This window comes from Ochrobactrum quorumnocens, assembly GCF_002278035.1.
GTDB lineage: Bacteria > Pseudomonadota > Alphaproteobacteria > Rhizobiales > Rhizobiaceae > Brucella > Brucella quorumnocens.
On record NZ_CP022605.1, the window covers coordinates 632,422 to 690,092 of the forward strand.

Genomic DNA, 57,671 nt, shown 5'->3' on the forward strand with positions numbered 1-57,671 from the left:
GCAGGCGACGTTATCATGGACGTCATCGGTACAAATGCAGCTGGCAATTCGTCTATTACAGTTGCATATGGCCGCCTTGTTGATGGAAATGGGTCGTTGGGAAACCTCACGGGCTTCGCAGGGGCGACGCGTGTTGCTGTCGGTGCAACCATTGATTTCTCCGGCCATGGCGGCACAATTCGTAACTTGCAGGACGCAACGCCCGGAAATGGTGGCACGGTGTCATGGTCCAACGATCCTCTGACTGTAAATGGCGGCAGTTTCTCGGGCCAATTCGTAAATTCCCGAGGTGGCGAACTCGTCAAAGGGAGCACGGATACTCTCCTGCTCAATGGCGACAATTCAGGTTTTAGTGGTACGACGACAATTGAAGAAGGCAAACTGATCGTTGGTGATGCGAACCACAGCAGCGCTATGCTGGGCGGCACCATCTCCGTTTTATCCGGTGCCACACTTGGCGGTTATGGCTCAGTTGGAGCGACGACGGTTCAATCTGGCGGTATATTATCGCCGGGCAATTCCATTGGCGCGCTCACAGTCGATGGCAATCTGACGCTTAAGGCTGGTTCAGTCCTGGAAATCGAAATAGCCAGCAACGGCAACTCCGATCGCGTCGATGTGTCGGGAACTGCTACAGTTTCCGGTAGCAATGTCTCGGTCACGACCATCGATCTAGAATCCAGTTACCAGAATGGCCAACTCTATCATTTCCTGACGGCCGGCGGCGGCATCAGTGGTGAGTTTGCAGGCGTTGTGTCGAACTCAGCTTTTCTCGATATGAGCCTTGCCTATGGTGAGACGGCGGCAGATCTCAAAATCTGTCTGAAAACCGGTTGCCCCAAGCCTGTTGACCCGGAAATCCCAGGTCCCGGCACGCCTGAACCTGAAAAGCCCTCACCTGCCCTCTTTACGACAGTAGCTCAGACCCGCAATCAATATGCGACGGCCGGAGGACTGGATAGTCTGGCACAGACGGGTTCGCCACTTGCGCTCTATAACAGCCTGTTGATGCTGTCGGCCGATGAGGCGCGTAAAGCCTTCGACGGGCTTTCCGGTGAGGCTTACGCCTCCGCCAAAGGCGTTATAATCAACGACAGCCAGTTTATCCGCAATGCAGCCCTTGGCCGTCTGCAGCAGGCGTTTGGCGGTGCTCCGGCGAGCGCGATCAATGCCTCATCTTATGCCGGATCGCAAAAGGATGCTTCGGCTTCAGCCTTATCAATCGACACCGTTGCTCCAGGCAGCATTGCTGCGGTGCAAAATCTCTATACCGCCTGGGGCTATGCCTATGGCGCATGGACCAGACAAGATGACAATAGCAATGCCGGCAGCGTGAAATCGTCGGTCGGCGGCTTTGTCACCGGTATCGATGGCACCATCCTCGATACATGGCGTCTCGGACTTCTGGCTGGCTACAGCCATTCCAGTTTCGATATGAACGATCGTGCCTCATCGGGTAGCAGTGATAATTATACGCTCGGTGGCTATACGGGAACCGAATGGACGCTCAACAATGGCCATGCCTTGGCATTCAGGTCCGGTCTTGCCTATACATGGCATGATATCGACATGAACCGTTCTGTCGCCTTCCCCGGCTTTGCCGATAATCTGACCGGTGATTATGATGCGGGGAGTTTTCAGGTCTTTGGCGAACTTGGTTATAAGATCCACTACGGCAAAGCCCTCTTCGAACCTTATGCGGGGCTTGCCTATTTGCGGCTCAAGACCGATGGATTTGATGAAAAGGGCCAGACCGCTGCAGCCCTTTCGGTTCAATCCGGCACCATGGATACCAGCTTCTCGACGCTTGGACTTCGTGCATCGACAGAGTTCATTCTGGGCAGCATCACGGCAACGGCACGAACCGATATTGGCTGGCGACACGCCTATGGCGACATCACGCCTGTTTCCACTGCAAGCTTCAGCGGCTCCGATGCCTTCACAGTCTACGGTCTTCCGATTGCGGAAGATTCAGCTCTCATTGAAGCAGGACTTAACTTCAAGCTGACCGAAGACGCCACACTCGGCCTCTCCTATAATGGCCAGTTTGCATCAAGAGCTAAACAGAACGGCTTGAATGCAAAGCTAAGTGTGGGATTCTAGCTTCTGGCACGCAAGCTTCTGAACGCCAGAAGTATGGCCCGAAGCAGTTGTTATGAGCTGATGTGCTTGCATCTGAAGCAGGATGGGAAGCAGACCGCCGACTTTTCATGCTGAGGGTCCGCTAAGCGGACCGCCTTAACAAGGCAACGGTGAGAACCTCGGATAGTCAATGTACCCCTCTGGACCTTCGCCGTAGAACGTATCCTTGTTCGGTATGTTCAGGGGTAGGCCCTGCAGAAGGCGTTCTGCGAGGTCGGGAGTGGCGATGTAGTCGCGCCCAAATGCCAGCGCGTCGGCAATGCCGGCTTCTATAAACCGCTCGCCGTCTTCCTGGGACATAAGTTCGTTGGCAATGACCGGGCCACCAAATCGGCGCTTGATCTCGCCGAGCAAACTGTCTTCGGCTTCGATCTCACGGACAAAAATGAACGCGAGCTTCCGCTTCGCTAGTTCGTCGGCGACGTGACCGAAGATCGCGCCGGGATTGCTGTCGCCCATGTCGTGTTCCTCGCCACGAGGCCGGAGATGCACTCCCACACGATCAGCACCCCACACCTCGATCACTGCATCCACGATTTCGAGGAGGAACCTAGCGCGGTTCTCTACCGAGCCGCCATATCGATCGGTTCGTTTGTTGGTTTTGTCCTGCAAAAACTGGTCGATGAGATAGCCATTGGCCGCATGCAGTTCGACCCCGTCGAATCCAGCCACCTTCGCCTGCTCGGCGCCCCGGCGAAAATCATCGACAATTCCAGCAATTTGTAGGGTTTCCAGTGCACGTGGCACCGGATATGATCGCTTCGGCCGTAGCGACGAGACATGCCCAGTCGCAGGGATCGCACTGGGTGCTACCGGAAGTTCGCCGTCGAGGAGTTCGGGGTCGGAGATGCGGCCAACGTGCCACAGCTGCAGAAACATGCGGCCACCGGCTTCGTGGACCGCTTGGGTGACGTGTTTCCACCCCTCCACCTGTGCACCGTTCCAAATGCCGGGTGTGCCCCAATAGCCGACGCCTTGAGGAGACACGGAGGTCGCTTCGCTCAGGATCAAACCGGCTCCAGCTCGCTGCCGATAGTATTCCGCCATCATGGCGTTCGGAACGCGCTCGACGCCAGCGCGCTTGCGGGTGAGCGGTGCCATGATGATGCGGTTGGGCAGCTCGAGGGCGCCAATCTTCAACGGATCGAACAAACGGGACATCTGCAACTCCTTTGGACGGAGAGCAGATATAACCGCGCGCAAACATGGCGACAATTGCGCTTTTATTCGCCAAATCGTATACTTGAGGATGTCAATCGAGGCGCGTAGGATGGCTATCACAAACACTTTCGCTGGCGTCGAAGTCTTTCTCAGCGCGGTAAGATCCGGGTCGTTCACTGCGGCTGCCGCTCGGTTTGGTATTACCAAGTCAGCGGCCGCCAAATCGGTGGCGCAACTCGAAAGCCGGCTTGGCGTCAAGCTGCTGCATAGGACGACACGGCGGCTGTCACTGACACCGGAGGGCGCGGCTTATCTCGAGCAAGCCGAGGCCGCACTTGATCAGCTACGTTCGGCGGAGGACGCTGCCCGCTCGAAGGCAAGTACGGTGCGGGGTATACTCCGTGTAGATATGCCGGCGGCATTTGGTCGTCTGGTCGCCATGCCGGTCTTGCTTGATATCCTCAGGGCACACCCCGATCTACGCCTGGCAGCGAGCTTTTCGGACCGAATCATCGATCCGGTGGAGGAAGGAGTGGATCTGTGCCTTCGGTTCGGCGAGCTGCCGGACCGCGCCGACATCGCTGCCCGCCCCCTAGGAACACAACGCTTGCTTCTTTGTGCAGCGCCCAGCTATCTGGAAGCGCACGGGGTGCCGGTGAACCAGAATGACCTGCATCGTCACGCCTGTATTTTGGGAAGCCAGCCTGAGCGACCAACTTCCTGGCGCTTTCTCGACGAGGAGAACCGTATCCTGTCTTTTGACCCGCCTGCAACCTACCAAGCCAGCGATGGCGAGGTTATCATCGCAATGGCAACAGCAGGCTTTGGTTTGTGTCAAATGCCGCAGTCACTTGTTCAGTCTTGCATCGATAGGGGTGAGCTGGTCGTGGTGCTACCGGATCGTTGCCGTGTGCGGTCTCCGTTCAATGCGGTTTGGCCAGCAACCCGCACCATGCTGCCGAGGGTCCGTGTTGTAGTGGACGAACTCGTTCGTCGAGCTGGCGCGGGAACTCTGTAGGGCCGGCACCATCGCCAATTGGATTCTGCTTCAAAAGCAACTGACAGCGAGCCCGAACGTCTCTATTTAAGATCGAAGGCTGCTGTCCGGCCGGCCCGAACACTTGCCGGGCGCCCACTTTATTGTCGCGGTGCAAAGACCAGCACAACAGCAATCAGAACTAACAGTGGACCCATCCATTTAAATTGCCGAACAAGATGGTTGAACCATTCCTGATGGCTGCTGAATTTGATGTGGCCAAAGCCGACCACACTCATCCATATGCCCGCAGCAAACATTATCACCTGATCAATGTATTGCACAACACGTCCTCCTCCCAGCGCGTTGAAGGTATCCATCACCGACCACCTTAAACGAGGCGAGTGCGATTTACATCTTCAGGTTAAACTGCAGATGGGCGGAGCAGTTCTTGACTATGCATCAGAACTCACGGTAGGGCACTCGCTCGCAAAACAGGCATTTTGTTGCCGATGGCTGCTTAGACTACAAACCCGCATTAACGGTTATCGGAGGATAGCCATCTCATACCACAAATTTGCCATCTCCTCAGCCGTTTGCTATATTGCTCTATGTTCAAAGAGGAAAAGGCAATGTCCGAACCACAGCTGTCTGTGCGTAGCACCAAAGCACGCGATCTCGCCCATTCTCTGGCCAAACGCACCGGTCAGCCGATCAACAAACTCGTCGAGCGGGCGTTGGAGCGCTATGATCAGGAATTGCGCCAGCAACAGGCGCTCACCCCCATGGACGCGCTGCTGGATTTGATGGCAGAAGGCCGGCGGGATGTACCAGAAAGCACGACCTCTGCACATGATGATCTTTATGATGAACACGGATTGCCGCGATGATCGCTATCGATACGTCGGTCATCTTGGCCATAGCCTTGCGCGAACCAGAAGCGGACCAATTCCAGCGGCTGGTGCGTCGTGAGGCATTGCTTATTGGTTGGCCAACGCTTTTGGAACTGCGCATGGTTCTCACAGGCAAGGGTTTTCTGAACGCTGCCGCCATTGTCGATCATCTTTCAGAACTACCCAATGTAACAGCCATTGCCTTCGATCAGGCGCATTATCGTGCTGCGGAAAGGGCCTTCGACCAGTTCGGAAAGGGCCGTCACCCCGCCGGTCTCAATATGGGCGACTGTTTTTCTTATGCTGTTGCCTCAATTGCCAAGGCAACGATTCTGTTCAAGGGACACAATTTCGGAAAAACCGATCTCAAGCTTCACGCTGAATCAGCGGCAGCACAACCATGACTGCAGACACCACCATCGAACGTCGCGCCGAAACACTCGACACAATTGCCGCTGTCCTGCCGATGCACCGTCGTGGTTTGCTGGCTGATGTTCTGTCCGATCGCGATGTTGAGACGGCTGCGGCATCTGGTCAATGAAGGCATGGGCGAAAACACCCTGCCCGCCCTGACCTCGGATTTGGCCTATCTAGAAGCCTGGGCAATCGCTGCAACCAGCAGTCCCCTCCCCTTTCCCGCGCCGGAAGCTCTGTTGCTGAAATTCGTCACCCATCCTCTGTGGCGACCACAGCAGCGCGAGATCGAGCCGGATCACGTCATGCCGAGCGACGTGGAAGTTGATTTGCGTCGGCAAGGCTTTCTGCGCGTCTCCGGACCCCATGCGCCGACAACCGTGCGTAGGCGACTTGCTAATTGGTCGACGCTCGCGCGGTCTTGAAGGTTCGTTTTGTCACCAGCCGTCAAATCGGCGATCTGCCTTGCGGTGCGCGCCATCAACCGACCGCAAAAGTGCTAGTGCCATCACAGGCGATATTCTAGCAAAACTCCCAACGTCCTGTGCTGCCGAGTATCTAACTGCCCTGCGCGACCAAGCAATCCAGATGGTGGCCTTTGCGTCTGGCGGGCGCCGGCGCAGCGAAAGTGCCAGCCTCAGAACGGAACAGCTTATCAGACAGCCGCCTCTCACCGATAAGCACGGCTCTCCTCTCTTGGCCTCCATATCGGATGTACCAAAACCACCGATCAGGACGAAATGGTTTACCTTACCGGGCGGCCTGTCGGAGCCCTCACCCGTTAGCTGGAAGCGGCACAGTCCCGCTATCGCTCCGTGCAGCAGGCATCTGACTACTATAACAATGCAAAACGGCGCAGCGGACGGGCGTCACGGTTGCTTTGAGTGCGTTTGCCGGAGATGGCGAAATCGGCGTTAATGGCCGGATTTTATCATACATTGATTGCGATACAGATCTAAAACATAACTGGTGTTCGGGAGAAGAATTTTTATCTATACAACACAAACCTCGGTTCGTGTTGCGACCTTCGTACCCGGTCGCAATCACCCCCTTTTCTGATAGGCTTAGGCCTTTCCTGCAAATGACTCCGACCACACAGGACTTAGCGATACCTTGACACTGAAACCACACCCCTCTCTCGGGAGATTGACGGAGGAATGCCGCGAGTGGCTGGAAAACGCGCGCAAGAAAGACTATGTGGAGCGATACACGTCTGCAGTTCAGGGTTTCTTGGATAAGCCTGGCGAGCTGAACCAAAAAGCAGGGTTGCAACTTCGCAGCCTTGCGCTTTTCTACGACGTGGCGAGCTGTGATGCTTTTCTACGTTCCGACATCCAGGAACTTACGTGCTTTGTTCAACAGGCCATTCAGTTGCGGTCCTTAGTCTTCCGCTGGGATGGCATGTATAGCGACATGCGCCAAGACTTGGGCAATTGGCCGACTGAGTTTTCCGACGGCATGAAGGCTGCTGGTCCATGTATGATCTCTTGGTGGGATCAAGCCAGCACATGCGCCCAGCTTTTCCTCGAAATGGCTGAGAAGGACCAAGTCATAAACACGACGCCCGGGATGCGCAGAATCAAGCGCGGGACCTCTGACGTCTACCTTTTGAGTATTTTCTCGGCTGAGTTTAAAATCCCTACGATCTTCGTCCCCCCATCGATGCTTATCCCTCCATATCAAGCTGTGCTCGACGCCTGGAACACCGATAATGAGGCACAGTTCCAAGCGGTTATGCAAACGGCGGCTGAGTTCCACATTTCTCGAAGCAGAGACAATACGGACAAGATCAGGTTCGAGTTCGACGCCACAATCGACCGTGTCTTTCCAGCAGAGCTTCTTGTCATCCAAGCTCTACGGCGTAGGCACAAACTCCCTGAGTTCGATGCTGGTCACGCCCTGATCGATGAGCCTTGGAAGGTATTGCGCACTATTAAAACCGTTGCTTTCAACGAACTGGCCAAATCCTTAGAAGATAGATTACTCGTAGACTACCCGCGATTTCGCTAAGTACATTTCGGACGTCTGCCTTTGATAGCATCAAAAGGGTCAATGAAAACCAGCACATCAAGGTCTGTTGGACAGATTGCCTATAGCGACACGCCGACAGATAGCTGAGTTTGCTCAAGCTGCTCGATCATCCCGCGCGCGAACGCGCTTTTCTGCACGACCATGCTCGAGCTCCTGCCGGCTTCACGGTGATCAAGCGTTGCTGATTCTCGCCAGCCTTCGCCGCGACCTCGGTCTTTTCGCCTCAATAAGCAGATTGGCCGCCGACATCCGTTGCCAGGCTCTCGGGCTGTCGAACGCCATAGCCATACCCGGGCCTGCCTGGTGAATCCGCCATGACGAAGCTAGCGACACGTGGCTTGGCTGACAACGATAGTGTGGTCGGGAAGAACAAGGTACCAACCATGCCGACGACGACACCGCACTGCCGAATTTACAAAAGATTAGGCCGCAGCACGCTTTGAATAGTACTGTGCGCGTCTTCAATAGACAAATCCAGAAGTGGACCGTTGAACGTTTAAAACGCGCGGTGAACGCCTTGTAGTTGACAATCGCGAACACGCCAAGCTCCTCGATAACTCGCATCGGCGCTTTATTCCTGCAGATCGCATTACCAGAATCTTGGCAACCATCGTTCTTGCTTACCCCGAAATATCTTTACGCGGCGTTGCCGCGGAGTTCAACAACATGGGAGAAAAACGGCTATCCAATTTGTCATCAATGACGCTCGCAGCTACGGCCTGATACGCGATTGAATCGTTGGTAATCCACCTCTAGAAGATTTTTAATTAACGGACAGCCCGCCTCCTTTGACGGCCATAGCTTCGCCGCGTAACATTTGCGTGTCGTGATTACTTAGATTGCCGAAAAGGAGCTGGCCAACAGAAATTTGACCAGAGCGTATCTTCGTTGTTAAGGAGCGCATATAACCTCCTGCAGATTTAATTTCGCTCCCGCGCTGTAATATCCAAGCGATGAGAGCTGAAACGCGTTCCCTTCCCATAAGAGTAAACGCTTCGTGATAGGCACTGTCGGAAATACCTAAAAATGAGGCCACACCTCGGGTGGTGTCAACCAGATCGCGCCAGCAAACAATTCCTCGCACAGCATATTCTCGAATATCCGGGCAAGCCCTGAGAACCATGTCGAGCGAGAACTCTTCTGAAAATTGGGGCTTTTCATCGTGTGATGACGAACGGTGTTTTTGAACAAACGAAGATCTCAAATTACTCAAATTACATATAGAAGATTCAAAAGAGGATTCAGTTAGGGATTCCTTATAGTGCCGCTCAATGTGGTCATCACTGGCGCTTATTTCAGTATTATTTTCCAAAAGATTCAATGCTTTAGCCAGTTTTGTATGCAACGCTGACAAACTTTCCAAGGCCTCACTTAACTCAAGGCTGGTTGCGCGTCGCGGGAGCCGCTCGATGATTGCGCGGAACTGATCGTTGTCTGGTTGAAGGGATGAAGCATTGCCCTCCATTTCCGCTGCCATAAACAGTTGGGCGATTTCGCGACGCAGAAGAGTGATTTGCTCGCGCGTTCGTTTCAAAGCAAGCGCTTCAGCCTGAATTGATTGAGCAGCTTTTGCGATCTCATCGGCACGTTCAAGGAGTGGTTGGAAAGAAAAGCCAAACGCCTCCTCAACTTCTCCTGATCTATCCTTATAAGCGTATCTCTTGCCATTTGGACTGTCGCGACGCAGGATGAGCCCGGCGTTAACAAGCGCTGCGATATGCCGTCTTAATGTGGATTCCGGCATGCCGTGTGCACGCAAAGCCAATTGGCGATTGGAGGGAAATACTACTAGACCTGTTTTGTGGCTTATTTCGTTGCTGGGATAAAATGACAAAAGAGAACTCAGGACTGCCAGACAGCGATCATTCACGCCGAACTGCGCCTTGGCGATGCAAAGCTGCTTATAGACTGACCATCTGTTAATGGATGTGTTAACGGACTGGGTAATTGTCTTTGCCTGCATTTGCGCAAGCGACATCGTTCGCCCGCGGAACGCGGACGTTATTCTCTCCAGAATTTGCATTTTCCTTCACCTTTCAAAAGGCAAAAGAAATCCGCCCGTCAAAATGACGTCCAACACTCTTGACAGTGATTCATGGAAATGCGATTCTCGAAGCGACCAAACTTGAGGAAGGCTTCCATGACGGCAACGTTATCGGGGGCCTTTTTCTTTTGCTGTTAATCTCCACTCGATTGCGATTTTGTCTGCTTATACTCGATATAAAAACGATCCATATTGCTTGAAAGCCAGTCACTAAATGGACGTGCTTCCGTGCTGGAAAGTTCTATGGCAACGTTCTTCGGCTTTTGCTTCATCGACAAGCGTACGGCTCTGTCCTCAGACAACCATGACTTTTCAATTGCCGCTTTTGCCGACACCTTAGCGGCGGATCGCACGCTGTATTTCTTCAGATACTCATGGAGAGCATCAAATCTCTCCTCTTCTGGCAAAGCCATAAACCCATCTGAAGCGATGCGCGAAAGTGCGACATCAAGATGAGCTGGATTTAGGATTATTTGGCGAAGTGAGAGCCATTTGTCTCGACCAATCTTTTTTGACGCCCCCATCGCCATGATCATCGTCGAGGGCACAGTCTCAACGACACTTAGCATTTTCGACAACAGGGCATCATCGATGCCGATGGCCGACTTAACGATATCTTTGCTCATTCCGCTTGAGAGCAGATTTTGCGCAAAATAAGCTCGCTCGATGAATGATAAATTAGATCGCGCGGAGTTTTCCTGCCCTTGTGCGATCGCGGATGAAATATCATCGAGTTTCTTGACAACTGCTTTGACGCGAATGCCAAGATCCATAGCGGCGCGCGCACGGCGATGACCAAACACCACCATATAACGTTCGTCATTGTGAGGATTGGGACGAACGAGAATAGGTGTCGCCTGACCATGATCCTTAATGGCCTCTTTTAGAGCTTCAAATTCAATGTCATCCTCGGATAAACGATCAGAAGCGAAGGAGACATCTAAAAGATGAGGCTCTATCTCGACGATTGTTTCACCTTCCATCAGCCGCTTTGTATTCTCGGCCATTTCCTCTATGGAACGCACAACAGTTTTTGCAGGACCCGTCATACCATATCCGCTTTTCGGGGCCGGTTTATCGCTGTTGAGTGAAGCGAGATCCAGATTTGCAAATGGATTCTTACGCGACATTGGCAGCTACCTCCACGGTCATTTCGGATAACCATCTGAATAATAACAAGAAAAAAGAAGAAAGAACGGCTGACAAAAACATCATTTGCGCCCCCATGTCTGATGGATAAGATCGGCAACCTCTCCATTTGTGGCGTTCAGGCTTTCCATGGCACGCTCATAGGTGGAACGAACAAAGTCACTTTTTTCAACTTCGTAAAGGGTTTGCTTCTTTATCGAGGCGTCAGAAATGGCTGTTGACTTTAAAACATGGTTTTTAAGCATGTTTTGTGCAAACATGGATTGCATAAAGCCGACCATCTGGGCCTGAGGAATGTCAGTGGGTTCGAAACGGGTTATAAGATAGCGGAACCATTTGACTTTTATCTGTGCACCGGCATCTGCCACCGACGTCATTATGCCCCCCAGCATCTGAAGAAACTGAGACATCGACATAATATCGAGCATTTGGGGATGAATGGTGATCAAAATACCAGTTGACGCCATCAGAGCTGTAATCGTCAGATATCCCAGCTGCGGTGGACAATCGATGACCACCACGTCGTAATTGTCTTCGATTTCTTTCAATGCATTCACAATGCGTAAATGAAAAAGCCGCCCCTCTTCTCCTTTACGACCAGAGATCGCGAGAGGTACGTCGTATTCATACTCTTGCAAAAGCAGATTTGCTGGCACGATATCAAGGTTCGGGATATTGGTTGACTGGATGATCTCGGCAATTGGTTTCTTTTCATCGTCAAAGCGCAACGCTTCGTAAAGCGAAGCAATGTCATCCAGTTCGGGCTGGATTCCGAACAGTGATGTCAGAGATGCCTGCGGATCCAAGTCAATCGCCAGAACACGGTGGCCCGTCAATGCGAGGTATTGCGCCAGATGAGCGGATGTGGTCGTCTTACCGGAGCCACCTTTAAAGTTGACCACTGAAAGAACCTGCAGAGGTTCGCCTTTCTTGCGACGGGGAAGATATATGCGTTTATCCGACTTCTTGTTCTCTTCAAGGTGAGCTCGGAGTTCGAGCATTTGTTCTGCGGTATAATAGCGACGCCCTGAAACCACTTCGATTTCAGGGCCCTTGCCTTCGCTGTGCAGCTGTCGCAAATGTGATTGAGTCACACCTATAAGATCCGCCACTTCCGGGAGCTGGAACCGCCGGAGGCTCTTCCGCGCATCCGGGGGGTACTGTTGAGTCCGCAGCATGTTCAACGCGCTGGAGATCTTTGAACCTTGGCTCGCAATTTCGTGGTCAAACCGGCTTGTGTTGTGATCGTTCATTTTGTGAACTAAAGTCCTTGCTTGGGTCACTTTCGCAAAAAAGCGCGCGGCATTCATATTTTCGCAACTATAATTCCGATTCTGGCAGCACTGCAAGGAGTTTAAGGTTAATGAAAGGTTAATTGTTGGTGTTAGAAATAATGCCCTGATCCGAATCCAATTATTCTGTTTTGCTGCTTCGCCTGAATGTTTGCGTATCATCAGAACAATTGCCAAAATTGGAAGGTTTAGCGGTCGCTGCTAAGGCCCGATCACAACTTGCAAATAACCACCCTCGTTTGGCAATGAAAATCACACCGTGGTTGGCAAGATCAAGCAATTGCCGATTATCAGGACGCGAGGCTGCCTACTGCGTTCTAGTGGTTGCTCCAATACAGTGGAGTTCGGGAACAGGTTAGTGGCGGTCTGCGTTAGCTGTGACAGTTTAAATCTCCGCGACCTATGTATCATTGGAGCTGGGGCGAGGCGGCCGAATGAAAGTGAGTTTATGTTCGTCCATGCTAAACGCCAATTGATGTAGAAGCCCTTACTTCCTGTTTGAACTGGTGTAGGCATCCGCATCGCGTGCCCCAGCGCAATGCGTATTGAGGAAGCTCGAGTGCCGATGGCTGCCATGCATCAACTCGATACCCGTTTCGTAGCCTATGAGTGGGAATGTCGCTCGCCGCTTTTCCTACGCTCGTCTTAAAGTCACGATCTCGAACTTTGAAAAACCAAACTTGGGATGGAGGCTTGGCTTGGGCCAAATTAATTGGCGGGTTCACAAGATGAGAAATTGTTGTGGGTAGCAGCGTGACCTCATTGGCGCGATTATATATGGGGCACAAGCGTGCCTGGATAAACGTTCGAGGGTTCCTGTATTGTAGTGATGAAGGGCGGCATATGGATCGCGCGTTCTGAAGTTGTGTCGCTGCTTTAGGTTTACTTCAGTACACGGCGGTAAAACAGGTTCAGATCTGCTAAGGCATGGAAAAATAACGATTTTATCGCCAAAAGTACGGTTGACAAAAACAAGGCGTTTAGCCAGGAATTGACCTGGAGTTTTGCCAGCGGAATTCTATTTCTTTTGCTGCGAACATTATTTGCTTCGGTGCTATTCCGTGGTGAAACTTTTAGCACACTGTCGTGTTTAACCGAGAAGCCCCATAACGGCCTTTCAAATTAGAAGCCGAGAATGTGGGTTGTAGCTTTATATGCTATCAAGGAATCTAGTGTGGAGTTTACAACTATCGTTGATTATGGGAGCTCCCAGAAGAGAAGCAATCCTTTGGTGGCGACGTTTTAGCTTTGACGAGGGACGCATATCGACACCGATATTGGTAAGAAATGTCGCAACACCGGTTCGATGTCTTTTTAGGTTCAAATTTATCGGGGCGCAACGAAATCTCAAATTACATTTAAGAGATTTCGGTGTTCGTTAAGCATACCGAAAAACACGACATGGATACCTCAGACTTCAGAGCTCTATCAATGTTTAACGCTTGCGCGATCAAAAAGTCGCTCAATGGTCGCGGGGTTGGTGTTTACAATTGTTTTACTTTGGAAGTTCATCTGCCACTGGTCGTTTTGGTAAGATAACTACGATAATGAGAACGATCAGCGCATAAGTGGATGTGCACTTCGCGGTCAAGATCAATTTCTGAATAACTAACTGTCAGACGGGTCTTGAATTGGGCGAACGCGCCACTTGTTCTTTTCCTTGCCGCAGCTTTCATGCCCAATGGGCTTGCCAACTCGATAGAAATGACGGGTACTATGTCACTGTAATGCGAGACTATATTGGTGGCGGTCAAATGCGGGAGAGGCCTATAGACAAGCGGTTTCCGTTGAATTTAGCTATCCTGGCTGCGCCCGATGATCCATGCATTGCATATTATGTTAGCTATTCTTTCCGTAGATTGAGGGGCGGGCGAGTTATAGATCTCCGCTCACTTCGCCAGTCAACGCTGGTAAAAAGCGTTTGGAGCGCACGGGCTATATCCGACATCAGTTCGATGCTTGAAAACTTAAAAGTTGATCATGCAAACGCGACTGGCTGCGGGGACAATCGCAACAGTGAGGTGTTCACTATAAATGGTCACCCATGGCCACAAGTTAACTTTCAAGAAACGTCTGTCAGAGCTTAAGTGGTCGCTTGGAATAAGCTGGCAACGGCGGTGTGGGTGAAAACACGTATTATAGTATTTGCTAATAAGTTCTCGCAATGCTTTCTCGCAAAGAGCCCCCTACAGCTTAACAAATGCCGGCCTGATGATGTAATCTGTTTACAGTCCAGATGTTGCGTTTTGTCCCGAACTGGATCATATATAGGTGAAACATATCCCTGTTCGCTGATATTCGGCGCTTGCTTAGAATCCACAAAAATCATTGTTTTCAGTATAGTCACGGTGGCGAAACTTAACAGCTAGTTAAGTTTCGTAATGCTGAACAAGTGGTTAAAAATCAACGAAAACTGCCCATCAATTTCGGCCCACTGTCGATTAGCTATTGGGGTAAGCGGGGCATATCCGTTGGCGGTGCTATTTTACTGGGCAGTTGCGGCTGTTCTTGTAATCTATCAGAATCCGGCATGGCTTAGAAGAACCAGCGGATGATGGCGAGTAGGAAGAACCTCGGTGATTGGGATCGATATCGATAGTCTGGATGAAGCAACGCTGACGGCGCTGAACCGCCGGATCGTTGAGCGATTGCAGTTTCTCCATCAGCAAAAGACGGCTGCAGCCTTGCAGGCTTTTGCGATGATGAGGCCTGCAAGTTCTGGGGTGGCTGGCTGTTGATTGGGAATGCCAAGCCGATCACTAAGATAATGCCAGAAGGAAAGCCCGAGCTTCTTGCAGGTCTTCAGGAGGCCGAGCATGGTATCGCGGGCGCGACACGCCCATCCCGGCTCATGGTGCCGCCAGAGATCTTGCGTTTGGTGACGCAACTGCGCAGATCATTCTCGGGGGCATTGGTGTGCAACGGGATTTCGGGTCGTTCGAGAACTTTCAGCAATTCCTTTTTGCGGCGCAGTAAGCGTGTCAAAAGTTCATCCAGCTCGACGTAGCCGGTGCGGATCGTGAAGATCCGTTCAAAGCGCATGTTGAAGGCGGCGATCGAGGGCTTTTGCTTGAACCCTTTCAGCGCTTTGTAAAAGCTCCAGATGAGATCACGGATATTTTCCACCATTCGAACTTGCTGGGGCGTTTTCGACATCAGTTTTTGCAGCAGCCGCTCCGCGTGCACCCAGCACAGGGCATGGTCTCCCACCCGGAATTGCCCTGCATCGTCAGAGACAATGACCGTATTGCCCATAAGTCCGTGATATCGGATCGCACCCCACAGACCAGCTTCACCGAACATGCGGAGCGTATTGTTATCGAAGATGTCGACGCCATTTCTGAGCAGATGCTCAAGAAACGGTACCTGATTGGGAAAGTGCTGCGCTTTTCGGGGTCGTAAGCGGGCTATGATTGCAGGATCGACGTTACGGGCTTGCAAATAATCGAGTGCCCCATCACTGAGAACAGTGTCCTGATAATTGTCACGCAAAAGCGACAGGAAGTTCAGGCGAGATTTTGTTTTTGTGGTGCGAAAGACGCTAAAATTCGCGTTGCCGATATGAGTTGTATAGAAGTTATCGCTGGCATGGCGGGCGCCGGTGTCGTCGACCGTAACATAGGCGGCTGACACCAAACCGGTATGCAGAACCGCAGCATCCTCAGCGATAAAACCCTCCAGGTTCCTGGTCAGCATACGCACAACCTGTCGTTTCGAGATATCCACGCCGATATCGTTCAACAACGTCGATAGTCGTTCCATCGTCACCTGGCCCTGTGCGTGCAGCATTAAACAGAGCCGCCGCAAATTAGGTCCGTAGCCTCCGACGATTCCGGCAGGCAGCGGCGCAAGGATTGCTTTACCCTCCGGTGTCGCCCAGCATTCGCGCTGATAATGAATAACCTCAGCGCGCAAAACTACATCTCGCACGTAATAGCTTCTGTAGCCCTTAAAGCGTGACCCAGCCGGAGCATTGGCATGAAGAACAATGTCACGGTCAACGCGTTCAACATCCAGTTTCGGCCCACGTGGCTTCTTCTTGCTTGCCTGTTTATTCTGTGCCTTCGCGTCGGTTGCCTTATCCATACCCGACGCTTTGAACGGTGGCCGTGGTGGTAGGTTTTTCAGACGAGCAATCTCATCGCGAAGCAGTTGGTTCTCAACTTTAAGCCGGGTGTTTTCCAGACGGAACTCGGCATTCTCCTTACGGAGTACAGCATTCTCAGCTTCCAGCCTCTCAAGGCGAGCCTCTGCACGTTCTGCTTTCTCAACCAAACCCGTGACCAGACTGCGCAACGCGTTGAGTGAAAGCGTGTCAGCATGCTTGGGCGAGGGAAGCGTTCTCTTCGGCATACACACAGAGAATTATGAGTTGCCAAAATCAGGAATCCCGAACACCCAAAATGCCTATCCGAAACACGCGATATGCACAGGGTTTAATATTTCTGACTTGGTATCAGAAACACAAATTCGCCTCTCAATTTGCTCCGCTTACTGGCATTCATGATAGAGCGCGAGCCTATTCGCGCAAGAGAGCCGCAATTCTTTCGAGAATAAGCTCGCTGGCATCCAGAATATCGTTGGCGAGCGCCGCCTCGGCGGCATCTGCATCACGTGCTTCGATTGCTTTCACGACGATATAGTGGTCTTCAATCATATGACGGCCACCATACTCGTATATGCCTGCAATCAGTGGACCCATCTGCAGCCAGAGGGTTCCAAGGATTGTAATGAGCGATGGCATCCGTGCAATTTCCGCAAAAGCCGAGTGGAAAATCTGGTTGCACTCTAGAGCATCTTCCCAGCGCTGCTCCTCAATGGCGATCTCATTATCGTTGATAATGGACCAAAGCCGGGCAATGTCTTCTGGTGTCGCTGCAACGGCGGCGCGGCTGACCGCCAGTCCTTCCAGTCGCACCCGAATATCGCGTATCTCGCAATAGCGTTCCGGCGTCAGGATGGGCACACGCACATCGCGCGGTGTTTTCTGGATGAGGGCATTGTCCTGAATGAGCCGAAGCAGTGCATCGCGAACCGGCGTGACCGATGTACCCAGCGAAGCCGCCAGCTCGCGAATGGTCAGCCGTGTACCGGGGGCAAACTTGCCGCGCATTAAAGCTTCCGAGAGTTTGCGATAAACCACATCGCCTAGGTTCTCGTGCACTAAGGTCTGCAGTTCAGCAATTTTGTGCATGTGTGCGCTCTCCACTAACATCCAATATGGTCTTTTATCATATTTGTAGTTTGATGCATCAAATATGTTGCACGAAGCTGAAGTTATCTATAGCTTCCTTTCAACGGACGATCAGCCTCCACGATTTCGTGTGGCAACAGCATAAGCTTCGCTGTCATGGGCTGCATCTGGAAATAAGAGGCCGTAGTGCCGGTCCACCGGCTTTGAAAGGGGAATTACATGACGAGACAGCCCAATTCCGTTGAAGCTCGTGATATTGCCTATCATTTCCATTCGAACACCAATGCGCGCCGTCACGAAGAAATCGGCCCGGTGGTGATCGAAAAGGGTGATGGCATCTACGTTGAAGACAATAACGGCAAGCGTTACATCGAGGCGATGGCGGGCCTTTGGAGCGTCGGCGTCGGCTTTTCCGAAAAGCGTCTGGCGGATGCTGCACACAAGCAGATGTTGAAGCTGCCTTATTCGCACACTTTCACGCACCGGTCGCATCCGCCGGTCATCGAATTGGCCGAGAAGCTGATCAGCATCGCGCCGGTTCCGATGAGCAAAGTCTATTTCACCAACTCCGGCTCGGAAGCCAACGACACCATCATCAAGATGCTGTGGTTCCGTGCCAATGCCATGGGCCAGCCGCAGCGCACCAAGATCATCGGCCGCAAGCGTGGCTATCATGGCGTGACGATTGCATCGGCCAGCGCTACCGGCCTGCCGGTTAATCACAACTCTTTTAATCTGCCGCTGCCGGGTTTCCTGCATACGACCTGCCCGCATTATTATCGTGATGCGCTGCCGGGTGAGACGGTGGATGAATTCACCACGCGTCTTGCCGGGGACCTGGAGGACATGATCCTCGCCGAAGGACCGGAAACTGTTGCAGCCTTCATCGGCGAGCCGGTGATGGGGGCAGGGGGTGTGGTCGTACCACCGGAAGGTTACTGGGAAAAGATTCAGGCCGTGCTGCAGAAATACGATATTCTGCTGATCGCCGACGAAGTGATCTGCGGTTTTGGTCGTACCGGCAATATGTTCGGTTCACAGACCTTCAACATGAAGCCGGATATCATGACGCTGTCGAAGCAGATTTCGTCATCCTATCTGCCAATATCGGCCTTCATGTTCAATGACCGCGTCTATCAGCCGGTGGCGGATGAAAGCGCACGCCTTGGTGTATTCGGTCACGGCTATACGGGGTCGGGTCATCCGGTTGCAGCCGCCGTTGCCGTTGAAAACCTCAAGATCATCGAAGAGCGCGATCTTGTCACCAATGCGCGTGAAACCGGTGCCTATATGCAAAAGCGCCTGCGCGAGTTGACCGATCACCCGCTGGTTGGCGAAGTTCGCGGCGTTGGTCTCATTGCTGCGCTTGAACTGGTTGGCGACAAGGCAACCAAGGCGCCGCACGAAAAAGTCGGCACGCTGGGCGTTCTCGCCAATGCGGCTATGTTCGGCAATGGCGTCATCACGCGCAACATGGCAGATGCGATTGCGTTTTGCCCTCCCATGATCATCACGCCTGCGCAGGTCGATGATGTCGTCGCGGCAACGAAGAAGTCGTTGGATGAAACGCTGATCGCAATCGGTCGCTCTTAAAGGCAAAAATCCGAATTAGCGCACCGGGCTTTAATAGCCCGGTGGCACCAGGCATTAAATTGTGATTGGATACATTTTGCGCTTTTAAGTAGATTAAACGGCGTTAAATGACAAAAATAAAGAATAATGTATCCAATCTGATTGACAGGGTGGCCATTCTATATAAGCGTTAACGAATAAAAGAAGGCAAAATCGCCTCACAAAATCAACCGCAGAGGGCAAAATGGGAGCTCGTCTCGATATGAATCTGAAATATACTATTGGCTCGTCCATACTGGCGCTGGCTGTTTCCTTTTCGGCAACCGCATTTGCTGCAGATGGATCCGGAAAATGGTGGCCCTTCAAGATCCAGTCCGCAAAGGATGGTGATCTGAAGTCGGTCTCTGAAATTGAATACACGCCGCTGGAGAAGGCAGAAAAGCCCTGGAACCTTTGCGTTCTCTACCCTCATATTCAGGATGGCTACTGGGTATCGGTCAATTACGGCATGGTAGAGGAAGCCAAGCGTCTGGGCGTCAATCTGACGATCTATCAGGCTGGCGGCTATACATCACTTCCCAAGCAAATCTCGCAATATGACGATTGCGTCGCGGCCGGCACGGATGCCATTCTGATTTCGCCGATCTCGGAAGCGGGCGTCGCTGCGAAGATCACTGAAGGCATGAACAAGGGCATCGTCAATATCGCTGTGGCGAACCCCATTCTCGAAACGCCGACCACTGCCCGCGTCACACCGGACTTCTATCAGAAGGGCTATCAGACCGGCGAATATGCCAAGAAGCTTCTTGGCGACAAGGAAGGAAAAGCAGTCGGATTTCCCGGACCTCAGGGTTCTGGATGGGCGGAAACCTATATGAGCGGCTTCCGGGACTCCGTCAAAGAGGGCAATATCAAATTGTTGGCGGAGCAGTTTGGTGAAGCCAGCGTTCCAGCGCAGCTGCGTCTGGTAGAAGATGCGTTGCAGACCTATCCCGATATGAATGTCATCTGGGGTGGCGCCCCAACCGCCGAAGCCGCAATTGGTGCGGTGGAAGATGCCGGGCGTGACGATGTGATGATCGTTTCTTCCTATGAAAATCAGACGATGCTGGATGCGGTCAAGAGCGGAAAAGTTGTTGCCTTTGCAACTGAATATCCGGTCATGATGGGTCGTATTGGCGTTGATCTTGCTGTTCGTGCCCTTGAAAAGAAACCGCACGAGAAAGTGCTGCTCGTTTCTCCTGGTATTGTCACGAAGGATAATATCGACAGCTTCGATACGACGCAGATCTTCGCCCCAGCCAATACGCGTCCCGTATTCTCGGTCAACGCCAAGTAGGCTGCGTTTTCAGGCGGTTTCGTCTTTCAACAATGCGACGTCGTCTGGTCTCGAAAGAGGCCGGGCGGGGATCATTGATCGGGAATGACCATGCTTCACATCAAAGGGCTGACAAAGAATTTCCGCAACATTGCCGCGTTGAGCAACGTTGAGCTACACCTGAAGCCTGGCGAGGTCCACGCGCTTCTCGGTGAAAATGGTGCGGGTAAGTCTACGCTCATCAATTTGATTGTTGGAACTTTCGAGCCATCGGCAGGAGAGCTGACGGTGAACGGAAAGACCTACAACAAAATGAACCCGGCACTTGCACGTGAGCTTGACATCGCGTCGGTGTTTCAGGAGTTCAGCCTTGTTCCGGATTTGACGGTACTGGAAAATCTGTTTTTGGCACGCGAAAAGAGCGGCAGGCTTTTTCTCAAAAAAGCGGCCATGCGCGCCGAAGCACAGCGATTGCTGGATGAGCTGGAGTTTCATGTCCCGCTGGATGCACTAGTCGGGCATCTTTCGCGCGCTCAGCGACAAATGATCGAGATTGCCAAAGCACTTCGGCTTGAACCTAAAATTCTCATCCTTGACGAGCCGACAGCATCGCTGACTGATGGTGAGGCGGAAAAGCTGTTCCGCACCATCCGGCGATTGAAAGAAAAGGGCGTCGGTATCATCTACGTATCCCATCGCATGGCGGAACTGCGCGATCTCTCTGATCGCGTGACAGTTCTGCGCGGCGGTAAGTATATCGGCACTGTGAACACCGGGGAGATCAGTGACGAAGGTCTGATCGAGATGATGATCGGGCGTCCGGTCTCGGAACTGTTTCCAAAGATCACAACCAGCCCGACCGAAGTTGCTCTGAAGATCGACAGGCTTTCGGTTGAAAGCGGTGCAGTCGTCGATGCCAGCATTTATGCACGAGCGGGTGAGGTCGTTGGCCTTGCCGGTTTGGTTGGTTGTGGGCGTTCGGAATTGTGTCGCGCCATCTTTGGTCTTGAGATGATATCGTCAGGACGCATTCAACTTCATGGCAAGCTCGTAGAGCGCCCGACGCCTCCGGTCATGCTAAACAACCATCTTTGCTATTTCCCTGCAGACCGTGGCGAGGAAGGCCTGGCTTTGATCCGGCCCGCCCGTGAGAATGTGACCATGGCTGGTTTAAACCTGCCAAGTCTGTCCATTGGTCCCTTCTTCAAACACAGGAAAGAAGCGTCAGTAGTCGCTAGTCCGCTGAAGGAACTGGCGCTTAGTCCCTTCGATCCCGAAAGGCGCGCCCGTGCATTTTCGGGCGGCAACCAGCAGAAAATCATGCTGGCGCGCGGTTTGATGAAGGATTTCGACGTCTATATTTTCGATGAGCCCACTGTGGGGATCGATGTGGGCGCCAAGGCCGATGTCTACCGATACATAAAGCGTCTGGTAGAGGGCGGTGCCTGCGTCATTGTCTCCACTTCGGAATTGCCTGAGCTGATCAATCTGTCGACACGCATTTACGTCATGCATGAAGGTCGGATCATGGCGGAAATCCGGGAAAATGAAAAATCCGAAGCGAGTGTATTGTCTCACTATTTTGGGGAAAGCGCCGGGAAGGAATGGATAGCATGACGGACACCGTCGCCCGACAAGCTGCCCCTCATAGCGGGCCGCATTTTCTCCAGCGGTTTATCGCTAGCGGCGGAATCGTGTTTACGTTCCTGGCCTTGTCCCTGATCATTACTTCGCTGATAGCGCCGAGCTTTCTGAACCGGCTTAATCTGATCAACGTCATGAGAAACTTCTCATTTCTGGCGCTGCCTGCTCTCGCGCAGATGCTGGTCATGACAATCGGCGGCTTCGACCTCTCGGTTGGAGCTGTCGTTGCGGGGGGGACATTGGTTACAGCCACGATCATGCTTGTCGTGGGACCCATGTTCCCGGGAATGGAACTCTACGTAACATTGCTCGCATTATTGGCTGTCCTTGCACTTGGTGGACTGGTGGGGCTTATTAATGGTGCTCTTGTTGCGACCTTTAACATTTCGCCCTTTATGGTGACGCTGGCGGTGACCTCCATCATCATGGGCGTTGCTCTCTATTTCACGCAAGGTATTCCCGTTTACGGCGTGTTCGACGGTTATATCAAAGGCGTTGGTCGAAATCAGATCATGAACATACCAGTGATCATGATCATCGTTCTGGCGGTCGCCGTACTCTGTGTTGTGATGCAGCGTCATACTGCTTTCGGACGTCATATTTATGCGGTTGGCAGCAATCCCCGTTCAGCACTTCTTTCCGGCATCAAGGTCAAGCGTGTCATTGTATCCACTTATGTGCTTGCCAGTGTTCTCGCGGCTCTGACCGGCTTTCTGATGACGGCCCGACTTGGTTCGGGGCAGGCCACAATTGGTAGCATGCTGGCTATGGAAACAATCGCCGCTGCTGTTATTGGAGGCGTGTCGTTGCGTGGCGGAGTAGGGCGAGCGGAACTTGTTGTTCTAGCCGCACTTTTTCTCACTGTTATTGGCAACGCGATGAACCTGCTTCAGATAGACAGTAAATTTCAGACATTGATGCTTGGCGCGGTGTTGATCGTCGCTTTGGGGATCGAACGTTTGCTTCAGGTGAGGAAATGACCATGTCCGACACCACGACTTCCCGGCCAGTCATCAAAAGATCCACGTTGATTTCGCACCGCGTCACCAGCCTGGTTTTGCCTATCGCAATCCTTGCCACCCTCCTGTTTTTCGGCTTGGTGGAACCCCGCGTCTGGTCTCTCGGCAATATACAGAACATCATTGTGCAGGCGAGTTTTCTTGCGATCTTTGCCATGGCGCAAACCTTCGTCATTCTGACACGCGGTTTCGACCTTTCACTTGGCTTCAATATTTCGTTGATCAGCGTGGTTTCGGCCATGGTGATGGTCAATGGCGGAGATGGCACGTCCGTATTGCTTGGAATGGGCGCAGGACTCCTTATCGGGGCGGCAATCGGCCTGACGAATGGCATACTGATTGCCGGGTTCCAGCTCAACGCTTTGGTGGTGACGCTGGGTATGGCCAATATCATCCTTGCTCTGGCCTCAACTGTCAGCGGTGGCTTCCCGATCACGGGCCTGCCTCCAGTCTTTAACGCCGTGTTCTCGCAAGGAAAGTTCCTTGGTCTGTTTGCGCCTATATGGGTGCTTGCATTGGTCTTCATTGTGCTTGGCTTTGTCCTGACCACCACCAAATTCGGTCGTAGCCTCTATATTATCGGCGCGAACCCCAAGGCTGCACGGGCGGCTGGCATACGAGCCGCGCCTGCGGTCATTCTGGCCTACACCATTTGTGGACTGCTGACGGCCATTGGAGCGATCATGCTGACGGCACGCACAGGCTCTGGCGAACCCAATCTTGGTGGAAATCTCACACTGGAATCCATTGCGGCGGCAGTCGTTGGTGGTGTGCGCCTGACCGGTGGTGAGGGCGGTGTGACCGCGGCTTTGATCGGAGCGCTTTTTATCACGGTTCTTTCCAACGGCATGAACCTCATTCAGGTCGACGGTTATCTCCAGCAGATATTCCTTGGCCTCATCATCATCGTTTCCCTAGTCGTCGTGCAGATGCAGACGCAGCGTTAGTCCAGGGCTTTCGTATTCGCATTACGGGCGGCTTTGCCGTTCATTTACCGACCCCAAAAGTGATATCTTGAGGATCAAATGACGTATCAGGTTTGCATCGATATTGGTGGTACCTTCACGGACTGCCTTGTTTCGAACGAAAAAGGTGAAATCTCGATCTTTAAATCGCCGACGACACCGGGCGAGTTTGAGAAGGGGTTTATCAATGTCCTCCATGTTGCTGCCGAAGGATATGATCTAACCCCGGATGCCTTCTTCAAGCAGGTCGACCTTATTGTGCACGGTTCGACCGTTTCCACCAACGCTTTGGTGGAACGCAAGACCGTCAAGGTTGGACTGATTGTTACCGAAGGCCATCAGGATGTGCTTGTTTTGCGCGAGGGCCCGCGCAAGGGCGCCTTTCAGTGGCGGCTGGATTATCCCGAAGCCTATGTGCCGCGTCACCTGACGCGCACCGTCAGTGAACGCATTGATGCGCGTGGACGCGTGGTCACTGCGCTCAATCGCGATGACGTTGTGAAAGCAGCGGAAGACTTCAAGAAGCTCGGTGTTGAAGCGATTGCCGTAGGCTTGCTGTGGTCTGTCGTTAATCCGGAGCACGAACTGGAAATACGCCAGATACTCGAAGAGAAACTGCCGGACGTAGCTATCACGCTCAGCCATGAAATCAATCCGATGCCGCGCGAATATAAGCGTATCATCGCCGCAGCAATCGATGCTTCGATCAACCCCATCGTCAAGCGCTATATAGAAAAGTTGCGCCTAGCACTCGACGAAACCAATTTCAGTGGTGAATTGTTGCTGGCCAATTGCGTTGGCGGTATGATGCCGGTTGCAGAAATGATCCGAAAGCCGATTTACTCGGTCATGTCGGGTCCAACCCTTGCTCCAATGGCCGCTCTTGCCCTTTCCGACGAGCCAGACATTATTGTCGGTGACATGGGTGGTACGACATTCGATGTTTCCGCTTTGCGCAACCACCAGATTATCGTTACGCCTGACAGCATGATCCATCATGACAGTCTTGGCATTCCCAAGGTTGACGTACGTTCTGTCGGTGCGGGCGGTGGGTCTATCGCGTCAGTGGATGCTGGCGGTCTCTTGCATGTGGGGCCGCATAGTGCAGGCGCGCGTCCGGGACCTGCCTGCTACAACAAAGGTGGTGAGCTGCCCACGGTTACCGACGCCAATGTTGTTTTGGGGATTGTCGATCCAGACTATTTTCTGGGCGGCAAAATGCAGCTGCGGAAGGACTTGGCCGAGCAGGCTTTGTCAAAGGTTGCAGGCGAACTTGGGGTTTCCAATGAAGAAGCCGCCTATGCCATCTACACGACCTCGAACCACAACATGGTGGCTGCTATTGAAGAAATTACCGTGCGTGAGGGAATTAACCCGCGTGACAGTTTCTTCGTTTGCGGTGGCGGCGCAACAGCTATCCATATCGCGGAAATGGCCGATATTCTCGGTCTCAAACGCTATATGATCCCCCGCTTCATGGCTGGCCTGTCGGCTTTTGGCGGTCTGATCTCGGATATCCGTCGCGAGGATACCGGCGTGCTTTTGACTTCAAACGAACGATTTGACCCTGAAGGCGTTAACGCGATCCTGTCGCGGCTAATGGAGTCTAGCGATGGGTTCCTAGAGGAGGCAGGCGTTACGCCCGAGAACCGGCGTTTCGAATTCAGTTTCATGGGACGATACGAGTATCAATCCTTCGAAATTGAAGTTCCGTTCACGCCTGAAAATGGACAAGTCACGCAGGCCCAACTGGCGGAATTCGTTGAAGCCTTCCACAAGATGCATGAACGCATCTATTCCATTCGTGCGGATGGTGACGTAGTCGAGTTCACAGCCTGGAAGCTGCGCGCGATTGGCAAACGTACGGGACAGGACGTTTGGCTCAGCCATACGCTGCACAGTCAGGACGGCGCGGTCCGGCCAAAGGGCTTCCGCAATGTTTACAGCCACGAAATCAAGGCGAAAGAGAAACTGCCGGTTTACGAACTGGCGGGACTTGGCGCTGGCGCGCAACTTGTAGGTCCGTGCATCGTCGATGCCGAAACATTTACCGCCTACCTGAAGAAGGGGCACGACGCCACCGTGGATACATATGGCAACCTTGTTGTCCAGGTAGCCTGATCAGAAAGGTTCAGTGATGAATATGAGCACAAAAATATCTGATACGGGTGCGGCCCGTCGTGTAGATCCGTTTCTTATGTCCGTTCTCAAAAGCCGTTTCGAGGCAGTGGTGCGCGAGATGACGCTTGTCGTCATGCGCGCGAGCCGGTCGGCTGTTATCAAGAACGCGCGCGATTTTTCCTGCGCTATCCTGACTTACGATCATCGTCTGGTATCGGTCGAAGATGCCCTGCCGATCCACGTTATGTCGATGGATCTGGCGACCCGCCCGATCACCAAACTCTTTGACGACATCAAGCCGGGAGATATCTTCTTCAACAATTGCCCGTTTACGGGCGGTACGCACCATGCCGACCTGATCGTGGCGATGCCGGTTTTCTATCAGGGTAAACCGCTATTCTGGATGATGGCGCTGTCACACCATGCTGATACCGGAGCGCCGACGCCATCGACCTATCTCCCATTCGCGAAGAACATCTTTGAAGAGGGAATGCACTGGCCCTGCGTGCGGATTGCCGAAAACTACAAGGAAAAGGCGGATATTCTTCGCATCGGCTCGATGCGCAATCGCGTTCCTGAAATGTGGCTTGGCGATGTGCGTGCACAGATTGGCGCTTGTCGCACTGGTGAACGTCGAATTCACGAATTGCTGGAACGTTATTCGCCGGAAACGGTGATGGACTTCGTAGAAGACTGGTTCGACTATGGTGCGCGATGCGCAAAGGCCGCCATTGCGAAGCTTCCTGCTGGTCAATACAGCTATGAAATTCGCCACGACCCGGTGCCCGGCGTTGCCGACGAAGGCATTCCCGTCAAACTGACCATCAACGTCGACCCTGAAAAAGGTGAGATTGTCGTTGATGCGCGAGACAATATCGATTGCGTTCCAGGCGGCCTGAATCTGTCGGAGAACACGGCGACCGGATCATGCCGTATTGGTGTGTTCAACAATCTTGATGAAAGCATCCCGCATAACGAGGGGGCCAAGTCGCAGATCAAGGTGTTGTTGCGTGAAGGGTCTGCAATCGGAAAGCCCAAATATCCGGTTGGAACTTCTGTCGCCACAACCAACGTCAATGACCGGTTGATGATTGCTGGCAATGCGGTGTTCTCCCAGATGGGCGCGCCATATGGTCAAGCTGAAAGTGGCTCTCATCTTCCGGCAGGTGTTGGGGTCATTTCAGGTCAAGACCCGTACAAGGATGGCAAAGGCTATGTGAACCAGGTCTTTGTCGGATATGCCGGTGGTGGGGCCTTGCATGGCCATGATGGCTGGCTAACCTATTGCGGTCCCGCAAATGCTGGTTTGATCCAGCTGGACTCTGTCGAGGTTGATGAATCGATGTATCCCATCATCATCGAGCGGCGCGGTGTTGTCCAGGATTCGCAAGGTTATGGTGAGTTTGAAGGCGCGCCGACAGTCGGCGGCGTTTTCTACCCGCTCGATCATGATATGACGATTGTCTACGCTGCTGATGGCACGACCTTCCCGCCACGCGGCGTGTTGGGGGGCGGTGCGGGCAAGGCCTCGGAGACGGTCAAGATTGTGGGCGGGGGCAAGGAAGAAACTCTGCCGGCTTTTGCGGAAGTCGTCATTGAAGACGGAGCGAAGATTGCTTTTACAGCGTCGGGCGGCGGCGGTTACGGCGATCCGCTGAAACGCGATCCAAAGCGCGTGCTTGCGACCGCAAACCGTGGCTGGTTGTCCCCGGAAGTTGCCGAAAAGGTCTATCGCGTTGCTTTGGTTTCCAATGATGAGGAACCTGGCACGTTCAAGATCGATCTCGAAAGAACGGCGAGCCTTCGCGCGTAACGCACAAGTAGACTAAGGCGAAGATTGGTCCCCGCATTGCTGGTTGCAATGCGGGGGTATTGTTTGAGCTAATGACCGCAAAAAGGAAACGGCACTCCGTTGGAGTGCCGTTTTATAATGTCTGCTTGATCAGTGCAGATCACACCGCGTGTCGTTCCGTGACAAATTTGGTTGTGAGATAGGGTTCGATGGCTTCGCTGCCACCTTCGGAACCATAGCCGCTGTCCTTGACGCCACCGAATGGTACTTCCGGCAGCGCCAGACCAAGGTGATTGATGGTCAGCATACCGACCTCGACGCGGCGTTCCAGTTCGGCAATCCGTGCTGCCGATTGCGTAAACGCATAAGAAGCAAGGCCGAATGGCAGGCGATTGGCTTCGCTGAAGGCTTCTTCCGCATCAGAGAATGGAATGATCAATGCCACTGGGCCAAACGGTTCATCATTCATGATGTTCATATCGCGCGTGATATTCGCCAGAACCGTCGGTTCGTAGAAATTGCCGGAATTGCCGATGCGCTTGCCACCAGCGACAACATTGGCGCCCTTATCTCGAGCATCGGCTACGAGCGCTTCAATGGCTTCCACGCGACGCTGCGAAACCAGCGGCCCCATGGTGCTGTCGACTTCGAGACCGGAGCCTACCTTGACGCGCCCGACTTCCTGAAGAAACACATCGACGAACTGATCGACAGCCTTGTCCTCGATCAGGAAGCGGGTCGGAGATACGCAGACCTGTCCAGCGTTGCGGAATTTCGAGCGGCCCATCGTGGTTGCCGCTGCCGCGATGTCGGCATCGCCAAAGACCAGAACCGGTGCATGGCCGCCAAGTTCCATCGTGGCGGGCTTCATATGAGCACCTGCCAGGGAGGCTAGGTGTTTTCCGACCGGCACCGATCCTGTAAACGAGACTTTGCGGATAGCCGAATGCGCGATCAGATAGCTCGATATGTCGGCTGGCACGCCATAGACGAAGTTGACGACGCCTGCGGGAAGTCCGGCCTCATGCAGAACTTCGGCCAGAACGGTGGGTGAGGCGGGGGTGTCTTCCGAAGGCTTGACGACGAGCGAGCAACCGGCGGCGAGTGCCGCACCCAGTTTGCGCGCCGTCTGCGATACAGGAAAGTTCCACGGTGTGAAAGCAGCGACCGGGCCGATCGGGGCCTTGAACACTGTCTGGCGCACAAAACGGTCACGCGCCGGAATGACACGGCCGTAAGCACGCCTGGCTTCTTCAGCAAACCAGTCGAAAATATCGGCCGAGACGTTGATTTCCGTGAGCGCTTCGGCCAGCGGCTTGCCCTGTTCGAGAGTCAGCAGGCGTGCAGCGCCCTCGGCGCGCTCGCGGAGCAACGTGGCGGCCTTGCGCAAAATATTCGAGCGTTCGAAGACGCTCATATCGCGCCAGATGTGGAAGCCGCGTTCAGCGGCCAGTGCTGCGGCTTCAAGCTGAGCTTTCGAGGCGATGCCAACCGTTCCGATGGTTTCATTATTGACCGGATTGAGCACGGCGATGGGCGGGCCGCCTTCGCCTTCAACCCATTTGCCATCGATGAACAGTTTGGTGTCGCGGTAGTGAGGATTGGTCATGACGTACTCAATTACCTGTTTGCAAGCGTTGAAAGATCAGATTTCCGATAGGTATGGCCGACGTGGCTGCGGGCGAGGGTGCATTGCACACATGCAGCACACGTTTCGTCTGGTGGAACTTGAAGTCGTGAATAAGCTTGCCGTCTCTCGAAACGGCCTGTGCTCTTATTCCCGCCTGATAGGGCCGAAGGTCGCTTTCTTGCAGGGATGGGCAATACTTCCGGCACTTTTCCAGATAGCTCTTCTTGAACAAGCTATCCTTCATCTCTTCCAGGCCGGACGAAAGATGGGCGGTGATCACTTTCCAGAAGCCCGGAAAGGCTGCATAGGACGCCATATCACGCAAATTGGCCGAGAATTTTGGATAGCCTTCGCGCGACAAGCCCAGAACGGCATTGGGTCCGACGGTCAAGCTGCCGTCGATCATCGGCGTCAGATGAATGCCGAGAAACGGCATCGAAGGGTCCGGCACCGGATAAATCATGCGTTCGACAATTTTGTTCAGTTCAGGCCGCAACGCATAATATTCGCCGCGAAACGGCACGATCTGGAAGTCGACATCGACACCGGATCGGCGGGCAAGGCGGTCAGCCTGCAGTCCCGCGCAGGCGATGACCTGCCTGCTTTCCCATACCTTGCCGCCCGCATGGACTCGCACACTGTCGCTGCGTTCTTCAATGCTCTCTACACACACATTGAACTCGATATGGCCACCAGCAGCCCGAATGAGATCGGCCATCGCGCGGCAGACCGCACGATAATCGACAATGCCGCTCTGCTCGACAAGCAAGGCACCAAGCCCGGTCACAGCGGGTTCGAATTCGTGCAATTCACCGCCGTTGAGACGACGACAGGGAATGCCGTTCGCAGCCGCATTCGTTTCAAGGGCGGCGAGGCGCTGTACTTCGACTTCGTTTGTCGCAACAACAAGCTTTCCGGGAACTCGATAGGCAATGTTGTTCTCGTCACAGAACTGCTTCGTCATGCGCTCGCCAGCGCGGCAAAGCTCTGCCTTGAAGCTGCCGGGCTGGTAATAGATGCCAGCATGAATCACACCGCTATTATGGCCGGTCTGATGCATCGCAACGGCTTCTTCCTTCTCCAGCATCAGAATGCGGGCTGAAGGTTCCTGCCGGACAATGGTAAGGGCCGTGGCAAGGCCAATAATGCCGCCGCCAACCAGACAATAATCATACATGAGAAGAACCGATGTTTGTTGTATGATGCATCATGAATTAATCGCACGAAGCGTCACCGGCGTCAATTGGTTTACTGAGAGGAAGATCGTTATGTCTACGCGCCAACAAGACGACCTGCGGTGGTCAGTTCTTGATGAGCCTCAGCAGCAATCTACGTGCCGATGTGAGCGGGCACGAAGCCGATGTTGCAGTGATCGCTGTCGGTTAACAGAACGAGCGTATGAAAAGATCGACCGACATCATCGGTATCTAGAAAGAAATGTCAGTAAAGGCCGTGCGGTTTCGTTCAAGCTCCATGCGGGTGCGGCGAATGTGGCTGTAAAGGGCTCTCTCTGAGTCCTCGACATCTCTTCGCTTGATCGCTTCCATCAGAAGTCCGTGCTCGCACTGAATGATCCAGAACCGCTCTCGGCCCAAAAGCATTGTGTACGCGCGCCGATAATGCTGGGTGGTATTCCAAATGCGCTCGATCATGGGGATGAGCGTAGGCATGGCTGTCGCGCGATAGCTTGCGAGGTGAAATTGACGATCAAGCCGCAGGAATTCTTCCACATCTGTTGTGGCGTCTATGGCGTGACAGATCTCCTCAAGGCCGCGAATATCGTCATCGGTCAAGTGCGGGAGGCTTTCGCCAAGCGCAAGCGGTTCGATCCGCTCGCGGATCTTCCACATCTCCACGCACTCATTGATATCGACACGCGCAATCCAGACGCCACTATTGGGAACGATGACGACGAGGCCCTCGCTTTCGAGCTGTTTGAGAGCTTCCCGAACGGGCACACGACTCGTCCCGAATTGTGCGGCAAGTTCTTCTTGACGGATGCGCAGTCCAGGCGCGAACTCGCCGCTCAATATCTTTTGACGAATTTCACCCGTTACTCGAAGACCCAACGTGGTTTCATTCATAAAATGGCCCCTTCTATGCTCTGACAGTCCATCAGAGACGCCAGATATAGCAGACAATGTTCGGCGCACGTCTACTACTTTTACCGTCGGATGAAGAAGCGATCAGGAAGTAGAACCAACCGGATTCCAAAGGCGGCGCGTCAGACCTTTTTCATAAGCCTTGCCATGCGGGAAGGATACAAGTTCGAGCTGCATTCCCCACGGTGTCAGGAAGTAAACCCAGGTTTGCCCTGCACTCGGACCATCTTTGCGCACAACTGGCTCACCGAGAATGCGGACATCATGCGTGCGCAAATACTGCACTGCCGAATCAATATCGTCGACATAGAAGGCAAGGTGATGTCCTCCGATGTCGCTATTGCGCGGTTGGACCGGGTTTTGGTCGGGCGAAGAATACTCAAATATCTCGAAGTTGGAGCCATTCCCGCAACGCAAGAACTGTAGCTTCTTCATGACGGCGTGCGGATGCACATTGAGAGCTGTCTGCATCCAATCCCCATCAGACGAGAAAGGGCCAAGCTCATAAAATGGCTCGCAGCCAATGACGTTTACAAAGAAATCCACCGCTTCCGCCAGATTGGGGACGGTGAAACCGATGTGCTCTGTGCCTCGCAGGCCAGGTAAGCCGATGTCACATGCAAATGCCTCGTCCTGATGGCTGTAGCTACTTTTCGACATTCACTTGCCTTTGCATCAATGTATCCAATCTGATCATAGTTCATCGAAAAAACGTCTTTGTCGAGCCTTATTTTGCAGATTGTTCTTTATTTTTAGATTAATTGGATACAATTGATTGACACCGCGCAAAGAAAATGAAAGCCTAGCAGTAACAAAACGAGAATAAATGTGGGAACCACTCTGGCTTGTTCAGAGCATCAAAATCGCCGGTATCGCGCGTAATGTCTGACCATTGTCTGCCGCTTGCGAGACGCTCGCAGGTGACGGCCGAACTTTGTCTGTAGAGGAAGAAATGCCGCAAACGAAGATCGTATCGAGTTCCACCCGCTGGCTAGAGTTTGGCACGACCAAGAAGGATTGGGATGCGGAAGGCGCTGCTGGGTTGGAAACGATGCTCACATCACTTCATCTCATCCGCGCATTTGAAGAAGCAGTCCTCGAACTTGCAAATGAGGGGCTGATTCATGGCCCGGCACATTCATCCATTGGTCAAGAAGGCGGTGCGGTTGGCTCGATCTTGCCTCTGCGAGCAGATGATCAGATCAACGGCTCTCACCGGGGGCACCATCAATTTCTCGCAAAGGCTTTGAACTTTGTCGCGCCCGATGGCCTGCCTTTGGGATTGGCATTTAACGGTTCAATCCATTCCCTTCTTCGCCGCTCTCTGGCCGAAATCATGGGCCTTGCCGAAGGGTTCTGTGGTGGTCGCGGTGGGTCTATGCACCTACGATGGCAGGTCGCGGGTGCACTGGGCACCAATGCCATTGTTGGCGGCGGCGTGCCGCTGGCGGCAGGTGCTGCTTTCGCACACAAGCAGTCAGGCTCGGACGCGGTTGCGGTAAGTTACTTTGGCGACGGCGCGGTGAATATCGGCTCGGTACTGGAGACGATGAACCTCTCTGCAGCCTGGCGTCTGCCTCTATGCTTCTTCATCGAGAACAACCGCTATGCGGTCGCGACCAGCCTTGAAGAATCAACGGCAGAAACGCGTTTGGCCGCGCGCGGACAAGCCTTCGCCATTCCATCTTGGCATGTTGACGGGATGGATCCGCTTGCGGTCAATCTCGCTATGAAAGAGGCGCTTGCACATATGCGCGCCGGAAACGGTCCGACCATCATCGAGGCCGAGGTTTACCGCTACTTCCATCAGAACGGTTCTTTCCCGGGCTCTGCCTTCGGCTATCGCACGAAAGAGGAAGAGGAAAGCTGGCGGGGGAAGGATCCGTTGGATCGGGTAGCACGAGAAATGATGGCACGTGGCCTTGTCGATCAGACTGGTATCGATGCGTTGAGAGCGCGTTGCAAACAGATCATGCAAGATGTTGCAGATGAGCTGACGGATCGCGTGGACAATCGTCGCATTATCAAGACGGGGCTGTGGCCGAAACCGGACTTCTGCGATGTCGGTATTCGTAGCGATGGATCCGAATTGTCGGGCCTGCAATATGTCGAGAAATCGAACTTCAATGGCGGGATCGAACAACGCAAATTTGTCGACGTCATTGCTGATGTGCTGGACCGGCGTATGGAGATCGATGAGGGTATCGTCATTCTGGGCGAGGATATTCACCGCTTGAAAGGTGGAACCAACGGCGCCACGCGTGGTCTCAAGGCTAAATATCCGGATCGCATCCTCGGCACGCCGATCAGCGAGAATGCTTTCATGGGCTTGGGCGGTGGACTTGCGATGGATGGACGTTATCGTCCAATTGTCGAGTTCATGTATCCGGACTTCATGTGGGTTGCGGCAGATCAGGTGTTCAATCAGGTCGGCAAGGCGCGCCATATGTTTGGGGGCGATATGGCCGTCCCTCTTGTGCTGCGTACGAAGATCGCAATTGGCACAGGTTATGGTTCTCAGCATTCCATGGATCCCGCAGGCATTTTCGCCACCTCGCCGGGCTGGAGAATTATCGCGCCATCCACGCCGTTCGACTATGTCGGGCTGATGAACACAGCGTTGGCGTCGAATGACCCTGTTCTGGTGATAGAGCATGTCGATCTTTATCAAACGATGGGGCCAGCACCGGTTGGCGATCTTGATTATTTCATTCCTTTTGGCAAAGCGTCGGTGCGCCGGAGCGGGTCTGCCGCGACGATACTGACCTACTCCGCTATGGTGCAGGCAACGCTTGATGCCGTGGAGGAGGCAGGTCTTGATGCCGAGGTCATCGACCTGCGGTGCCTCGACCGTGCCAGCATCGATTGGGGAACCATCACTGAAAGCGTGAAGAAAACCAACATGGTCATGATCGTAGAGCAGGGACCGCGCGGTGCCTCCTACGGCGCATGGCTTTCCGATGAAATCCAGCGTCGGTTGTTCGACTGGCTTGATCATCCCGTCGAGCGGGTCAGCGGACGCGAAGCTTCTCCGTCGATCTCCAAAGTTCTCGAACGCGCTGCCTATGCCGGGCGAGAAGAGATTGCGGCTGCATTGGTAGCCCTGCCGGAGCGACACCATGCCTGAGTTTCTCGTCATGCCGTCCGTCGTGGTCAATGCGCGCGAGGGCACCATTGCTCGGTGGTTGAAGGTCGAGGGAGATGCTGTTGCCTCAGGTGAGGCATTTGCCGAAATCGAGACGGACAAGGCCGTCATCGAAATTCCCAGCCCCAAGACCGGGCGCGTTGCTCGCATAATACACGGCGATGGAGCGACAGTAACAGTTGAGACACCGATCGGCATTCTCGCGGAAGAAGGCGAGACTGAAGCCGATGTGGCACAACTGCTTTCAACCTCCATTCCTACGATACTTGTTCAACCGGAAGCGGTAGGCTCCGATGCAACGACAGCACCGTCGGCTGAAATGACACGCGGGGGCTTGAACCGGCGCTTATTCGCCAGCCCGCTTGCGCGCAGGCTTGCAGGCGAAATGGGCATCCTGCTCTCTGACATCAATGGGTCAGGACCGCGCGGGCGTATTCTACGCGCCGATGTTGAGGCTTTCGATACAGCGATACGCGCGGTGTCTTCTACGACCGTTCCTGTCGCCCAGCAGTCAGCGGTGGTAAATGAAGATGTATCCGTTGTTCGATCGAACGATGTGGAGATCCCACATGTTGCCATACCGCATTCCGCTATGCGGCGGACGATTGCACAGCGATTGAGCGCGTCCAAACAGACGATTCCACATTTTTATCTAAACGCAGAAATCGTTGTCGATGCACTGCTTGAACTTCGAAAGCAGATCAATGCTACGCGTCCGGCAGAAGCGCGGTTTTCGATTACGGATTTTCTGGTCAAGGCCGCCGCCGCTGCATTCGCTCGCGTTCCTGCCTGCAATGTTATCTGGACTGAGGACGCTCTTCTCAGTCTGCAACGAACGGATATTTCCATTGCGGTGGCGACAGATGGCGGATTGATCACCCCGGTGGTCAAGGATGCTGGCAAAAAATCGCTATCGGTAATCTCGGATGAGATTTCCGATCTAGCGCTCAGGGCCCGCAATGGCAGCTTGAAGCCGGGCGAGCATCGTGGCGGTTCGTTCACCATCAGCAATCTCGGCATGTATGGCGTGAGCGACTTCATCGCCATTGTCAATCCACCGCAAGCCTCAATTCTCGCAGTCGGCGCGATTGAAGAACAGATTGTGTCTCGGGAGCTCAAAGCCGTTGACGCCCGCGTTATGCGCGTGACGCTTTCGCTCGATCATCGGGCAATAGATGGCGCTTTGGGAGCGCAATGGCTGTCCAGTTTCAAGGAGCTTCTTCAGAACCCGATGCAAATTCTCGTCTGAAGCGAAATACCTCGTCACAAGAAAAACACAGGGCGAGCAATGATCATAAAAGAGAGAGGAACAAGAACATGCATAAATATGGGAAGATGCTTTTGGCAACTGGTATCGCGACTGCGGCATGCCTTTCTGGCGCCCATGCTCGCGATCTAACTGTTGTTGGCTTTGGCGGTGCGGTTCAGGACGCGTTTCGCGAAGCCTATTTCACGCCCTATGCCAAGGAAAAGGGCATCAAGGTGCTTGAAGACACGACAAACGGCGGCCTCGCCAAGCAGAAGGCAATGGTCGACGCTGGAAACGTCACCTGGGACGTTATGCAGATGGAGGACGATGAAGTCACCATGGCGTGCGAGCAGGGGCTTCTCGAGAATATTGTCTGGTCGAAAAAACCACATGCAGATGAGATTGATCCTAGCCAGTTCAAAGAATGCGCCGTCGGTGCTCTGAGTTGGGCCAACATTCTGACCTATGACAAGACCAAACTGACGGACGGGCCCAAGAACTGGGCCGATTTCTGGAACGTGGAAAAGTGGCCTGGCAAACGCGGTTTGCGCAAGACTGCGAAACTGACCATGGAAGTAGCCTTGATGGCAGACGGCGTGCCGCCATCGGAAGTCTATAGCGTAATTGCAACCAAGGAAGGTCAGGACAGAGCCTTCGCCAAGCTCGATCAACTGAAGCCACATATCCAGTGGTGGGAGAGTGGAGCCCAGCCGCAGGAATGGCTTTCTTCAGGCGATGTCGTCATGACGACAGCCTATAATGGTCGCGTTGATACCGCCCAGAAGGAAGGGAAAGACTTCGCTATCGTCTGGGACGGACAGATCAACTCGACTGAGTTCTGGGCCATCATGAAGGGAACTCCTAACCTAGATGAATCAACGTCTTTCGTCGAATTCATGATGTCGAAAGAACCACAAATCACCTTTGCCAATAATATCGCCTACGGCGTCAGCAACGTCAAAGCCATGGAAGCTCTTCCCGCGGACCGACTGGCAAAACTCCCATCTGCACCAGACAATCTCAAAGACGCGGTGCGTTTCAACTCGGAGTTCTGGATTGATCACGGTGAGGAACTGGCAGAGCGCTTTGCCAGCTGGGTTGCCCAGTAAGCCAACTGGATAGTGTTAAAGGCCATGCCGGTCGATTTCCAGCCGGCATGGTTTATGGAGGCATGGTTCCGATGACCTTGATCGATGAAGACACCACCGCGACCAAGGCAACGCGCCGGGAATGGGGGCGAGCCGACAGACGTCGGCGCGTTGTGTCCCTAATGCTTGTGGCGCCACTTCTATTCTATGTGCTGCTGACATTCATGCTGCCGATCGGCATCATTCTCTACAAGGCAATTGATAATGTCGAACTGACGCAGGCTCTACCAGAAACGGTGGCTGAATTGTCCCGCTGGACGGCGAGCGATCCAGCGGAGTTGCCACCGGATGTTGTTTTCACCACTTTTGTGCAGGAAATTGCTGGCACTCCGCGCAATCTCGTTGCTGAGGCTGCCCGACGCTTGAACTACGAGGAAAGCGGCTACCGAACGCTACTCACCAGCACCGTTCGCAAGTTGCGAATACTGCCAGACGATATCACTGCAGATGGTGCCGCACGCCGTTTTCTGGCCGGAATCGACAAGAGGTGGGAGGAGGCAGCGTATTGGCACGCGATGAAACGCGCGTCGCCAGCCTACACGCCTTTCTACATGCTTGCCGCAGTCGACCTTGCCATTAATGACAACGGTAAGGTGGTACAGGCACCCCAAGAGCAACGAACCTATGTCGATATCCTCTTTCGTACGCTCAAGACGGCAGCTATCGTCACTCTCGTTTGCGCTCTGCTTGGCTATCCGCTTGCCAATCTGATGGTGAGTGCGCCGCGATTTCTTTCGATCGCGCTTATCATAGCTGTAATGTTGCCGTTCTGGACATCGCTATTGGCGCGCACCTCTGCCTGGATCGTACTTCTTCAACGTGAGGGGCTTGTTAATTCCCTGTTTGGTTGGCTTGGTCTGATCCGGCAGCCCCTGGAGCTGATCTTCAACACCACCGGGCTCTATATTGTGATGATCCACATGATGTTGCCCTTCATGGTCCTTCCTCTCTATTCCACGATGAAGGGTATACCACCACATTTCATGCGGGCGTCAGCCTCTCTTGGCGCTCATCCGGTTCGCGGGTTTTTGAATGTCTATTTGCCGATGACGCTGCCGGGTGTCGGAGCGGGTGTATTGCTGACCTTCATCGTGACCGCGGGCTATTATATCACGCCATCGCTGGTCGCGAGCGCGCGCGACCAGATGCTCGGCTACTTCATCGCCTTCTTCGCCAATACCACCATCAACTGGGGCATGGCGTCGGCACTTGGGATTATGCTGTTGCTTTGCACTGTTGCGGTCTATGCGCTCGCCGCGCGCACAGTGGGCGTGCGTCAGCTAGCGGGACTAAAGTGAGATCGCCAATGCCATATCATCGTCAAGCAATGATCATACGGACGCTCTACTACGGCTTTGGCGTGGCTATGATACTCTTTCTGGTCGTTCCACTCATTGCTATCGTCCCGCTGTCCTTCAGTTCGGGCAGCTTTCTCTCCTATCCGCTGCCGGGTGTTTCGTTGCAGTGGTATGAGCGTGTGTTTGCGGATGGCCCATGGCTCTCATCACTCAAGAACAGTCTGATCATCGGTTCGGTGTCGACAGTTGCTGCAACCATTCTCGGCACACTTGCAGCTTATGCGTTTGCCCGTCGCGACTTGCCCATGCCAACCGCGATCCTCGGCTTTCTCATCGCGCCAATGATTGTTCCGCCTGTCATTAGCGGGCTCGGAATGTACTTTCTGATGGCGAAGTTTGGTCTGACCGCCAGCATGCCTGGCGTTATCATCGCCCATACAGTCCTGTCCGCGCCGTTTGTGCTCATCACCGTGACGGCCACTCTACAGGGCTTCGACATGGGACTGCTCCGCGCCGCGGCCAGTCTTGGCGCGTCTCCTTTCAAAGCCTTCATGACAGTTCTTGTTCCGATCATTGCACCGGGCATTATCTCTGGCGCGCTTTTCGCGTTTATGACCTCGTTCGATGAAGTCGTTGTAACTCTCTTCCTTGCCGGTCCCGGCCAGCGAACCCTTCCCTTGAAAATGTTCGAGGGACTTCGCGACAATATAGAACCGTCCATTCTTGCAATGGCAACGTTCCTCATGATCGTCGCCACCCTCAGCCTCATCGCCGCGCTGTTCCTCGTGAACCGCAATGCTCGAAATCTCGGAAAGGTATAACATGACCGAAGAAAACGCTGTCCACATTCCTAACCCGCAGGGAGGCGTTGCATTCATTGACGGGCGCTATATGCCAGTTGCCGATGCCAGCATTCCAATTCTTGATCGCGGCTTCGTGCGTTCTGACGCCACTTATGACGTTGCGCATGTCTGGAAGGGGCGCTTCTTTCGTCTTGACGACCATATCGAACGGTTTTTTGCGTCCATGCGTGGGCTTCGTATGTCGCTGCCCTACACGGGTGAGCAAATCGCCGAGATCCTCATCGAATGTGTCAGTTTGAGCGGTTTGCGCGACTCCTATGTGCAGATGACATGCACACGGGGAATGCCGCCGGCTGGTAGCCGTGATCCGCGTCTTTGTACCCAGCGCTTTTATGCTTTCGCTACGCCTTTTGTCTGGATTGCGAATGACGATCAGCGCCGGCAGGGCGTTCCCATGGTTGTAAGCTCGGTTCATCGTATTGCACCACAGGCGGTGGACCCGCGCATCAAGAACTTCCACTGGCTCGACCTCACCATGGGCATCTTTGAGGCCTATGACAGAGATGCTTTCGTGGCCGTTCTGCGTGATGGGGATGGCAATATTACCGAAGGCGCAGGCTTCAACGTATTCGCTGTCAAAAATAATATTCTCTGCACGCCAGAAAGCGGTGTTTTCGAAGGTATGACCCGACGGACAGTTCTGGAACTGTGCGAGCAATTGCAGCTGCGTTGCGAGGTCCGTCCTGTCGCCATTGGCGAGATTCTCGGTGCCGACGAAATCTTCATGACCAGTACGGCTGGCGGCATCATGCCCGTGACTACAATCGACGGCAAGACAGTCGGCGATGGCAAGCCCGGTCCGTTAACACGTCAACTGCACGATATTTACTGGCAGAAACAGGAAGACGGGTGGCTCGCAACTGACGTGCCCTACAGGGATTGATACCGCGCAGAAAATGCTTCCCGACAGTACGGGAAACCTGGAAACGCATATCAGCCGCACGAAAGGTCATTCATGGAAACCGGACAAATCATTGAATTCGTGGGCGTGCAGAAAACCTATGATGGACGCACCGTTGTTATCGAGAATCTTAACCTGTCGGTAAGACAGGGCGAGTTTCTAACACTTCTCGGCGGTTCAGGTTCCGGTAAAACCACAACGCTGATGATGCTTGCCGGTTTCGAAACGCCTACCCGAGGTCATATTCTCGTCAAGGGAAAGCCGATTGAACACTTGCCGCCCCACCGCCGGGGCATCGGTGTTGTCTTTCAGAATTATGCGTTGTTTCCAAACATGACCGTAGCGCAGAATCTGGCTTATCCGTTGCGCATGCGAAAGATGAACAAGCGGGAAATACAGGTTAAGGTGGACAAGGCCATCGAGATGGTTCGCCTGGAAGGAATGCAAAACCGTCGGCCGAGTGAGCTTTCTGGTGGGCAGCAGCAGCGTGTTGCACTTGCTCGCGCGCTCGTCTTTGAGCCGAGCCTGGTTCTGATGGACGAACCGCTTGGCGCACTCGACAAGACACTGCGCGAACATATGCAATATGAGATCAAGCAAATCCATCGGGATTTGGGTGTTACGATGGTCTATGTCACGCACGATCAGACTGAAGCGCTTGCGATGTCCGACCGCATTGCCATTTTCGAGCGCGGATCGGTCACTCAGATCGCCAGCCCGCAGGAGCTTTATGAGCAGCCCGCAAATGTTTTCGTGGCGGGCTTTATTGGTGAGAACAATATCATCTCTGGACATTCGGAAGGCGTGGATGAACGTGGTTATGGAACCATCCGCTTGGATTGTGGCCAGACAGTGCGGACACATCTATCCTCCAGTTTTACCGATACAGGCAAGCCTGTTAAAATCGCAGTTAGGCCCGAGCATCTTGTGATCGGCACAGCGGCGCAGAGCCGCTCCAATCAGTGCAAGGGAACAATCTTAGATACGACTTACCTCGGTGACCATTTGCGCGCACTGGTGGACATTGGCTGCGGGCAGACGATGGTGGTTCGCAAGCCACTTCTGGATTTCACCACCAGACCGGTGGCAGGTGATGCAATTCTTATCGGTTGGAACGATAGTGACGGACGCGCTTTCTCGCAGGTGTCCGCTCAACTTCCACCGGGGTTTTAGTATGCGCGATAACATAAGCCGACCTTGTTGACGCAATAGGGTGAGGTCGGGGATGAGCGCTTCTCACATTGAAATCAGGAGTTTAATATGGTTTCGACGACTGGCACAATAGGAGTGGCAAAACCGAATAGCTTCGAACTGTCGGATGAAACCGTTCGTCTCATCGAGATCGCGAAAACGGGTCATTACACGTCGGTATTCTCCGCGCCCAACTTGAATCTGTTAAGGCTTGGATTGTCCATGCGGCCATGCCGCTCCACGCCCGCATTCAGCGATCAATCCGGCAATTGATCGTCGATAGCGCACTCGGGCCTGGAAAAGCACTTTCGTCTTTGCGCAGTTGCATGCCGAGGGTATCATCGACCGCCGGGTGGGCAGCGGAAGTTTTGTGGCGCAGATAACGGAATTTACGCCCGGACACAGCGTTTCCTAGCGCGATGCACTTTTGCGCAATCAGGCGCCCAATCTGAGCAAACGCGGTGCGGTCATGTTTCACAGCGGTGGCGTGCGCGAGCTCCTTGCGCCATGGCCTTTCGCCCACGGCGTTCCGGAAACCCGTAACTTCCCGCTTCAGCTTTGGGAGCGTCTGGAGCGGCAGGTGTTGAAGGAAACCGGTACGCAGGTGCTTCTGCATGGCGATCCGCCGGGGACAGGGCCCTTGCGGCGCGCTGTCGCCGAATACGTGAACCTGGAACGCGGCGGCCGCGCGACATCCGACAGGGTGCTGATCCTCACCAGCTCGCAACAGGCACTGACTTTATGTGCAAACATGCTGTTCGATCCCGGTGACCGGATCTTCATCGAGGATCCTGCCTTTTACGGCGCCCGCAAGGTGTTCGATGCCGCCGGACTTGAAGCCATCCCGGTCGGTGTGGATGACTAGGGCATTGTGATCGAGCGGATGGTAAGCGAAGCGAGCAAAGCCAAGGCCGTGTTTCTCACGCCATCAGTTTCCAACCGGTGCGACCCTGTCGCTGGATCGTCGCCTGGCACTGATCGAATGGGCCGCCCGCCAGAAGACATGGATTATCGAGGATGATTATGACAGCGAGTTTCACTACGCTGGCAAGCCGATGGCCTGCGTGCAAAGCCTCGACCGGCATGATCGGACAATCTATATCGGTACTTTCACCAAATCACTCTTTCCGGGCCTGCGTATTGGCTACATGGTATTGCCGCCGCAACCGGTTTTCTGATGGGATTTGCAGCTTACACACCGGCGGAAATCGAGATCGCGGTCAAAAAGCTGGCGACGGCTTTTCGCGCAGTCGCGAAGCCTTAGGCGCTTCCGCCGACACTGCATTTGCCAGCCTTGTTAAACTCCAATAACTTCACAAGACTTGTTCGAATTATGATTGTCAGTTGGGTCGATATTCTGTCTGAACAGCGGCTGATACCGGGATGTAATTTATGAACCTCAATAGAAGCATCCGGTCTGCCGCACTTCCGATCCTCATGTGGTTGCTGTTCAATCTTTTGGCGATAGGTGGCCTCGTTGTCTATCAGCGCGCCACCCTGTTGTCCGAACTTCAAGCGGCCAGCTTCACTTTGCACCGTGAGGCTTCGCAGCGTGCCGACCAGCACGATGCCCATCTGACGGCGCTTTCGACGATCGCTCAATCCAAGGCGCGCACTGCCGATCTCTCTCAGGACGATGTTTTCCTTGAAGTGGCGGCAACGATTGTTCGTTTCTATCCGCGCATAGACGAGATTCAATTGGTGGCGATGGAGCCAACTGTCCCAGTGACCGGCACCAGAAAGTTGGAACCGGAACTGGCCGATGCGATACTTGCGGCGGCTCTTTCATCACGCGGTGTTCCCGAACTGCTGGCACCTACAGCACGACCGGGACACTATTTGATCGTAAAACGTAGTCCGAATACGGATAATCCTCACGACGGCCTGGCGCTGGCGATCAATGCCGGCAGTCTGATTACATCTGATGACCCATTCTGGAGCCGTAAAGGTGTTGCACGACGCGTCCTGATGCCCGATGGAACGGTTCTGTACAGTAGCTCGGTCTCGTTCGGCGAAGCGCGTTTTTCCAAGAAACTGGGCAGCGCCACGCAGCCGCTTCTTTTCCAGACTGCGCACGCCACGCGCTGGACCGATCTGTTGCCTTTTGACCAGTTGATCCCGATTTTTGTCCTCACCAATCTGCTGTTTTTCGGTGGATTGGTCATCGTCCGCCAGACACAACGCACACGCCACGCGGAACGCCGTGCAGAACTGAGCGGTCTTGAGGCCCGGTTGGCCCATGCCTCGCGGGTCAACACGATGGGGGAGATGGCAAGCGGCATGGCGCATGAACTGACACAGCCTCTGACGGCACTTCTCGCTGGCGCGCAGGCAGGGCGCCGCTTGTTGAACCGTAACAATACGGAGGCTCTCGCTGGAGCGCTGGATGATATGGTGGACCAGGCGCGCCGTGCATCGGCCATTCTGGATCGACTACGCAACTGGTCCCGCCCACAGCGTCGGCAGACGGCACCCGCCGATCTACGCCTGTCGCTTCAAAATGTGCAGACCTTGCTAGCTTCGGAAGCGATCCGGCGAGGCGTCAAAGTTGAACTTGTGCTGCCCGAAACACCTTTGATAGCTGCGGTTGATCCCGTGGAAATGGAGCAGGTGATGTTTAACCTTCTCCGTAATGCGATTGAATCCTTTCATGACGAAGATCAGGACCGACGGGTAAATGCATCCCTGAAAGCTGACGGACCGATAGCCATTCTGGAAATTGCGGATAATGGTCCTGGCGTAGCAAGGGAACTATTGCCGCGCCTGTTTACCCCGTTTACCACAAGTCGCCCTGAAGGAACCGGCCTCGGTCTGGCACTCAGTCAGCGGTTGGTCGAGCGTTTTGGCGGCGAGATTTCCTATATTCCACAGGAGCACGGCGCGCTGTTTCGCGTTGCGCTCCCAATTGCTCAAGACACGGAAAGTTAAGAGGATGGTTCAGCCGGTCTATCTCGTCGATGACGATGAAGCAGTACGAAAGTCGCTCAGCCTTCTCCTGTCGACCATAGATATCGAGGTCAGGAGTTTTGCTGATCCTTCTGTGTTTCTGGGGCAGCTACCACGACTGAAGCCGGGGTGCATGATCTTCGATATTCGCATGCCGGTCATGACAGGCCTGAAACTTCAGGAGATGTTGGCCGGGCAGGAAATTGACTGGCCGGTGATCATCATTTCGGGCCACGGCGATATCGAAGCCTGTCGTCGCGCCTTTCGAAACGGTGCAGTGGATTATCTTTCTAAGCCCGTCGATGAGCAGGATCTGATCGACGCAATCCAGAAGGCTCAGCAATTGCTTGACCATAGGCTCGGGAGCAGGGCGCTAAGAGCTGAAACGCTGGCACTGCTGGACACGTTGACGGCGCGTGAACGCGAGGTGCTCGATCGTATTGCGCGAGGTTTCACGACCAAGCAAATCGCTGATGGTCTTGAAGTATCGCCACGTACGATAGACAGCCACCGTGCGGCCATAGGGGCGAAACTGGGCACGACTTCGCAAGCGGAAATGACGCGTTTGTGGCTGGAGGGGCAGTCGAATCCGTAGAACTACCGATAAGATCGTAAATGTTACGGATTCCGTTCCTCGCTGGTGGAAACTAATTGTTTCTCATCACAACCAAGGAACGACCATGATCCGTAAACTTGCAATTATCGCCCTGTCGATGGCTCCGGCTACCGCTTTCGCTCAAACGCTTCCAACCACTCCTTATCTGCCGCTTGATCTCGCAACCAAGGCAGCGCAGGCTGCGCTGGATGCCTGTGTCGCCAGGGGCAACAATGTGAGCGTCGCAGTCGTAGCGCGCGATGGATCGACGAAGGTTCTGCTCAAGGCCGATCTTTCCGGTCCGCATACCGGTAATAGCGCTGAAGGAAAAGCCTTCACGTCAGCAGCTCTGGGCCGCGATTCCGGTGAACTTGCAGAGTTTATTGCGTCGAAGCCGGCCAATAATGGCATGCGGGACATGGATTCTCGCTTCGTCATTCAGGCGGGCGGACTGCCGATCAAGATCGGCGACGTGCTGGTGGGTGGCATTGGCGTCGGCGGCGCACCATCCGGTGCAACCGATGCGGAGTGCGCCCTTGCCGGTCTTCAGGCTATCGAAGCAAAATAAGAACGAACAAGCGGGGCTGGACCATTGTTCAGCCCCATCTCTTTGCGCGTCCTTCTAAAGGATGCTGTTGCCTTCAATTTGTGTTGCTCTCGCTCCCTTCGAAAACCGATTGGATCTGTCGGTCCGATTCATCGGAGGCCGTGTTTATCTGGTGTTCGGTAATCAGTTCACCAATTATCTCAAGAAAACGCTTAAGTGTTGGTGACGTGTCTCCTGCGCGATAGGTCGCGTATAATGGGATCTCTGGCGGTGACGGATGAATCGGCTTGAAAACCACTTCTGGTTGCGCCAGTTGTCGCATGCTGGCCGGTAACAGGGCAACGCCGATATTGGCGCCGACGAGGCTTAGAAGAGATTGTACCTCGACGACCTGCTGGCGAATTCTCGGCATGAACCCGGCTTTGACGCAACATTGATAAAGAAAATCCGCAAATCTCGACTGGTGCAGGCCGAACATGACGAAGGGATGATCCTTCAGTTGCATCAGGGAGACGGTGTTTTGACTGGCGAGAGGATGCGATCTCGGCATAGCTACCATAAGCGCTTCCTGCATAATGATTTCCCGTTGCAGGCCTTCCTGATGCGGGGGCATGCGAAAAAGACAAACATCAATGCGACGTTCGAGCAATCCCTGTATCTGGAGCGCTGGCGTCAGTTCGTGAAGCTGCCAGTCGACATCGGGATAACGACTGGTGAAGATACCGAGCGCCCTGGGTATGATACCAACCAGTGATGAACTGATCACACCTATGTCTAGTCGACCGATGGATCCTGCGGCAGTCATACGGATCGTGACAACGGCTTTTTCCAACTGCTGGAAGATCAGCGGGGCCTGCTCCTTGAGAGCCAGGCCGGCCGCAGTCAGTTCAACATTGTGATGGCTGCGTTTGAACAGCACAACGTTGAGACGGTCTTCCAGTTGTCTGATTTGCTGACTGAGAGGAGGCTGCGACATGTTTAAACGTACGGCGGCGCGACCGAAATGGAGCTCCTCCGCGACGACGAGGAAGTAACGCAGCGTTCGCAGATCGAACGGTTTCAGATGATTGTAAGCCATATCGAAAACCTCTCACCAGCCCGAACAAACAATATTGTACGTCTCAAAAGTGATGGAGCGATAGTGACTGAAAATGCAAAACACTGTTGTCGACATCTTTAAGTCGTAGAAATCGAAGCGCAGCCAACGGAAGGAGCGAAGCGTGTTTTCCTTCAGGCTGAAATATGCTGGTTCAATCACGGATACCGCAACCGACCCAACAAAGAATGGGTTTCATGGTGCGGATCGGGTGCTCGCAATTGTTGCAGTTTTGCTGAATGTGGCTGTCGCCAATCTCGATATTGCGATTGCCAACACGGCTTTGCCGCAAATGGCCTTCAGCCTTGATGTGACCGCATGATAAGCCATATGGATTACTGCTTCTTACCAGCTATCCATGGTGGTCGCCCTATTGCCCGCAATTGTCTGTGCGGAAAGACTGGGGGCGAGAAGGATCGCTATAACCGGCATTATTCTATTCAGCCTCGCTTCCTTAATATGCCGATTCTCATCCTCATTCGGCTCGCTCATATTCGGTCGAACGCTTTAGGGTATTTGGGGCGCTTGCATCGCTGGAACCGGAATTGCACTCACGCGGTTCATATTTCCTGAAAAGCTGCTTGGAATCGGCATGGGTATCAACGCGTTTGTCGTCGGGCCCACGCCATTGGCACCAGACTGGCTTTATGCGGGGCTGGATTTGATCTGTTTCAAGCGCCGAACATGAAGGCGATACTAATGTCCTCTTCCGGACAGAAGCAGCAGCGCTGGGGGTATATCCACGCTTGTCGGCACTGCCGGACAATCGCTTGGAGTGGCACTCGTGGCGGCAATGTTCAATCTTTCGGGCCACTTTATGCGCTATACGCGGGTGCTCTGGCCGCCTTAGTTGCCGGTATTGCCAGCCTTGCTCGCGACCTACCGAGGCGATGAAGAATCGCGAAACACACTTGATTTCGTAACCCGATTGCATTTATGAGGCGCATGTCAGGCGTGGGGATGGAGATCCGAGAGGTCTTCAAAGGATGCTGACCGGTAAATCCTTGCCCGTTCAACAAGGCCCTGTGGCTTCCCATTTTCGAGGTTTTCGTGTTCGATATCATCCTTATCTTCGCTGTTCTCAGCGCAACCATGCTGTTCGACTGGACCAAGCAGCTTTCCAAGTGAGTGCCAGCGGCGGTCCTTTGTCCCTCACGCGTTACAGCCGGTCCTTGGGTCGGCTTTTTTTATTGCGTGATTTCGCTTTTCGGGGCGGGGGCGGACAGATGGCGAAACAACGCCCCATCATATCGAAATCGTCTCACCATGTACTGAAAGCGATATTGTACGTCTCACCATCTATGCGGCGATAGTGGGTCGTGACGAAAATCACTGCTGTCGAAAAATAAGCCTGCCGTCGCTTGGCGAACGGTTGTCGCACAAAAGGGGGACGCAGTTGGTTTTCTCGTGGATCGGTCCTTCATGACCGGGAAAAGGAGACCAATCAATGATCATCGATACCAGTTGCTATCCGACCAATCTGGTCGATCTGGCATGGCAGCATGATGGCGATCCGTTCAGCGGCGAGCGCCTGATTCAAATGATGGACGGCCCCTATACGATCAATGGCAAACCGCGCCGCATCGACAAGGCGTTTATCCAGCCACCACAAGGCAACACCATCTACACATGGACGGACGGGGAACTCGACGGGCGTCAGTCCATTGATGCCTATATGGCGTATACGCTTGAAATGGTTCAAAAATATACGGACCGTTTCATTGGCTGCTTTGTCTATAATCCGCGTTGCGGCGTGCGCAACGGGGTCGAGGCCATCGAGCGTTACGTGAAGGAACACGGTTTCCGCATGGTTCAGTTGCAGGCCAACATGCACGCATACCGGCCCGATCGCGCCAAGGATTGGCTGCGCCCTGCACTCGACAAATGTCGGGAGCTTGGCGTACTCGTTAAGCTGCATACAGGTGACGGCCCCTACAGCATTCCGACGGAATGGATTCCGCTGATCAAGGAATATCCAGACGTCAATTTCATCATGGCGCATTTCGGTGTGCAGACGGGAGGGGTCTACTGCTTCGAGCCTTTCCAATGGGCAATGGAATATCCGAACGTATTCTGTGAAAGCAGCTGGTGCCTGCAGTCGCGTATCGTCGAATTTGCTAAGGATTTGCCGACGCACAAGATCCTTTACGGCTCAGACACTCCGCCCAACGAACCGGGCATGTGGCTGAACCTTCTGGAGGTACTCTGCCACGAACCGCCGCAGGGGATGAACCTCGACGAGGACACGCTCGAGGATTACCTCGGCAACAATCTCGCCCGTATGTTGGGCATGGAGCCAACCCCTCCGCCCGCCACCTATCAGGATGCAGTCGCCGAACTTGAACGTCATGGCATCGAAAACAAGCACTACCTGGCGACCCTTGCCTAGTTCAGCGGAGAATCCACATGATCATCGACACCCATCTTCATCCAACCAATCTGGTCGACGAGGCCTGGCGTCATACCGGTGAACCGTTCACCGGCGAGCGTATGCTGAAGCTCATGGACGGCCCTTATATGATCAACGGCAAGCCGCGCCGGATCGATATGGGCTTCATTCAGCCGCCACCCGGCAATACGGGTTATCGCGATGGTAACCGCCGCGGGCGCGACGGCATTCGCGATTACATGTCTTATGTCGCCGAGCTTTGCCAGAAATATCCGGACCGCTTCATCGGTAACTTCAACTTCAATCCTCGCTGGGGCCCGGAGAACGGGGCTGCGGAACTGGAATTCCACGTCAAGGAATACGGCTTCAAAATGCTGAAGCTGCATTCCAACATGCATGGTTATCGCCCCGACCGGGCATTGGAATGGCTCCGGCCTGCCATGAAGAAATGTGCGGAGCTGGGCGTCGTTGTGCTTATCCACACAGGTGACGGGCCCTATTCGATCCCGACGCAGTTCTATCCCGTCATTCGCGAATTCCCGATGGTAAACTTCATCATCGGCCATTTCGGGATACAGACGGGCGGTAACTACTCGTTCGAAGCATTCTGGATGGCTATGGACTCACCGAATGTCTATTGCGAGTCCGGTTGGTGCTTCCAGTCGCGCATCGTGGAGTTCGCAAAGCAACTGCCGCCAAACAAGATCGTGTTCGGAACGGATTCGCCGCCGAACAATCCGGGCATGTGGCTGCGCGAACTGGAGGTTCTGTGTTCGCCCGAGCCGCAGGGCATGAACCTCAGTGAAGATACTCTCGAAGACTATCTGGGTAACAACATTGCCCGTCTCGTCGGTATCGAACCCACTAAGCCTCCCAAGGATCTGGCGGAAGCGGAGAAACGTCTCAAGGCGACCTACGTTTGAGGCATTGTGCGGGGTGCGCCTGCGCCCCGCACATTTCAGGAAATTACATCGGGAGGAGTCATGAACGAGCTGCATTCAGTCACCAAGACGGGAACACAGGATTTTCAGGGTTTCGCGAACGTCTACCGACAACTTTATCCCGACGACGTTGTTCATATCCGCGAACCCCTACAGGATGGTCGCGATGTCACCGCTCTGGTGGCCGCGCTGGCCGAAAAAGGCAAGACGCCCATGCTGGTCTGCGATCAAGTTCCGGGCAGCGAGGTGCCGTTGGTCACGAATGTGTTCGCGTCGCGCGAACGGATCGCCCGTATTCTCGGAACGAGTGTCTGTGAGCTTCATGGCGAGTATCAGAAACGCGCCAACACTCCGATCGAGCCTGAATATGTTGCCAACGGCCCGGTAATGGAACAGGTCGATGAGAGCAAGGACGTCGATCTCGATAAACTGCCGATGATCCGGCATTTCGAGAGTGACCGCGGCCCCTACATCACAAATGCGATCATTGTTGCGAGCGATCCGGAAACCGGTATCGCCAATCTCAGCTATCACAGATCAATGCGGCACTCCCCGTCGGCGCTGGCAACGAGCCTGCATTCACGCGGTCATTTATGGCGCATGTATCAAACGGCGCGTGAAGCCGGTCGCCCGTTGCCGGTCGCGATGGTGATAGGAGCGCATCCGCTTTTCATGCTGGCCGCTTCGGCAAGGTTGCCGTTCGGTGCCGATGAGCGTGCTGTTGCTGGTGGGCTGATGCGCGAGCCGTTACGTCTTGTCAGGACGCCACGCTATGCCATCGGCGTTCCGGCGGCGGCGGAATATGTACTGGAGGGTCACCTTGACCCTAACGCACATGTCGAAGAGGGTCCGTTCGGCGAGTTTTCCGGTTATTCCTCGGATCGTTCGACCAATACGCTGTTTCACATAACGGCGGTCATGCGTCGCAAGGCGCCCTGGCTCGTCGATGTGGTGGGCGGTGCGACGGATGAGCATCTCAACCTTGCTCGCCTGCCGCGGGAAGCCGAAATGTTCGAAAAGCTGAAGGCACGGTTCCCATCGGTGACGCGGTTGCACTATCCCACTTCCGGCACGCACTTTCATTGCTATGTGGCGCTGAAGCAAAGCCGACCCGGCGAGGCCCGCCAGGTCATGCTCGGCCTTCTCGGCTGGGACCCTTACTTGAAGACCGTAATAGCGGTTGATGACGATATAGACGTCACGCAGGACAGCCAGGTGCTGTGGGCTTTGGCCACGCATTTCCAGCCGCATCGTGATCTCTTCAGGATTGACGGTCTGCCGGGTAGCCCGCTTGATCCGTCCTCAAGCGCCGACGGCACGACGTCACGGCTCGCTCTCGATGCAACCCGAAGCCCGGATTTCCACGGTATTCGTGCGGTCATCGGCGACGATGCGCTGGGACGTGCACGCAATCTGGTGGGCAGTCTGGCCGGGGTAAAACTGAGGGGAGCGGTGACATGAACGCCATTTCCCCAAGACCAGACGAACACCGCCCGCGCATGGTCGTCGGTATCAGCGGCGCATCGGGCTTCGTCTATGGCTTTCGCCTTCTCGAAATTCTGCAGCGGCTCCAGATAGAAACCCATGTCGTCGTCAGCCGGTCGGCGCTTCTGACCATGACCCACGAGACAGACTATAAGCTCGCCGATATCCGCGATCTGGCAAACTATCTCTACAAGTCCGACGATATGGCTGCCAGCATTTCGAGCGGATCCTTCAGGACCATGGGCATGGTCGTGGCACCATGCTCGATGAAAACGCTGGCGGAAATAGCGCATGGCCTGTCGGGAAGCCTGGTCAGCCGGGCGGGCGACGTCACGTTGAAGGAACGGCGCAAACTCGTGCTTCTGGTCCGGGAAACGCCTTTGACGCAAACCCATATCGCTAACATGCTGACCGTCACTCAGATGGGCGCAATCGTCACGCCCCCGGTTCCGGCATTCTACGTTAGGCCCGCGAGCATCGCGGAGATAGTCGATCACACGGTGGGCCGGGTTCTCGATCTTTTCGATCTTGAGACGGGTGGCGTGCGGCGGTGGCTCAAGACGCCCTGATAACAAAAATCCAAGGGAGAAGAAACGATGTTGAAGACAGTCAAGGACAAGATTCCGGTCACCGTGCTTACCGGTTTTCTCGGCTCCGGCAAGACGACGCTGCTGAACTACATCCTGAAGGAAAATCACGGCATGAAGATTGCCGTGATCGAGAATGAATTCGGGGAAATCGGTATTGATGGCGATCTGGTCGTGGGCAGTACGGAAGAAATCTTCGAAATGACCAATGGTTGCGTATGCTGTGTGGCCGAGGCGCGTGATGATCTTTTGCGAGTTATACGCCAATTGCTGGCCAGACCCGAACGTCTCGACCATATCATTATCGAGACGAGCGGACTTGCCGATCCCTATCCGGTTGCACAGACATTCTTCCTTGACGATCCGATCCGCAACGAAACCAATCTCGATGGTGTCATCACGCTGGTCGACGTCAAGCATATCCGCCAGCATCTGGACGATATTCATCTGGATGGCATCGACAATCAGGCGGTCGATCAGATCGTCTGTGCAGACCGCATCGTGCTCAACAAGGTGGATCTGGCGCAGGATGCTGATATCGCTGATGTGACCGAGCGTATCCGCCAGCTCAATGAAACGGCGGAAATTGTGCTGTCGAGCTATGCACAGATTGATCTGCGCAAAATCCTGGGGCTGGCGGCATTTGATCGCAATCGTAAGATGGCTGCAGAAATCGATTTCGGCTGGCACATCCACAATCATCACCACGATGACCACGACCACGACCACGACCATGCATGGCTTGGCGATGCCAGTCACACACACGACGTTTCGGTCACATCGGTGGCTATAGAACTCCCGGGCAATATGGACCCCAAAAAAATGTCGCGCTGGGTAACGGAACTCAAGCGACAAGATAATGAGAATCTGTTTCGGATGAAAGGTATCTTCTCCATGCAGGACGATGACTATTGTTACGTCTTGCACGGGGTTCACAACGAGATCGAATTCCGTCCCAATCACCCGTGGGCTGGAGATGAACGTTCAAACAAGATGATCTTCATTGGGCGCAATTTGGACCGTGCCTCTCTGCAAGCCCGCATAGAAGCTTGCCGGGCGTAAACGCCCGTGCGAGCCGGCTTTGGAACCGGGAGTGCATCCGCCGTATCTCTTCATGCTGGATGAATTCCAAAGCCGGATCGATCGAATTTACAAAAAGGCCTCACCACAAGACGTCATGAACGGACGGCCGCAAGTCGTTGGAGAATGAACAAACAAGGGGAACAACGATGACAACTGCAATACATCCAGTCGATGAAATATTACCAGCCAAGAAAACGCTCACTCTGGCGCTGCAGCACGTTGCTGTGTCCTATGTGGGATCGGTTGCGGTACCGCTGATTATCGCCAATGCGCTCGGCTTCAGCTCCGAGGAAACCATCATATTGATCAGTGTTACCTTCTTCTGTTCAGGTATCGCGACGCTGTTGCAAACCATCGGGTTCTGGCGTTTCGGCGTGCGTCTCCCGATCATGAACGGCGTTGCCTTTTCGAGTGTTTCGGCCATTATCGCTATCGGCTCCATGCCAGGAGTTGGTATAGCGGGGATTTGCGGAGCCGTGATCGCAGGCGGCATCTTCATCATGCTGATCGCACCGATCACCGGCCATCTGCGACGCTTCTTTCCGCCTGTCGTAACGGGCTGCATTGTCACCGCCATCGGGGTGCAGCTTCTGCCGGAAGCCTATCAATGGGCAGGCGGCGGGCGGGGCCAGTCCGATTTCGGCGATCCGGCCTTTCTGGGCGTAGCGCTTCTGGTCCTGATCGTCATTCTTGCATTCAACCGGCTTGGATCACCGCTACTGAAAAATCTGGCCGTGCTTTTCGGCATGGGGGCAGGGGCTATCGTCGCCTTTCTCCTGGGAATGGGCAACCTCAGTCCGGTCGAAACCGCTCCCTGGGTGACCGTTCCAACGCCGTTCTATTTCGGTCTGCCGACTTTCGCCGTCCTGCCTTTTATGACGATCGTCATCGTCATGATCGTCCAGACGGTTGAATCCATGGGGCTGTTCATTTCGATCGGCGAGATCGTTGACAAGGATGTGACGCCTGAACAGGTCGCCGATGGCGTGCGCGCCAACGGTCTGGCCAGCGCGGTTGCCGGTGTCTTTGCAGGGTTCCCCTTCATTGCTCATATGGAAAATATCGGGCTCATCATTTTGAGCGGCGTGCGCAGCCGCTGGGTTGTCGCCCTGTGCGGCTTTATGCTGTGCGTTATCGCCTTCTTTCCAAAGTTCGGTGCAGTCCTCGCGGCGGTGCCCGCACCAGCACTCGGCGGCGCAGCAGTGGCGATGTTCGGCATTGTCGCAGCAGCTGGCATCCAGTCGCTGTCCAAGGTCGATTATGCGAATAATCAGTACAACATTCTGATTGTCGCACTGACGCTGGCCATCGCTTTCATTCCGATCATGTCACCCAATCTGTTCCAGCAACTGCCGGACTGGACGCAGTCTATCCTGCATTCGAGTGTCGTGGTCGCTTGCGTGGTTTCAGTGACGCTCAACCTTGTCCTTAACGGTTTGGGAGACCACAATCAGGCACATGGTGGTCATCTGGCCGTGGCGAAGTCCCAGACAGACGACGGCTGAACATAACCAGCTACGGGGCCGGGCGTGCTGCCCGGCCTACGAGCGGAAGCTTCGCACCCGCCGTCACAGGCATCGCCGAAGGCGGCAGGCGACATAAGCCCGTTCTACCCTTTCAGCTCCATTCAGATAATGAGGTTTCACGATGGACAATTTGTTCCAGCAATCCGCCGCGCCGCGCCGTCGTCTTGTTCGGGGAGGTATGGTCGCAGTCGGCGCCAGGGATGTCCGACAGGCCGATATGCTGATTTCCGAAAAGGGCGTCATTCTTGATATTGCGTCCGACATCGAGCTTGAAGACGACATGCAGCTCATCGATGCGGAAGGCTGCATTGTTTCGCCGGGTCTGGTGGATATGCACCAGCACCTCGACAAGACAGGCGTACTGCGTTTCGCGCCCAACCCGTCGGGCACTTTGCAGGGCGCGCGCGACGCTTTCGCAAAATATGCACGGCAGGCCCCGCCCGAAGATATTTTCAGGCGGGCATCCAGAACCGTCGAGCGTTGTCTCAGCCGCGGCACCACAGCTATCCGCAGCCATGTGAATGTGGACAAGGATGCAGGCTTCAATGGCATTGAAGCTCTGGCGAAACTACGATCAGATTGGACCGACCGGGTGAAGCTGCAGCTCGTGGCTTTCATGATCCCGCATCCGGGGCAGGATCTGGACTGGCTGGAGGCCAACATCGATCGCGCGATCGCGCTGGCCGATGCCGTTGGGGGCACGCCCGCAGTAGCGGAAGACCCGGAGCGTTATCTCGATATCCTGTTCGCCGCAGCGGCACGCCATGGCCGTCCGGTCGATCTGCATCTCGATGAACATCTCAACCCGCAACGCCCGCTTTTTAATGCTGTTTTCGAGCGGGTCCGCCGCTATGGTCTGGAGGCGCGCACCGTGCTCAGCCATGCTTCGGTTCTCAGTGCTATGGACCGGCCGGATTTCGAAGCGATCCTGGAGCAGATTGTCGCGTTGAAGCTCGGTGTTGTCACGCTGCCTGCGGCCAATCTTTATCTGCAGGCGCGCGATTACGACAAACTGCCGCCACGCGGACTGACGCGGGTGGCTGAGATCGTGCGGGCCGGTGTGCCTATTGCCACTGCTTCCGACAACATCGAAGACCCTTTCGTTCCAACCGGCTCCGGTGACATGCTGGAAATCGCACGCTGGACCCTGCTGGCCGGCCATTTGAAGGGCGACGAACTTGCCACCGCCTACGCGATGATTACCGCATTCCCTGCAAAACTGATGGCGCTGAAGGATTATGGCTTGCATCGGGGCGCACGCGCTGATTTTTTGCTTGCCAAAGCCGAAAGCATCGACGGCTTCGTGGCCGGTGGAACACCGCATTTGCGTGTTTTCTCCAATGGAACGCTTGTTTCGGAGACGCAGATCGCCACGGTGACCACGGCGAAGACGCAATCCCTCATGCGCGATCCGGCCTGAGACGTTACAGGCTCCGGACAAAAGCGGAGGGAATAGGATGGCCGGGAGATGGGTTTACGCGGATTTCAAGCATGCGATTTCGCGCTAGATGTTGGCGGCGGCCTGGCGTAGTTCGCGGTGGTCGGCTGCGGTGAAGCGATCGCGGGGAAAGTTGTGAAGGTTGTAGATCGGGTCGTGAATGGATGCGAAGCGATTTAAATGGCGCGCTGATTTGAAACGCTTCATGACTCGCTCTCCTCGTCGGATCGGCTGATGCGAACTCTCGGCCCGATTGTTCAGACCTTTATGCTGACGATGATCACAAATGGTGAGGCCGATCTCGCGATTGGCGTCACCATAAGAACGCAGTTTATCGGTGACCATAACGTGGGGTGCTGCACCTTGGCCTGACAGCAATTTGCGAATGAACCGTTTTGCAGCTTTGGTATCGCGGCGTTTCTGAACAAGGACCTCGAGCACAAAGCCATCCTGATCAACGGCGCGCCACAGAAAGTGTCGCTCGCAGTTGATCGTAACGACAGCCTCATCAAGATGCCATATGTCGCCAAGGCGGGATGTACGGCGACGGACCAAAATTGGAATATTGCCATCCGAACTTTTCAGCCCATTCGCGTACCGTCATGTGGGTAACGATAATCCCTTTGTAAGCCAGCATGTCTTCAACCATGCGAAAGCTCAATGGGAAGCGGGAATACAGCTACACCGCTTCGGCAAGGATCTCAGGCGGAAAACGATGACGGTGATAAATCGAGGCACGAGGTTCGAGGTTGCCCTCTTGTCCACTGCTGAGACTTATATTGAGGGTTAAGGTTACGATGCCGTATAATCTTCTTGTTGCTGACCGGCTGGCCGGTCCGGCAAAAACATGATTGTTTGATCGGTTTCAATGTTTTATGCCTCAGCTATTCGGAGGTTCTGATGAAATCTTTATTCACGTCCGCACTTGTATCGGTTTTGGTTCTCGCATCCAGCTCGGCCTATGCTTTGGATGCTCAGAAAGATTGCTCCACGTTGAAGCAGGTCATCAAAGAATCGAAGATAAATTTCAAGAATGTTGCAGCCGATGTGCCGCCGAAGGATTTGGACGTTTATCCATCAAAGCTCACATTAACCGGCAGCAATTCCTGCCGTGTTGTTCTGCGCACGAATGTATCTTCGGTCAGCTGGTCGTGCGTGCTGGAAGATTTGACGGTGAAAGCGGTGGCGGCGTTCGTTTCGAACTGCGTGGGCAGACGTGAAACATCTGATCAGGCTTATCAGAGAGCTGGCGCCAAAATTTTCCGTTTAAAGCCACAGGTTCCTGCCGAGATAATTGTTTCGGAACTGGATCGCGGGAATATTGCTCTGCAAGTCAAAGCGCTGCAGAAGAAGTAATGTCAGTTGAGTGCGCTATCACATTGATTAATCATCAACGTGATTGCTCTATTTCTGTGGCATGAAACACCAAGCTCAGACCTATAAAAATCATCGCTTTCCAATCTCGATCGTAGCGCGTGCAATCTGGCTGTATTTCGCGTCATTCTCATCCTGCGTGAAGTTGAGGAAATGATGCTTGAGCGTGGCGTTGATGTCTCTTACGAAACGATCCGTTGAAGGGGACGGTCGCATTGCTCTTTGCACACCGCGCAATTGCGCATCAACTGCGCGACAATGTGATGCAAACCAAAGTTGTTCTGCGTAATCAGGGGTTTGTAGTTTGTTCGCACTGTGTATTATGACCAGCTCAGCAAGGAGAATTTATGAGCGTATCGATATTACATGGCACAGGCCGTCTCTTTTGTGATGGTCTCGACAAGGGTGAA

The 57,671-nt window shown here is 54.1% G+C and carries 44 protein-coding genes and 5 pseudogenes (2 of these 49 only partly in view); 36 read left to right on the plus strand and 13 right to left on the minus strand.

What is annotated here, in order from left to right; genetic code table 11:
• Positions 1-2,103, plus strand: partial view of an autotransporter outer membrane beta-barrel domain-containing protein gene (locus tag CES85_RS25200; RefSeq protein WP_095448516.1) — the 3' portion only. The gene continues 1,041 nt to the left of window position 1, outside the view; only the last 2,103 of its 3,144 coding nucleotides appear in the window; its start codon lies off the left edge, out of view; its stop codon occupies positions 2,101-2,103.
• A gap of 135 nt (positions 2,104-2,238) precedes the next feature.
• On the opposite strand, the gene CES85_RS25205 is transcribed toward CES85_RS25200, so the two are convergent.
• Entirely contained in the window at positions 2,239-3,303 is a 1,065-nt protein-coding gene (locus CES85_RS25205; protein WP_095448517.1) for an alkene reductase, read from the minus strand.
• A 109-nt stretch (positions 3,304-3,412) separates the two neighbouring features.
• Here CES85_RS25205 and CES85_RS25210 point away from each other — a divergent pair, with 109 nt between their 5' ends.
• A complete protein-coding gene (locus CES85_RS25210) occupies positions 3,413-4,321 on the plus strand; it encodes a LysR family transcriptional regulator (protein ID WP_095448518.1) in 909 nt (302 codons plus the stop codon).
• 119 nt (positions 4,322-4,440) lie between these two features.
• On the opposite strand, the gene CES85_RS25215 is transcribed toward CES85_RS25210, so the two are convergent.
• Positions 4,441-4,659, minus strand: a complete 219-nt coding sequence (locus CES85_RS25215; protein ID WP_095448862.1) for a hypothetical protein — start codon at positions 4,657-4,659, stop codon at positions 4,441-4,443.
• A gap of 252 nt (positions 4,660-4,911) precedes the next feature.
• Between CES85_RS25215 and CES85_RS25220 the strand changes: the two genes are divergently transcribed.
• From CES85_RS25220 to CES85_RS25235, 4 genes and pseudogenes are all read left to right on the plus strand, one after another.
• Positions 4,912-5,169 (plus strand): type II toxin-antitoxin system VapB family antitoxin, encoded by a 258-nt coding sequence (locus tag CES85_RS25220; RefSeq protein WP_095448519.1) that lies wholly within the window; start codon positions 4,912-4,914, stop codon positions 5,167-5,169.
• Positions 5,166-5,576 carry a type II toxin-antitoxin system VapC family toxin gene (locus tag CES85_RS25225; RefSeq protein WP_095448520.1) on the plus strand — a complete coding sequence of 137 codons (411 nt, stop codon included), beginning with the start codon at positions 5,166-5,168 and terminating at the stop codon, positions 5,574-5,576. Before CES85_RS25220 ends, CES85_RS25225 begins: the two co-directional genes overlap by 4 nt.
• Positions 5,573-6,470, plus strand: a pseudogene (locus CES85_RS25230) (integrase). The gene CES85_RS25225 and the pseudogene CES85_RS25230 overlap by 4 nt, the downstream one beginning before the upstream one ends.
• A 262-nt stretch (positions 6,471-6,732) precedes the next feature.
• Complete coding sequence (locus tag CES85_RS25235; protein WP_095448521.1) at positions 6,733-7,596, plus strand: hypothetical protein; 864 nt, start codon at positions 6,733-6,735, stop codon at positions 7,594-7,596.
• A 784-nt stretch (positions 7,597-8,380) separates the two neighbouring features.
• Here CES85_RS25235 and repC read toward each other — a convergent pair.
• The 3 genes from repC to repA form a co-directional block, all read right to left on the minus strand.
• Entirely contained in the window at positions 8,381-9,640 is a 1,260-nt protein-coding gene (repC, locus tag CES85_RS25240) for a plasmid replication protein RepC (protein ID WP_095448522.1), read from the minus strand.
• A 155-nt stretch (positions 9,641-9,795) separates the two neighbouring features.
• A complete protein-coding gene (gene repB, locus CES85_RS25245; RefSeq protein WP_095448523.1) occupies positions 9,796-10,791 on the minus strand; it encodes a plasmid partitioning protein RepB in 996 nt (331 codons plus the stop codon).
• An 81-nt stretch (positions 10,792-10,872) separates the two neighbouring features.
• The gene (repA, locus tag CES85_RS25250) at positions 10,873-12,063 is read right to left on the minus strand and encodes a plasmid partitioning protein RepA (protein ID WP_095448863.1); all 1,191 of its coding nucleotides are present in this window, start codon (positions 12,061-12,063) and stop codon (positions 10,873-10,875) included.
• 2,615 nt (positions 12,064-14,678) lie between these two features.
• Between repA and CES85_RS25255 the strand changes: the two genes are divergently transcribed.
• Positions 14,679-14,840 (plus strand): hypothetical protein, encoded by a 162-nt coding sequence (locus CES85_RS25255; RefSeq protein ID WP_157743520.1) that lies wholly within the window; start codon positions 14,679-14,681, stop codon positions 14,838-14,840.
• Here the strand turns inward: CES85_RS25255 and CES85_RS25260 are convergent.
• Together CES85_RS25260 and CES85_RS25265 are read right to left on the minus strand one after the other, a co-directional pair.
• A pseudogene (locus tag CES85_RS25260) lies at positions 14,765-16,455 on the minus strand (IS66 family transposase). The gene CES85_RS25255 and the pseudogene CES85_RS25260 sit on opposite strands and share 76 nt — an antisense overlap.
• A 166-nt stretch (positions 16,456-16,621) precedes the next feature.
• The gene (locus CES85_RS25265) at positions 16,622-17,296 is read right to left on the minus strand and encodes a GntR family transcriptional regulator (protein ID WP_095448524.1); all 675 of its coding nucleotides are present in this window, start codon (positions 17,294-17,296) and stop codon (positions 16,622-16,624) included.
• A 219-nt stretch (positions 17,297-17,515) separates the two neighbouring features.
• Between CES85_RS25265 and CES85_RS25270 the strand changes: the two genes are divergently transcribed.
• The 7 genes from CES85_RS25270 (at position 17,516) to CES85_RS25300 (ending at position 27,748) form a co-directional block, all read left to right on the plus strand.
• Positions 17,516-18,889 (plus strand): aspartate aminotransferase family protein, encoded by a 1,374-nt coding sequence (locus tag CES85_RS25270; RefSeq protein WP_095448525.1) that lies wholly within the window; start codon positions 17,516-17,518, stop codon positions 18,887-18,889.
• Positions 18,890-19,130: 241 nt separating this feature from the next.
• Positions 19,131-20,207: a TMAO reductase system periplasmic protein TorT gene (torT, locus tag CES85_RS25275; protein WP_095448864.1), complete on the plus strand. Its 1,077-nt coding sequence runs from the start codon at positions 19,131-19,133 to the stop codon at positions 20,205-20,207.
• A gap of 90 nt (positions 20,208-20,297) precedes the next feature.
• Positions 20,298-21,803, plus strand: a complete 1,506-nt coding sequence (locus CES85_RS25280; protein ID WP_095448526.1) for a sugar ABC transporter ATP-binding protein — start codon at positions 20,298-20,300, stop codon at positions 21,801-21,803.
• The gene (locus CES85_RS25285; RefSeq protein WP_095448527.1) at positions 21,800-22,810 is read left to right on the plus strand and encodes an ABC transporter permease; all 1,011 of its coding nucleotides are present in this window, start codon (positions 21,800-21,802) and stop codon (positions 22,808-22,810) included. Before CES85_RS25280 ends, CES85_RS25285 begins: the two co-directional genes overlap by 4 nt.
• Positions 22,811-22,812: 2 nt before the next feature.
• The gene (locus CES85_RS25290; protein ID WP_095448528.1) at positions 22,813-23,796 is read left to right on the plus strand and encodes an ABC transporter permease; all 984 of its coding nucleotides are present in this window, start codon (positions 22,813-22,815) and stop codon (positions 23,794-23,796) included.
• Between the two features lie 78 nt (positions 23,797-23,874).
• Complete coding sequence (locus tag CES85_RS25295) at positions 23,875-25,935, plus strand: hydantoinase/oxoprolinase family protein (RefSeq protein WP_095448529.1); 2,061 nt, start codon at positions 23,875-23,877, stop codon at positions 25,933-25,935.
• 22 nt (positions 25,936-25,957) lie between these two features.
• The gene (locus CES85_RS25300; RefSeq protein WP_244923325.1) at positions 25,958-27,748 is read left to right on the plus strand and encodes a hydantoinase B/oxoprolinase family protein; all 1,791 of its coding nucleotides are present in this window, start codon (positions 25,958-25,960) and stop codon (positions 27,746-27,748) included.
• 139 nt (positions 27,749-27,887) lie between these two features.
• Here CES85_RS25300 and CES85_RS25305 read toward each other — a convergent pair whose 3' ends face one another.
• The 4 genes from CES85_RS25305 to CES85_RS25320 form a co-directional block, all read right to left on the minus strand.
• Positions 27,888-29,336: an NAD-dependent succinate-semialdehyde dehydrogenase gene (locus CES85_RS25305; RefSeq protein WP_095448531.1), complete on the minus strand. Its 1,449-nt coding sequence runs from the start codon at positions 29,334-29,336 to the stop codon at positions 27,888-27,890.
• A 7-nt stretch (positions 29,337-29,343) separates the two neighbouring features.
• Positions 29,344-30,534 carry an L-2-hydroxyglutarate oxidase gene (lhgO, locus tag CES85_RS25310; RefSeq protein WP_095448532.1) on the minus strand — a complete coding sequence of 397 codons (1,191 nt, stop codon included), beginning with the start codon at positions 30,532-30,534 and terminating at the stop codon, positions 29,344-29,346.
• Positions 30,535-30,784: 250 nt separating this feature from the next.
• A complete protein-coding gene (locus CES85_RS25315) occupies positions 30,785-31,441 on the minus strand; it encodes a GntR family transcriptional regulator (RefSeq protein ID WP_095448533.1) in 657 nt (218 codons plus the stop codon).
• A 102-nt stretch (positions 31,442-31,543) separates the two neighbouring features.
• Positions 31,544-32,119, minus strand: a complete 576-nt coding sequence (locus CES85_RS25320) for a VOC family protein (RefSeq protein ID WP_095448534.1) — start codon at positions 32,117-32,119, stop codon at positions 31,544-31,546.
• 292 nt (positions 32,120-32,411) lie between these two features.
• On the opposite strand from CES85_RS25320, the gene CES85_RS25325 reads away from it, so the two are divergent.
• The 11 genes and pseudogenes from CES85_RS25325 (at position 32,412) to CES85_RS25375 (ending at position 45,363) form a co-directional block, all read left to right on the plus strand.
• The gene (locus CES85_RS25325; protein WP_095448535.1) at positions 32,412-34,586 is read left to right on the plus strand and encodes an alpha-ketoacid dehydrogenase subunit alpha/beta; all 2,175 of its coding nucleotides are present in this window, start codon (positions 32,412-32,414) and stop codon (positions 34,584-34,586) included.
• A complete protein-coding gene (locus tag CES85_RS25330) occupies positions 34,579-35,853 on the plus strand; it encodes a 2-oxo acid dehydrogenase subunit E2 (protein ID WP_095448536.1) in 1,275 nt (424 codons plus the stop codon). The genes CES85_RS25325 and CES85_RS25330 overlap by 8 nt, the downstream gene beginning before the upstream one ends.
• A 68-nt stretch (positions 35,854-35,921) precedes the next feature.
• The gene (locus tag CES85_RS25335; RefSeq protein ID WP_095448537.1) at positions 35,922-36,962 is read left to right on the plus strand and encodes an ABC transporter substrate-binding protein; all 1,041 of its coding nucleotides are present in this window, start codon (positions 35,922-35,924) and stop codon (positions 36,960-36,962) included.
• A 71-nt stretch (positions 36,963-37,033) separates the two neighbouring features.
• Entirely contained in the window at positions 37,034-38,299 is a 1,266-nt protein-coding gene (locus tag CES85_RS25340; RefSeq protein WP_095448865.1) for an ABC transporter permease, read from the plus strand.
• Positions 38,300-38,307: 8 nt separating this feature from the next.
• Positions 38,308-39,120 (plus strand): ABC transporter permease, encoded by an 813-nt coding sequence (locus tag CES85_RS25345; RefSeq protein ID WP_244923326.1) that lies wholly within the window; start codon positions 38,308-38,310, stop codon positions 39,118-39,120.
• 1 nt (position 39,121) lies between these two features.
• The gene (locus CES85_RS25350) at positions 39,122-40,045 is read left to right on the plus strand and encodes an aminotransferase class IV (protein WP_095448538.1); all 924 of its coding nucleotides are present in this window, start codon (positions 39,122-39,124) and stop codon (positions 40,043-40,045) included.
• Positions 40,046-40,117: 72 nt separating this feature from the next.
• Positions 40,118-41,236, plus strand: a complete 1,119-nt coding sequence (locus tag CES85_RS25355) for an ABC transporter ATP-binding protein (RefSeq protein WP_095448539.1) — start codon at positions 40,118-40,120, stop codon at positions 41,234-41,236.
• Between the two features lie 248 nt (positions 41,237-41,484).
• Positions 41,485-42,426, plus strand: a pseudogene (locus tag CES85_RS25360) (aminotransferase-like domain-containing protein); the annotation flags it as partial.
• A gap of 220 nt (positions 42,427-42,646) precedes the next feature.
• Positions 42,647-44,182, plus strand: a complete 1,536-nt coding sequence (locus CES85_RS25365; RefSeq protein WP_095448540.1) for a sensor histidine kinase — start codon at positions 42,647-42,649, stop codon at positions 44,180-44,182.
• Between the two features lie 4 nt (positions 44,183-44,186).
• The gene (locus tag CES85_RS25370; RefSeq protein WP_095448541.1) at positions 44,187-44,795 is read left to right on the plus strand and encodes a response regulator transcription factor; all 609 of its coding nucleotides are present in this window, start codon (positions 44,187-44,189) and stop codon (positions 44,793-44,795) included.
• Positions 44,796-44,880: 85 nt separating this feature from the next.
• Positions 44,881-45,363: a GlcG/HbpS family heme-binding protein gene (locus CES85_RS25375; RefSeq protein WP_095448542.1), complete on the plus strand. Its 483-nt coding sequence runs from the start codon at positions 44,881-44,883 to the stop codon at positions 45,361-45,363.
• Between the two features lie 73 nt (positions 45,364-45,436).
• On the opposite strand, the gene CES85_RS25380 is transcribed toward CES85_RS25375, so the two are convergent.
• Complete coding sequence (locus CES85_RS25380; RefSeq protein WP_095448543.1) at positions 45,437-46,420, minus strand: LysR substrate-binding domain-containing protein; 984 nt, start codon at positions 46,418-46,420, stop codon at positions 45,437-45,439.
• A 142-nt stretch (positions 46,421-46,562) separates the two neighbouring features.
• On the opposite strand from CES85_RS25380, the gene CES85_RS25385 reads away from it, so the two are divergent.
• The 8 genes from CES85_RS25385 (at position 46,563) to CES85_RS25425 (ending at position 55,869) form a co-directional block, all read left to right on the plus strand.
• Positions 46,563-46,760, plus strand: coding sequence for a hypothetical protein (locus tag CES85_RS25385; RefSeq protein ID WP_095448544.1), 198 nt, complete (start codon positions 46,563-46,565; stop codon positions 46,758-46,760).
• A gap of 1,125 nt (positions 46,761-47,885) precedes the next feature.
• Positions 47,886-48,827 carry an amidohydrolase family protein gene (locus tag CES85_RS25395; protein WP_095448546.1) on the plus strand — a complete coding sequence of 314 codons (942 nt, stop codon included), beginning with the start codon at positions 47,886-47,888 and terminating at the stop codon, positions 48,825-48,827.
• 17 nt (positions 48,828-48,844) lie between these two features.
• Entirely contained in the window at positions 48,845-49,750 is a 906-nt protein-coding gene (locus CES85_RS25400) for an amidohydrolase family protein (protein WP_095448547.1), read from the plus strand.
• A 60-nt stretch (positions 49,751-49,810) separates the two neighbouring features.
• Complete coding sequence (locus CES85_RS25405) at positions 49,811-51,229, plus strand: UbiD family decarboxylase (protein WP_095448548.1); 1,419 nt, start codon at positions 49,811-49,813, stop codon at positions 51,227-51,229.
• Positions 51,226-51,822 carry a UbiX family flavin prenyltransferase gene (locus CES85_RS25410; RefSeq protein WP_095448549.1) on the plus strand — a complete coding sequence of 199 codons (597 nt, stop codon included), beginning with the start codon at positions 51,226-51,228 and terminating at the stop codon, positions 51,820-51,822. Before CES85_RS25405 ends, CES85_RS25410 begins: the two co-directional genes overlap by 4 nt.
• Before the next feature lie 27 nt (positions 51,823-51,849).
• Positions 51,850-52,902: a CobW family GTP-binding protein gene (locus tag CES85_RS25415; RefSeq protein ID WP_095448550.1), complete on the plus strand. Its 1,053-nt coding sequence runs from the start codon at positions 51,850-51,852 to the stop codon at positions 52,900-52,902.
• A 167-nt stretch (positions 52,903-53,069) separates the two neighbouring features.
• Positions 53,070-54,428: a nucleobase:cation symporter-2 family protein gene (locus CES85_RS25420; RefSeq protein WP_095448551.1), complete on the plus strand. Its 1,359-nt coding sequence runs from the start codon at positions 53,070-53,072 to the stop codon at positions 54,426-54,428.
• 142 nt (positions 54,429-54,570) lie between these two features.
• Positions 54,571-55,869 (plus strand): amidohydrolase family protein, encoded by a 1,299-nt coding sequence (locus CES85_RS25425; protein WP_095448552.1) that lies wholly within the window; start codon positions 54,571-54,573, stop codon positions 55,867-55,869.
• 84 nt (positions 55,870-55,953) lie between these two features.
• On the opposite strand, the pseudogene CES85_RS25430 reads toward CES85_RS25425, so the two are convergent.
• Positions 55,954-56,617 (minus strand): annotated as a pseudogene (locus tag CES85_RS25430) (IS6 family transposase).
• A 170-nt stretch (positions 56,618-56,787) separates the two neighbouring features.
• Between CES85_RS25430 and CES85_RS25435 the strand changes: the two are divergent.
• The 3 genes and pseudogenes from CES85_RS25435 to CES85_RS25440 form a co-directional block, all read left to right on the plus strand.
• On the plus strand, positions 56,788-57,243 hold the full coding sequence (locus CES85_RS25435; protein WP_244923327.1) for a hypothetical protein: 456 nt from the start codon (positions 56,788-56,790) through the stop codon (positions 57,241-57,243).
• Positions 57,244-57,304: 61 nt separating this feature from the next.
• Positions 57,305-57,459: pseudogene (locus CES85_RS28000) on the plus strand (IS6 family transposase); the annotation flags it as partial.
• A 149-nt stretch (positions 57,460-57,608) separates the two neighbouring features.
• Positions 57,609-57,671: the beginning of a hypothetical protein gene (locus CES85_RS25440; RefSeq protein WP_095448553.1), read on the plus strand. The gene runs 213 nt beyond the window's last position; only the first 63 of its 276 coding nucleotides appear in the window; it begins with the start codon at positions 57,609-57,611; its stop codon lies beyond the right edge, outside the window.

Excerpts from the sequence above, each read along its gene's own strand:
- CES85_RS25420 (WP_095448551.1), top strand. The coding sequence starts at position 53,070 with ATGACAACTGCAATACATCCAGTCGATGAAATATTACCAGCCAAGAAA.
- CES85_RS25295 (WP_095448529.1), top strand. The coding sequence starts at position 23,875 with ATGACGTATCAGGTTTGCATCGATATTGGTGGTACCTTCACGGACTGC.
- CES85_RS25415 (WP_095448550.1), top strand. The coding sequence starts at position 51,850 with ATGTTGAAGACAGTCAAGGACAAGATTCCGGTCACCGTGCTTACCGGT.
- CES85_RS25365 (WP_095448540.1), top strand. The coding sequence starts at position 42,647 with ATGAACCTCAATAGAAGCATCCGGTCTGCCGCACTTCCGATCCTCATG.
- CES85_RS25225 (WP_095448520.1), top strand. The coding sequence starts at position 5,166 with ATGATCGCTATCGATACGTCGGTCATCTTGGCCATAGCCTTGCGCGAA.
- CES85_RS25435 (WP_244923327.1), top strand. The coding sequence starts at position 56,788 with ATGAAATCTTTATTCACGTCCGCACTTGTATCGGTTTTGGTTCTCGCA.
- CES85_RS25290 (WP_095448528.1), top strand. The coding sequence starts at position 22,813 with ATGTCCGACACCACGACTTCCCGGCCAGTCATCAAAAGATCCACGTTG.
- repA (WP_095448863.1), bottom strand. The coding sequence starts at position 12,063 with ATGAACGATCACAACACAAGCCGGTTTGACCACGAAATTGCGAGCCAA.
- CES85_RS25325 (WP_095448535.1), top strand. The coding sequence starts at position 32,412 with ATGCCGCAAACGAAGATCGTATCGAGTTCCACCCGCTGGCTAGAGTTT.
- CES85_RS25215 (WP_095448862.1), bottom strand. The coding sequence starts at position 4,659 with ATGGATACCTTCAACGCGCTGGGAGGAGGACGTGTTGTGCAATACATT.
- CES85_RS25425 (WP_095448552.1), top strand. The coding sequence starts at position 54,571 with ATGGACAATTTGTTCCAGCAATCCGCCGCGCCGCGCCGTCGTCTTGTT.
- CES85_RS25205 (WP_095448517.1), bottom strand. The coding sequence starts at position 3,303 with ATGTCCCGTTTGTTCGATCCGTTGAAGATTGGCGCCCTCGAGCTGCCC.
- CES85_RS25400 (WP_095448547.1), top strand. The coding sequence starts at position 48,845 with ATGATCATCGACACCCATCTTCATCCAACCAATCTGGTCGACGAGGCC.
- CES85_RS25280 (WP_095448526.1), top strand. The coding sequence starts at position 20,298 with ATGCTTCACATCAAAGGGCTGACAAAGAATTTCCGCAACATTGCCGCG.
- CES85_RS25330 (WP_095448536.1), top strand. The coding sequence starts at position 34,579 with ATGCCTGAGTTTCTCGTCATGCCGTCCGTCGTGGTCAATGCGCGCGAG.
- CES85_RS25335 (WP_095448537.1), top strand. The coding sequence starts at position 35,922 with ATGCATAAATATGGGAAGATGCTTTTGGCAACTGGTATCGCGACTGCG.
- CES85_RS25305 (WP_095448531.1), bottom strand. The coding sequence starts at position 29,336 with ATGACCAATCCTCACTACCGCGACACCAAACTGTTCATCGATGGCAAA.
- CES85_RS25265 (WP_095448524.1), bottom strand. The coding sequence starts at position 17,296 with ATGCACAAAATTGCTGAACTGCAGACCTTAGTGCACGAGAACCTAGGC.
- CES85_RS25210 (WP_095448518.1), top strand. The coding sequence starts at position 3,413 with ATGGCTATCACAAACACTTTCGCTGGCGTCGAAGTCTTTCTCAGCGCG.
- CES85_RS25315 (WP_095448533.1), bottom strand. The coding sequence starts at position 31,441 with ATGAATGAAACCACGTTGGGTCTTCGAGTAACGGGTGAAATTCGTCAA.
- CES85_RS25405 (WP_095448548.1), top strand. The coding sequence starts at position 49,811 with ATGAACGAGCTGCATTCAGTCACCAAGACGGGAACACAGGATTTTCAG.
- CES85_RS25375 (WP_095448542.1), top strand. The coding sequence starts at position 44,881 with ATGATCCGTAAACTTGCAATTATCGCCCTGTCGATGGCTCCGGCTACC.
- repB (WP_095448523.1), bottom strand. The coding sequence starts at position 10,791 with ATGTCGCGTAAGAATCCATTTGCAAATCTGGATCTCGCTTCACTCAAC.
- CES85_RS25340 (WP_095448865.1), top strand. The coding sequence starts at position 37,034 with ATGACCTTGATCGATGAAGACACCACCGCGACCAAGGCAACGCGCCGG.
- CES85_RS25370 (WP_095448541.1), top strand. The coding sequence starts at position 44,187 with ATGGTTCAGCCGGTCTATCTCGTCGATGACGATGAAGCAGTACGAAAG.
- CES85_RS25350 (WP_095448538.1), top strand. The coding sequence starts at position 39,122 with ATGACCGAAGAAAACGCTGTCCACATTCCTAACCCGCAGGGAGGCGTT.
- repC (WP_095448522.1), bottom strand. The coding sequence starts at position 9,640 with ATGCAAATTCTGGAGAGAATAACGTCCGCGTTCCGCGGGCGAACGATG.
- CES85_RS25300 (WP_244923325.1), top strand. The coding sequence starts at position 25,958 with ATGAGCACAAAAATATCTGATACGGGTGCGGCCCGTCGTGTAGATCCG.
- CES85_RS25395 (WP_095448546.1), top strand. The coding sequence starts at position 47,886 with ATGATCATCGATACCAGTTGCTATCCGACCAATCTGGTCGATCTGGCA.
- CES85_RS25285 (WP_095448527.1), top strand. The coding sequence starts at position 21,800 with ATGACGGACACCGTCGCCCGACAAGCTGCCCCTCATAGCGGGCCGCAT.
- CES85_RS25410 (WP_095448549.1), top strand. The coding sequence starts at position 51,226 with ATGAACGCCATTTCCCCAAGACCAGACGAACACCGCCCGCGCATGGTC.
- torT (WP_095448864.1), top strand. The coding sequence starts at position 19,131 with ATGAATCTGAAATATACTATTGGCTCGTCCATACTGGCGCTGGCTGTT.
- lhgO (WP_095448532.1), bottom strand. The coding sequence starts at position 30,534 with ATGTATGATTATTGTCTGGTTGGCGGCGGCATTATTGGCCTTGCCACG.
- CES85_RS25380 (WP_095448543.1), bottom strand. The coding sequence starts at position 46,420 with ATGGCTTACAATCATCTGAAACCGTTCGATCTGCGAACGCTGCGTTAC.
- CES85_RS25270 (WP_095448525.1), top strand. The coding sequence starts at position 17,516 with ATGACGAGACAGCCCAATTCCGTTGAAGCTCGTGATATTGCCTATCAT.
- CES85_RS25220 (WP_095448519.1), top strand. The coding sequence starts at position 4,912 with ATGTCCGAACCACAGCTGTCTGTGCGTAGCACCAAAGCACGCGATCTC.
- CES85_RS25355 (WP_095448539.1), top strand. The coding sequence starts at position 40,118 with ATGGAAACCGGACAAATCATTGAATTCGTGGGCGTGCAGAAAACCTAT.
- CES85_RS25320 (WP_095448534.1), bottom strand. The coding sequence starts at position 32,119 with ATGTCGAAAAGTAGCTACAGCCATCAGGACGAGGCATTTGCATGTGAC.
- CES85_RS25345 (WP_244923326.1), top strand. The coding sequence starts at position 38,308 with ATGCCATATCATCGTCAAGCAATGATCATACGGACGCTCTACTACGGC.